The organism is Corynebacterium sp. AOP12-C2-36 (genome assembly GCF_052379185.1).
Lineage (GTDB): Bacteria > Actinomycetota > Actinomycetes > Mycobacteriales > Mycobacteriaceae > Corynebacterium.
The window spans coordinates 55,536-111,831 of record NZ_JBQSYJ010000005.1 but is presented as its reverse complement, the minus strand read 5'-3'; the positions used below and the strand labels follow the sequence as shown (position 1 = coordinate 111,831).

Genomic DNA, 56,296 nt, shown 5'->3' with positions numbered 1-56,296 from the left:
GTCGCCAGTGGCAGCAGGGCCACGAGTGACGAGAGGAAGAGGTTGTCCGCGACCGGCGCGAGGTCGGGTAGGTACGTGGAGCTCATGGGGTCCTCGAAGTGTGTCTGGGGTGTGACGGTGGCGCCACCCTACGGTCCGGTGACTCAGACCACATCAGTGGTCCGACCACAGCCTAGGACACATCCAGTTTTGGAGTCAAGACTTCTTCCTTCGTGCCCCCCGGGTTGGTGTGGCGTGGTAAAAAATGGTCATGACTGACGAACCCGCCTGGGCACCGGTCCCTCGCATCAGGACCCACCAGATGGTCGTCGACGCCATCGAGAACGAGATTCTCTCCGGCACCCTGCACGTCGGCGACCTGCTTCCCGCCGAACGCACCCTGTCCGAACAACTGCAGGTCAGCAGGGCCGCCGTGCGCGAGGCCATCCGGGTCCTGGAGGGGCAGGGGGTGCTGGAGTCGAACGTGGGCTCCGGGCACAAGGCCGGGACGTTCATCGCCGCGATGCCGTCCGAGGCGCTGTCACGCTTCCTGCGCCTGCACGTGGCGCTGTCCAACTTCGGTCTCGAGGAGGTGGTCCAGACCCGCACGATCCTGGAGGTCGAGAGCGCGCGGCTCTCCGCCGCCGAGCAGGACGAGGACGCCCTGGCGGGCATGCGCGCCGCCGTGGCGGAGATGGACCGGCCCGGGGTGAGCCGCGAGGAGTTCAACGATGCCGACACCCGCTTCCACGTCGCCCTCGCCCACGGGGCGGGCAACCGGCTCTTCGCCGACATGACCCAGGCGATCCGCGAGTCGCTGCGCGCACCGATCCTGCGTGGCTTCCGCGGGCAGGGCGACTGGGAGACCGTGGCGGGCACGCTGCGGACCCAGCACAAGGGCATCCTCGCCGCGGTCGAGGCCGGAGACGTGGACGGGGCCGGGGAGCTGGTGGCCGAGCACATCTCGACGGCCTACCGCACGCTGCTGGAGTAGGTCCCGCGCGGCGTCGCGACGGGGGTCGGGGACAGGGGAACCTTTCGGGCGCCAGGTGAGTCTCTCTACGGTGACGTCCCTTCCGTGCGGCCCGTGCAAGGGCTGCAGGAGGGCACCGATCAGAGCACTCGACACAAAGGGGAGGGACCCAATGAGTTTCAGAACGACCACCGAGGTCATGCAGTCCACGGCAGGCAAGGTCGACACCGTCAACGGTCAGGTGCAGGCGGAGCTCACGCGCCTGCAGGGCACGGTCGACGGTGTCGCGGGGGTGTGGAAGGGCGAGGCGCAGGCCGCCTTCATGCAGCTCATGGCCCGGTGGAACGACTCCGCCCGGGAGCTGCGGCTGTCGCTGGACGGCATCTCGGAGAACAACCGCGGCAATGCGCGGGCCTTCCAGCAGGTCGAGGACGACAACATCGTCGCCTTCCGCTGACGTCCCAGCCACCATCCACCACGCACCACACACGCCAAGGAGCAGGACCGTGATCCAGTACGACTTCGCAAGCATCGCCCAGACGTCCGCCGACATCCACGCCACCAACCGCAACATCAACGGCATGCTCGACCAGCTCAAGGGCGACATCGCCCCCATGGTCGCCGAGTGGGAGGGAGAGTCCGCCACGGCATATCAGGCTGCGCAGAAGCGGTGGGACGCCGCGGCGGAGGAGCTCAACCAGGTGCTGCAGACCATCGCCCGCGCGGTGGACAACGCCGGTTCCCGGATGAGCCAGATCAACAACAGCGCCGCCAACAGCTGGGCCTGACCCCGTAGACTTCCGGCACAACCCCGGTACCCGGCCGCCACCGTCACATCCGTGACGGTGGCGGCCTCATGTTTGCGGTCCCTTTTGGATGTGCCGCGCCCGTCCGGTAACCTCAGTCGGGTTGCGACCACCCGTGCTGCGTTTTCACGGCACACCGGTGGTCGGCCCGCAGGTCCCCACCGGCCGCTGCGGGCACCACCCTTCCCGGGTAAGGCCCGGGGCGAGGGGTCTCCCGGCTGGCAGTTCCATGAAGACCAAGGAGTCGTAAATGACTACTTTCCACCCGAAGAGCGGTGACCTGACCCGTAAGTGGTACGTCATCGACGCCGAAGACGTGGTCCTGGGTCGTCTCGCCACCCACGCAGCTTCCCTGCTGCGCGGCAAGGGCAAGGCTATCTACGCACCCAACGTCGACTGTGGTGACAACGTCATCATCATCAACGCGGACAAGGTTCACATCTCGTCCAACAAGCGGGACCGCGAGTTCCGTTACCGTCACTCCGGTTACCCGGGCGGCCTCAAGACCATGTCCCTGGGTCGCTCCATGGAGCTGCACCCGGAGCGCGTCATCGCTGACGCCATCGTCGGCATGATGCCGCACAACCGGCTCAACCGCGAGTCCGCCAAGAAGCTCCGCGTCTTCGCCGGCGCCGAGCACCCCTTCGCGGCTCAGCAGCCCGAGTCCTACGAGATCAAGAAGGTGGAACAGTGACCGACAACGAGAACTACGAGGCCGAGTCCGTGGACGAAGAGGTCTTCGCCGCCACTGACGCCGTCAACGAGGAGTTCGTCGCCAGCATCGGTGACTCCATCTCCGAGGTCTCCGAGGACGAGGGCGACGACGTCGTCGCCCCCACCGTCTTCGACGGCCCGATCCAGACCGTCGGTCGCCGCAAGGAGGCCGTCGTCCGTATCCGCATGGTGCAGGGCTCCGGCCAGTTCACCTGCAACGGTCGCACCCTGGAGGACTACTTCCCGAACAAGCTGCACCAGCAGCTGATCAAGGCTCCGCTCGTCCTGCTCGAGCGCGAGAACCAGTTCGACTTCCAGGTCAACCTCAAGGGCGGTGGCCCGTCCGGTCAGGCCGGTGCGATGCGTCTCGCCATCTCCCGCGCGCTGAACAAGTACAACCCGGAGGAGCGGGCCGAGCTCAAGAAGGCCGGCTTCCTCACCCGTGACGCCCGTGCCGTGGAGCGCAAGAAGGCCGGTCTGCACAAGGCCCGTCGCGCACCGCAGTACTCGAAGCGCTGATTCCCCGGAGTCTTCGCTCGATCCTCGTGCAGCGTCCCGCTGCATGATCCGACGCCGCCCCGTCCCACACACAGTGTGGGGTGGGGCGGCGTCGCCTGTCGGTGGGGGATGTGGCGGTGCCAGCGTCTAGACTGGCACCCCATGAGCAGACTTTTCGGTACGGACGGGGTTCGGGGCCTCGCCAACAGGTCTCTGACGGCACCACTGGCACTGCGGTTGGGCGCGGCCGCGGCGCGGGTGCTGACGACGACCGGGCAGACGTCGCAGCGGCGTCCCACCGCGGTGATCGGACGGGATCCGCGGGTCTCCGGCGAGATGCTGTCGGCGGCGTTGTCGGCGGGCATGGCGTCGCAGGGGGTGGACGTGCTGGACGTGGGCGTGCTGCCGACGCCGGCGGTGGCGTTCCTCACCGACGACTACGGCGCGGACATGGGTGTGGTGATCTCGGCGTCGCACAACCCGATGCCCGACAACGGCATCAAGTTCTTCGCCGGTGGCGGGCGCAAGCTCGACGACGCGGTGGAGGACGAGATCGAGGGCGCCATGCTGGAGCTCGAGGAGTCCGGCCCCACCGGCGCGGCGATCGGCCGTGTCATCGAGGAGTCCGGTGACGCGCTGGAGCGCTACCTCTTCCACCTGCAGGACGCCGCCCCGCGCGCGCTGGACGGCATCCGCGTGGTCGTGGACTGCGCCAACGGTGCCGCGAGTCTCGCCGCGCCGATGGCCTACGAGGCCGCCGGTGCCGAGGTCGTGGCGATCCACAACTCGCCGAACTCCTTCAACATCAACGACAACTGCGGTTCGACCCACATCGAGGTCATCCAGAAGGCCGTGCTGGAGCACCAGGCGGACCTGGGCCTCTCGCACGACGGGGACGCAGACCGCTGCCTGGCGGTGGACTCGCAGGGCAACGTCATCGACGGCGACCAGATCATGGCGATCCTGGCGGTGGCGATGAAGGAGTCCGGTGAGCTGCGCAGGAACACGCTGGTGGCCACGGTGATGTCGAACCTGGGCCTGACCCTGGCGATGAAGGAGCACGGCATCGCCCTGCGGCGTACCAAGGTCGGCGACCGCTACGTGCTGGCCGACCTCAACGCCAACGACTTCTCGCTGGGTGGCGAGCAGTCCGGCCACATCGTGATCCCCTCGCACGCGACCACCGGCGACGGGACGCTCACCGGCCTGCGCATCATGGCGCGCATGGCGGACACCGGCCAGTCGCTGCGCGAGCTGGCGGACGTGATGACGGTGCTGCCCCAGACCCTGGTCAACGTCCCGGTGGAGGAGAAGGAGCGCATCCACACCTCCGAGGTCGTGCGTGAGGCGATCGCCGAGGCCGAGGCGGAGCTGGGCGACACCGGCCGGGTGCTGCTGCGCCCCAGCGGCACCGAGCAGGTGTACCGCGTGATGGTCGAGGCCCCGACGTCCGCCGAGGCCAAACGCGTCGCAGGACGCCTCGCCGGCGTCGTCGTCGCCGAGGGGTAGGCGCGGGCGTCGCCGTCAGGGGGTGGGACGCCGCATGCGGCGTAGCGCGTCGTCGATGCCGGTGGGGGCGCCGGCGGGGGAGTCGGCGGTGCCGATGTAACCGATGTAGCCGTCCGGGCGCACCAGGAGCAGGGTCGGGGACTGGGCACCGTAGGTGCCGGCCGGCACCTCGTGGACGGCGGGCCAGTCGTCCTGTCGGTGGCGCTCCAGCGTCTCCGCGTCTACCCCGACGGCGAGGACGCTGAACCCGGGGCCGCCGGTGAGGTCGAAGACCCGTCTGCCGTGGGCGTCACGGGCGTCGGGGAGGCGGTCGCCGGCGTGCAGGACGCCGGCCGTGGCGGCGTCAGGGCCCTCGGGGCACAGCGATGAGCCACGGTAGGTGAGCTTGAGCTGGCGTTCCTCGTCGCCACGGGTCGTCGCGGCCCGGGCGTCCTTCTCGAAGCTGTCGTAGCGGTCCGTGGAGATCTTGAGCACGCGGGCGGCGACCGGCCGGCGCTCCTCCTCGTAGGTGTCGAGCAGGGATGCCGGGGCACCGTGGAGGACCTCGTCGAGTTTCCAGGCGAGGTTGTAGGTGTCCTGCACGCCGGTGTTGAGGCCCTGGCCGCCGGCGGGGGTGTGGCAGTGGGCGGCGTCGCCGGCGAGCAGGACGCGTCCGGCGCGGTAGTGCTCGGCGAGACGGATGTTCGGGCGGAACAGCGAGACCCAGGAGAACTCGCCGACGGTGAGCTTCTTCGCCGCCAGTGCCTCGCGCACCGTCGCCTGCAAGGCGTCGGGGTCGTTCGAAACGGGGGTCGCGGCGGGCAGGCGGAGCATGACCTGGAAGAGCTCGCCGTCCGGTAGCGGGCAGGCGCCGAGGAAACGTCCGGAGCGGCCGGGCCACACGTGCCAGCGGTTGCGCCGCAGGCCGGGGATCGTGACGTCGGCGATGATCATGCGGTCGTCCTCGTCGGTGTCGCCGGTGAAGCCGATGCTGGCCTGCCTGCGCACCGTGCTGGACCCGCCGTCGGCGCCGACCACGTAGACGCTGTGCACGGTGCCGCCGTCGGCGAAGGTGGTGGTCACGCCGTCGTCGTGCTGCTCGACGCCGACCACGCGGCGGCCGTAGTCGACGGTGACCCCCGCGGCGTGCAGGGCGTCGTGCAGGACGCGGTCGGTGTGGAACTGGGGTGAGAGCACGGTGTCCGGGTACGGGACGTCCTCGGTCACGGGCTGGTGGGCGATCATGGTGCGCGGGATGGTCAGCGGTCCGAGGTGGATGCCGAGCCGGGGGTAGGCGGAGGCACCGGCGAGCAGGGCGTCCAGCACGCCGAGGTCCTTGAGGACCTCCAGGGTGCGTGGCTGGACGCCTTTGGCGCGGGAGCCGTGGAAGGGGCCGTCGGCGCGGTCGACGATGTGGACGGGGACGCCGCGGCGGGTCAGGTCGAGCGCGAGTGCGGAGCCGACGGGGCCGGCCCCTACGATGAGGATGAGATCGGTCATAATGAACACAGTGTTGTCGTTATTGCGGCATCCTGTCAAGAGGAGGTTGGGCACATGGACGCCGACGCATCGCCGACGCCGGGAAGTCCCAGGTGGTGGGCGAAGGTGGAGGCCCCCGCCGGCGGACGTGGACGACCGCCCGTGCCGACGGGCCGCATCGTCGCCGCGGGCCTGGAACTGCTCGACGACGCCGACGGCCCGGAGTACAGCATCCGCACCGTCGCCTCCCGGCTCGGTTCGAGTACGGCGACGCTCTACCGGCGCCTCGGCGGCCGCCCCGGGCTGGACGCGCTGATCGTCGACCACGTCCTGGGGGAGGCCGTGGCGCAGGTGCGGGACGCTCCTGAGGATGCCGACTGGCAGGCAGCCTCGGCGGCGGGCGCGGACGCGATCTTCACCGCGCTCGCCGGCCACCCCGGTGTCGTCCCGCTGCTGGCCGCGGACGTTCCCCACGGGCCGAACTCCGCACTGCTGCGGGAACGGTTCGTGGCCCGGCTGCTGGAGGCGGGGTTCGACCCGTCCGTGGCGGCCAGGACGTACACCACCGTCGCGCACTACACGGTGGGTTTCGCCCTTCAGCTCTCCTTCGCCCCGCCGGAGGTGCAGGGGGAGTCCGGCTCTGTGTACGGCGCGGCGCCCGACGCACGCTTCCCGGCCACCGCCCGGGTCGCCGCCCACCTCGACGCCGACCTGCGTGAGGAGTTCTCCTTCGGGTTGTCGATGCTGCTGCGCGGCGTCGCGGCGTCCCGGTAGTTCGGTGCCTCAGGGGGCGGGGAACCTTTCCGGCCGGCGGGGAGTCTCTCTTGTCACGTTGTAGACAAGTGGATGATCGATGACCCGTGCCGTCGGTGCGCCGACGGTGGCGGGAGGACGAAGGGGGTTTCTGTGGCACCGGATATCGGCAGGCTCGGGGTGGACGACGGCGCGGCGCAGTCGGCGTTGGCGGAGGCGCTGGTCGCCGTGGGTTCCAGGAAGGCCGAGGTCGCCGCCGCCGCACCGCGCAGGACGGCGGCCAGCTACGGTCAGGGGCTGGCGGACCGGGCGGCGCACCTGGTGGAACTGCGGGAGAAGGCCCACCGGGTACGTCTGGCGCACATCGACCGGCTGCGGCGTGGACTGGAGACCGCCGCGGGGACGGTCTCGGCGGTGTCGACCACCGAGGGGGACTCGCGGCGCGGGTTCGGTGCGGGGGAGCTGCGGTGAGCGCGGTGCAGGCGGACCAGGCCCGCATCGCCGCGTCGGTGGCGAAGCTCGACGCCTCCGGTCAGCAGGCGACCAGGCTGGCACCGACGGCTCTCCCGTGGATCATCACCGGCATCATGACGGCGGCGGACTTCGTCATCGGCATGGTCGGCGGCGACGGTGACGGCGGCGGCGACGGCGACGGTAAGGACGGTAACGACGGTAAGGACGGCGGCAGCGGCAAGAAGGGGAAGGGCGGTTTCTTCGCCGACGTGCTGGAGACCGGCAAGGACCTGATCACGGGAATCGCCGGCGGGGTCCTGGCGGACAAGTTGGGCTGGGGCGGCGACGAGGCCGACGAACACGACGGGAACGTGGACCAGGCAGACGACGCGGTGGCCACCTGCGACCGGGTGCTGGAGTCCATCCAGTCCCTGTGCGCCGACGAGGTGGAGACCTGTGTGGACGGGGCGGTCGCGACGGCCGAGGAGCTCTGTGCCGCCGGGCTGGTGTTGCGTGCCACTGACCCGGTGGCGTCGCGGGTGCTGCTCCAGATGGCGGCGCAGCTGCTGTGTGGTGCCCGCGACGGGGTGGGGGCGATGTTGGAGGGCAGGAACTCCCGTATGGGCGAGTGCATGGACCTCACCATCGCCGAGTGCGCCCCGGCCGCCGAGGAGGGCAACTGCCGTGTTCCCTTGGCCACGGAGCCTGCCCCGGTGGCCGCGGCGCCGGACTGCGATGTCGCACCGGTCCCGACCGAGGTCGCCACCGTCGGTGCCGGGGCAGGCGGCGGGGCGCTGCCGACCCCGGAGCCGTGTCCGCCGGCGGCCCCGGCCGTCGCCGCCGCCTCGGCCGCAACTTCGACGGCGTCGTTGTCGGGGCTCGTGGGGTCCTCGGTCGCCGCGCCGACGCTGCCGGACATCTCCGGCCAGGTCGGTGGCCAGGTCAGCGGGTGGATCAAGGGGGTTGTGGAGACGGTCGTCGAGGGCGCGGCGAATCTCTCGGTGGAGAACTCCGGGTCGTTGATCGACATCGACGTGAACCTCTGTCCGCCGGAGGCGCCGGAGCCGTGCGAACCGGAACCCGAGCCGTGCGAACCGGAGCCGGAACCTGAACCTGTGCCGGAGCCGTGCGAACCGGAACCCGAGCCGTGTGACGAGCCGGAGCCGTCCACCGTGGACCCGGAGAAGGGGTTCGACAAGAGTTCCTACCTCCCCGGGACGGAGACCGCGGCCACCCCGGCGGAGGCACCCGCCACGGATGCGGCGCCGGTGGAGACTCCGCCGGTCGGTACCGCGGCGGTGGAGACCCCGGAGCCGTCGTCCGGGGACGACGGCTGGGTGCCTGACCTGTGGACCACCGGTGAGAAGTCCGCCGAACAGCCCGGCGAGGTCGGTCAGGACGCACCATCGGTGCAGAGGAGTGAGCAGTGGTGAACAAGAACCCGATAGAGGCGGCGTTGGAGGGCTACGTCAGGGAGGTCGGTGAGGCCACCGGGCGGTTCCAACGTCAGATGGACGAGGCCACGGAGCTGCTCGGCGAGCTCGGCGACCTCAGTGAACTACTCGAGGACACCGCCACCGCGACCACCGACAACAACGATGTGGTGCGGCGGCAGGACGCCGCCGGGCGTCCCCCGCGGCGGAGCCCGGGGATCTTCGACTGACCCGGGGTGGCGGCGCTCAGGCGCGCAGGGCCTTGTTCACCGCGTCGATCGGGTCGGCGAACTCCGGGAGGCTCTCGAAGAGCTCACCGCGGCTCATCACCTGCGACTTCTTGATCTCGGCCTCGGGGTCGCGGAAGGCGGCGTAGTGCTTGTCGTCCTCGGCGAGCACGAAGCCGGTCATCAGGGCGCGGATGAAGTCCTGCGCCGCCAGCTCCAGCCCACTGTTCGTGGTGAGGAACTTGCGGATGACCTTCTCGTGGAAGCCGGTGGACGACGCCTTGTCGATGCGACGGAACACCGCCTCGCCACCCCAGAGGGCGGCGACGCGCTCCGGCTCGCCGGCCTCGATGCCCAGGGTGCGTCCCGGTGCCAGCACCAGACCGGGGGCCTGGACGTGCCGGGCCGCCTGGTAGCAGCTCGGCGCGGTGTCCGACGGGTGCACGGCGATGACACCGGCGACCGTCGGACGGTCGCGGTAGCGCTTCTTCGCCGGCTCCGCGGCCGCCCGGCCGGTGGCCGCGAGGATCGCCGCGCCGGCGCCCATGCCGTGCCCGGCGAAGAAGAGCTTGCTCGGGTCCACGGTGATGTTGCCGACACCCAGGCGCACACCCGAGAGGATCTGCAGGCAGGACTCCAGGTCCGAGGCGAAGCCCCGGTGGTTCGGCAACAGGCCGCGCTCGGTGTCCGGGGCGGCCACGGCGATGCCCCAGCTGGCCAGGTGGCGCAGGGTGCCGTGATAGGCGTCCACGCCGACGCGCCAGTCGTGGCCGAAGGCCACACCGGCGATCGCCTTGCCCTCGGCAGGCGTGTAGATACGGCCGGGAATGCCGGCGAAGTCGAGTTCGCCGACCAGGACCCTGTGCGGGCCCCGCTTCTCCAACCGGGGGACCAGGTTCTTCGCGTTGTCTGCCACGTCACTCAGCCTAGTTGATAGCTCCACGACGCGGGGCGAGGGTCGGGAACAACCGCGCTCAACCGACCCGGAGGGGTGGACAACGGGGATGCGCTTCACGGGTGTCCGGGGCGACCAGTATTGTTGTCCAGTATGTGTGGCATCGTTGGATACATCGGAAGCGCCCGTAGCTCCGCAAAGGCGCTCGACATCGGTCTCGAGGCGCTGGCCAGGATGGAGTACCGCGGGTACGACTCCGCCGGAATCGCCGTCGTCTCGGACGGCGACATCGAGGTCGAGAAGAAGGCCGGCAAGTTGGCGAACCTGCAGCAGCGCATCGCCGAGACCGGCCGCGAGCGGTTCACCGGCAAGGCCTGCATCGGCCACACCCGTTGGGCCACGCACGGGCGTCCGAACGACGTCAACGCCCACCCGCACGTCTCCTTCGACGGCAAGGCCGTGATCGTCCACAACGGCATCATCGAGAACTTCGCACCGCTGCGTGCCGAGGTCGAGGCCGCGGGCATCGAGATGACCAGTGAGACCGACTCCGAGGTCGCCGCCCACCTGCTCGCCCTGGCCTACGCCGCCGGCCCGACGGCCGGTGACCTGGAGGCGTCCGCGCTGGCGGTGCTGCGCCGCCTGGAGGGCGCGTTCACCGTCCTGTTCGCCCACGCCGAGGAGCCGGGCAAGATCGTCGCCGGCCGCCACTCCACCCCGCTGATCGTGGGCGTGGGGGAGGACGGCATGTTCCTGGGCTCCGACGTCGCCGGTTTCATCGCCCACACCCGTGAGGCAGTGGAGCTCGACGACGACAGCGCCGTGGTCATCACCGACCACGACTACCGCGTCATGGACTTCGACGGCACGCCCACCGAGGGCCGCCCGTTCACCATCGACTGGGACCTCGCCGCCGCGGAGAAGGGTGGTTTCGACTCCTTCATGATGAAGGAGATCTTCGACCAGCCCGCCGCCGTGCGCGACACCCTCGCCGGCCACTTCGACGACGGCCGGGTGGTGCTCGACGAGCAGCGCCTGTCGGACGACGACCTCCGTCAGATCGAGAAGGTCTTCGTGGTGGCCTGCGGTTCGGCGTACCACTCCGGCCTGCTGGCGAAGTACGCCATCGAGCACTGGGTGCGCCTGCCCGTGGAGATCGAGGTCGCCAGCGAGTTCCGCTACCGCGACCCGGTGCTCGACCGGCAGACGCTGGTCGTGGCCGTCTCCCAGTCCGGCGAGACCGCCGACACCCTGGAGGCCGTCCGGCACGCCAAGAAGCAGGGCGCACGCGTCCTGGCGGTGTGCAACACCAACGGTTCGCAGATCCCGCGCGAGGCGGACGCGGTGCTCTACACCCACGCCGGCCCGGAGATCGGCGTGGCGTCCACGAAGGCCTTCCTGGCGCAGGTCGCGGCGAACTACATCGTGGGCCTCGCACTGGCCCAGGCCCGCGGCACGAAGTTCTCCGACGAGATCGAGGCGATCTACCAGCAGCTCGAGGAGATCCCGGGCAAGATCGAGCAGGTCCTGGAGCTCAAGGACAAGGTCCTGGACCTGGCCGCGGAGCTCGGCCCGATCCCCACGATGCTCTTCCTGGGCCGCCACGTGGGTTACCCGGTGGCGCTGGAGGGTGCCCTCAAGCTCAAGGAGCTGGCGTACATCCACGCCGAGGGGTTCCCCGCCGGCGAGCTCAAGCACGGCCCGATCGCCCTGATCGAGGACGACCTGCCGGTGGTCGTGGTCGTGCCGTCGCCGCAGGGCCGGGAGATCCTGCACTCCAAGATCGTGACGAACATCCAGGAGATCCGCGCCCGCGGTGCCCGGACCATCGTGATCGCCGAGGAGGGCGACGAGGCCGTGCGCCCGTTCGCCAACGACCTGCTGGAGATCCCGCAGTGCCCCACGCTGCTGCAGCCGCTGCTGTCGACAATTCCCCTGCAGTTCCTGTCTGCGGAGATCGCCCGCCAGTGCGGCAACACCGACATCGACAAGCCGCGTAACCTCGCCAAGTCCGTGACGGTGGAGTAGGACCGGTACCTGCGCTGATGAGCGAACTACCCGGCACCGACCCGTATCCGCTGGCCGAGCTCGTCGTCGACCTGGACGCCGTCGACCACAACGTGCGCACCCTGGTGCGGGTCGCCGCGCCCGCCGGGGTGATGGCGATCGTCAAGGCCGACGGCTACAACCACGGCATGGTGGACGTCGCCCGCACCGCGGTGGACGCCGGGGCGGCGGCGCTCGGCGTCGCCACGCTCGGCGAGGCGGTGGCGCTGCGCGACGCCGGGATCCACGCCCCGGTCACGGCGTGGATGTGGCTGCCGGACGCCGTACTCGGGCACGTGGCCGCGGCCTGCGCGGCCGACGTCACCCTGGGCGTTCCCTCCGTGGAGCACCTCCTCGCCGCGGTGGATGCCTCGCGTACGGCCGTCGTCGGCGGGGCGTCCCCCCTGTCGGTCAGCCTGATGGCGGACACCGGCCTCTCGCGTTCGGGTATCGAGGCCGCCCGGTGGGACGAGGCCGTGCGGATCGCGGTGGACGCGGTCGACGAGGGCGTGCTCACCGTCAGCGGCGTGCTGTCGCACCTGGCCGTCGCCGACGACCCGTCCTCCCCGGTCACCGACCTGCAGGCGGCACGGTTCACCGACGCCGTGCAGGCCTGCCGGGCGGCGGGGCTGGACGTTCCGGTGAACCACCTCGCCAACACCCCGGCGACGTTGACGCGTCCCGACCTGCGCCACGAGATGGTGCGCCCGGGCGTGAGCGTCTACGGCGTCTACGCGGTCGACCCGACGGTGATCCCGGTGGGGGAGCCCGGCCCGGTGGAGCTGCGCGAGGCGATGACGGTGCGCGCCCGGGTGGTCACCACCCGCGTCGTGCCGGAAGGGGAGGGCGTGAGTTACGGGCACCTGTGGCGTGCCCCGCGTGACACCCGCACCGCCGTGGTGGCGATGGGTTACGCCGACGGGCTGCCACGTAGCCTGTCGGGACGATTCGGCGTGACCGTCGACGGCACCTGGTACCCGCAGATCGGGCGGGTGTGCATGGACCAGGTCGTGGTCGACCTCGGTCCTGCGCACGAGGACGGCCCCGGCGCCGCGGTACGTCCCGGCGACTGGGCGGTGGTCTTCGGTCAGGGCGGACGCTCCGTCGAGGAGATCGCCGGGGCCGCCGACACCATCGCCTACGAGGTGCTCACGATGCCGCGTGGACGCCTGTCGCGTCGCACGCTGCCGGTGCGCGGCGTCTTCGACCCCGCAGACGCCGAGGAGGGCTCGGTGGAGGTCACCTCCGCCGAGCAGATGCGTGACCTGGGTCGTCAGCTGGGGCGCACCCTGCGCGCCGGCGACGTGGTGGTGCTGACCGGTGCCCTGGGTGCCGGAAAGACGACTGTGACGCAGGGCATCGCCGCCGGGCTGGAGGTCAAGGGCCGGGTGCAGTCGCCGACGTTCACGATCATCCGCGAGCACCGGCCGGGTCCGGACTCCGCGCGCCCGGGCCTGCTGCACATGGACGCCTACCGGCTGCTCGGCGAGCAGGCGCACGACGGCACCACGCCCTCGCCGGACGTGGTCCTCGACGCCCTGGAGTCCCTCGACATCGACGCGGACCTGGAGGACCGGGTCCTGGTGGCCGAGTGGGGCCGCGGGGTCGTGGAGTCCCTGGCTCCGACGCGGTGGATCGACGTGGAGATCGACCGGGGGGAGGTCGACGACATCGGCGACATTGCCGGCGATGCGACCGAACCTCCGAGGATCCTACGTTGGCGCTGGTCACAGAGGTAGCAATTCTGGATCCCCCCGATAAGATCCCCCATTAGCCAGATTGATTGGCACGAAGCAGCATCTGGTGCCAGAATGGGTGACGGATCACCGTGAGGGGTGTATCCAGAGGCCCCGTCGCAATTGGAGAGTGTGACGGGGCTTCGCCTATGTCTGGGGCCGGGGGGGCTAAGATTCCTGAGCATGTATGTTCTCGCGGTCGACACCTCCACGTCCTTCGTCGTCGCCGGGGTGGTGGACTGCCCGGATGACGCGTCGGCCCCGCCCCGACTGCTCGCGGAGCACACCGAGCTCAACCCGCGGGGCCACATGGAGGTGCTGACCCCGAACATCCTCACCGCGCTGGGGGACGCCGACCTCACGCCGGACGACCTGGCCGCCGTCGTCGTCGGCGTGGGGCCGGGTCCGTTCACCGGTCTGCGCGTGGGCATGGCCACCGGCGCCGCCTTCGGCGACGCGCTGGGCGTCCCCGTGCACGGTGTGTCCGGGCACCTCGCCACCGCCGCCACCACCGACGCAGCCGGCTCGTCACCGCTGCTCGTGCTCAGCGACGCCCGTCGTCGCGAGTGGTACCGGACGCTCGTGGACCGCGCGTCCGGGCAGGTGCTGGACGGTCCGGCCGTCGCCGCGCCGGACGACGTCGTGGCGTCCTGCCCGCAGGCGGAGGTCCTTGCGTCCCGCGAGGTCGCGCAGCGTGCCGGCGAGGTCCCGGGGTGGACGGTGACCGACGCGGACGCCCGGCCGACGCCGGTCGGCCTGGTCACCGCCGCGGTGCGGGTGCTGGGCGGGCCACAGGGGCTGCTGCACCCCGGCACGCCGTTGCGTGCGCTCTACCTGCGGCGCCCGGACGCCGCGGAGCCGAAGCCGGTCCGGGTCTCCGCGGCGCTGGACTTCAGTGCGGTGGGGGAGGAGGACGTCCCCGAACCGACCGTGGGGCCGTTGGTCGTCGGCGCGGCGGGGCGGTGCGCGGAGATCGAGGCGGAGCTCTTCGTCGGTGACTCGCCGTGGCCGGAGGCCGGCTTCGCCTCGGAGATCGGCGCGCCGAACACCGTCTACCTCGGCGTCGTCACCGGCCAGGGTGGCGCGGACGAGCGGCTGGTGGGCTACGCCGGCCTGGCGAAGAACGGTCCGGCGGACGACCCGGAGTTCGAGATCCACACCATCGGCCTGGAGGCGTCGGTGCAGGGCCGCGGCTGGTCGCGTCTGCTCATGGACCCGCTGATGGAGCTGGCCGACCGCGACGACGGCCCGGTGTACCTGGAGGTCAGGACGGACAACACCTCGGCGATCGGGCTGTACCGCAGCTACGGTTTCGAGGTCACCGGCACGCGCCGCAACTACTACCGGCCCTCCGGCGCGGACGCCTACACGATGTGCCGTCCGGCGCTCTCGGAGCGTTCCCGGGGGCAGCAGGACGCCCCGATGCTGGTCATGGGTGTGGAGAGTTCCTGCGACGAGACCGGTGTGGGCGTGGTGGAGCTGCACGCCGACGGCCGGGTGCGGCAGGTGGCGAACCGCGTGGCGTCCTCGATGGACCAGCACGCCCGTTTCGGCGGGGTGGTGCCGGAGATCGCCTCGCGCGCGCACCTGGAGGCCATGGGCCCGACGATGGCCGCGGCGCTGGACGACCTGCGCGCCGCGACGGCGGGACGTCGGCGGCGTCCGGACGCCGTGGCGGCGACGGTGGGCCCGGGGCTCGCCGGTGCGCTGCTGGTGGGCGCGGCGGCGGCGAAGGCCTACGCGGCGGCCTGGGGCGTGCCCTTCTACGGGGTCAACCACCTCGGCGGGCACGTGGCCGTGGGGACGCTCGACACCGGCGACGACACTGAAGGCACCGATGGCACCGTCGCCGGCGACCTCAGTACGGCCGTCGCGCTGCTGGTCAGCGGCGGGCACACGCAGATCCTGCAGGTCAACGGCGTGGGACGTCCGATGAAGGAGCTCGGCTCCACCCTGGACGACGCCGCCGGCGAGGCCTACGACAAGGTCGCCCGCCTGCTCGGCCTCGGTTACCCGGGCGGCCCGGTGATCGACCGGCTGGCCGCCCAGGGCGACCCCACGGCGATCGCCTTCCCGCGCGGTATGAGCCGCCCGGGCGACGCCGCCTACGGCTTCTCCTTCTCCGGGCTCAAGACGTCCGTCGCCCGCTTCGTGGAGAAGGCGGACAAGGAGGGACGCAGTGTGCCGGTGGAGGACGTGTGCGCGTCCTTCCAGGAGGCGGTGGTGGACGTGCTGACCGCCAAGGCGGTGCGCGCGTGCGTGGACACCGGGGCGGACGTGATGCTGCTCGGCGGCGGAGTGTCGGCGAACCGTCGGCTGCGTGCGCTGGCGGAAGAGCGGTGTGCGGCGGCCGGGGTGCGCATGGTCGTGCCGGAGATCTCGCTGTGCACGGACAACGGCGTGATGATCGCCGCGCTCGCCGCCCGCCTGATCGAGGCGGGTGCCCCGGCCAGTTCACTGGACGCGGCGACCGACCCGTCGATGGACGTGGAGGTTCCCGTTCTGGCACCCTCCCTTGTTGAGGGCTAGCACTTGGCAGGGTAGAGTGCCAAGTGGTTGTGTGACACACAGTTGTTCACCCGCGACGACGGCTGTGCAGGATATACCAACCGGAAGACAAGACAATTCGGATCACTGCATGTACGCAAACACGGAGGTATTCAACGTGGCTAACGTCAACATCAAGCCGCTCGAGGACCGCGTCCTCGTCCAGATCGTCGAGGCCGAGACCACGACCGCATCCGGTCTGGTCATCCCGGACTCCGCCAAGGAGAAGCCGCAGGAGGCCACCGTCGTGGCCGTCGGCCCGGGCCGTTGGAACGACGACGCCCGCGTCCCGATGGACGTCGCCGAGGGCGACACGGTCGTGTTCTCCCGCTACGGCGGCACCGAGCTCAAGTACGACGGGGAAGAGTTCCTGCTGCTCAACCAGCGCGACATCCTCGCCGTCGTCGACTCCGCGAAGTAGGTCGGTGACGCATGGCTAAACTCATCGCATTCGACGAGGAGGCCCGCAAGGGCCTCCAGCGCGGTGTGGACACGCTGGCGGACTCGGTTCGCGTCACCCTCGGCCCCAAGGGCCGTAACGTGGTCCTGGACAAGGCCTTCGGCGGTCCGACCGTGACCAACGACGGTGTCACCATCGCCCGCGACATCGACCTCGAGGACCCCTTCGAGAACCTCGGTGCGCAGCTGGTGAAGTCGGTGGCCGTGAAGACCAACGACATCGCCGGTGACGGCACCACCACCGCCACCCTGCTCGCCCAGGCGCTGATCAACGAAGGCATGCGCATCGTCGCCGCCGGTGGCAACCCCATCGCCGTCAACGAGGGCATCGCCGTCGCCGCGGAGAAGGTCATCGAGGCGCTGCAGCAGCGCGCGGAGCCGGTCGCCGACTCCGCCGCGATCGCCAACGTGGCCACCGTCTCCTCGCGTGACGAGGGCATCGGCGCCAAGGTCGCCGAGGCCATGGAGAAGGTCGGCAAGGACGGCGTCCTGACCGTCGAGGAGTCCCAGTCCCTGGTCGACGAGCTCGTGGTCACCGAGGGCGTCTCCTTCGACAAGGGCTACCTCTCGCCGTACTTCGTCACCGAGGAGGAGTCGGCCCAGGCCGTCCTGGAGAACCCGGCGATCCTGCTGGTGCGCGACAAGATCAGCTCCCTGCCCGACTTCCTGCCCCTGTTGGAGCAGATCGCGAAGGCCGGCAAGGAACTGTTCATCGTGGCCGAGGACGTCGACGGCGAGCCGCTGCAGATGCTCGTCGTCAACTCCATCCGCAAGTCCATCAAGGCCGTGGCCGTGAAGTCCCCGTACTTCGGTGACCGCCGCAAGGCGTTCATGGACGACCTCGCCGTCGTCACCGGCGCCACCGTGGTGGACAAGGAGGTCGGCCAGAACCTCTCCGAGACGACCCTGGAGCAGCTGGGCACCGCCCGCCGCATCACGGTCACCAAGGACGAGACGGTCATCGTCGACGGTGCCGGCACCGCCGAGGACCTCGACACCCGCCGCAACCAGATCCGTTCCGACATCGAGCGCACCGACTCCACCTGGGACCGGGAGAAGCTCGAGGAGCGTCTGGCGAAGCTGTCCGGGGGTGTCGCCGTCATCCGTGCCGGTGGCGCCACCGAGACCGAGGTCAACGAGCGCAAGCTGCGCGTCGAGGACGCCATCAACGCCGCCCGTGCCGCCGCGCAGGAGGGCGTGATCGCCGGTGGCGGTTCCGTCCTGGTGCAGATCGCCGCCGAGCTCGACGAGTTCGCCGCCGAGTTCGAGGGCGACAAGGCCGTGGGCGTGAAGGCCCTGGCCCGCGCACTGCGCCGTCCGGCGTACTGGATCGCCGACAACGCCGGCCTCGACGGGGCCGTCGTGGTCTCCAAGATCGCCGAGCGCGCCAACGGTGAGGGCTACAACGCCGCCACCGGTGTCTACGGCAACCTGCTGGAGCAGGGGATCATCGACCCGGTCAAGGTCACCCACTCCGCCGTCGTCAACGCGACCTCGGTGGCACGCATGGTGCTGACCACCGAGACCGCCGTCGTCGACAAGCCCGCCGTGGCGGCCGCTGCCGCCGCCGGCCACGGACACCACCACCACTAAGGTCGGTGTGTGCCCCTCGGGGCACGCAGGACCCCCGCCACCCCGACGGTCCCGAGGACCGTGGGGAGGCGGGGGTCTTCCCGTGCGTCAGGACGCCAGGCGGCGCGGCGTGCGTTTCACGCGGCGGGGACGCCCGTTCTGCGCGGCAGCCCGTTCCGACTCGCCCATGCCGCCCCAGATCCCGTAGACCTCGCCCACGTTCAGGGCATGCTCCTTGCACTGGGCCAGCACCGGGCACTCGTTGCAGATCGCCTTGGCGCGGTGCTCACGCAGCGAGCGCGCACGTCCGCGCTCCCCGTCGGGGTGGAAGAAGACGGCGGACTCGGCCCCACGGCAGGAACCGTGCAGTTGCCAGTCCCAGAAGGTGGTCGCGGGGCCCGGGAGGTCGCTCGTCTGCGGCATGGGTTCTTCTCCTGTACATCGTGAGGGTGGATCGTCTGGGGTGTTCTCCAGTGACTCCCACCCTGTCCCGTCGATGTGAACAACAGGTGTCCGCGAGCTGTTCGGCATGTGACATTTTCGGCCCCCGCTGTGACACCCTCTGCGGCGCCCTCTGCAGAGGTACCCTCCCGGGTGAGTCCCGGGTGGATGGTTTGCTGTGGTAATTTCAGCCCACAGGCAGGGACAGTTCCCGTGACGACCAGCACCCTGCCGCGACCGTGTTTTCCCGAGGACTATGACAGCGACTGACGACATCGACGAGGCCCTGCCCCGGCTCGTCCCCTCCGCAGTGGAGGGGGACGGGCGGGCGCTCCAGCGCATCATCGACCTCATCCACCCGCCCGTCGTGCGCTACTGCCGTGCCCGTGTGCCGTCCACGAAGTACCCCACCCCGGAGGACCTGGCGCAGGAGATCTGTCTGGCCGTGGCGCGTGCCATACCCGGTTACGAGGACCAGGGCAAGCCGTTCATGGCCTTCGTCTACCGGATCGCGGCGAACAAGATCGTCGATGCACGGCGTTCACAGTCCCGTGACCTCGCGGTTCCCACCGATGAGGTGCCGGACCAGGAGGTCGTGACGAGTACGCCGGAAACCGTGGCGTTGGATGTGAGTTCCTGTAACGAAGTCGCACAACTGCTCGATACGCTCAGTGAGAAGGCACGGCATATCGTGACTCTCAGGGTCTTCGGCGGGTACTCCGCCGAGGAGACCGCAGAGATCGTCGGCTCCACCGCCGGTGCTGTCCGGGTCGCCCAGTTCCGGGCGCTGGCCAAGATGCGGGAGACCCTGGAGTCCCGTGAGAATTCGAGGACGGAATGATGGACGAGCACAGGTGGGACCCACGGGGTTTCGACGGCGACGGTACCGAGGGTGCCGACGCCGACGCCGTGCGCGCCACCGACCGGATGCTGGACGCCCTGGCGGCGGGCCGGGAACCGGAGGGTGGTACCGGTGCCGACCCGCTCCTGCGTCTGCTCGCCGACGCCCGTGCCGAGACCGACCGTGACATCCCCGCCGCCCCGGTCGTCGCCGACGTCGACTCCGCGCCGGTGACCTCCCTGGCGGGTCGTCGCCGTCGCCGCGCGATGCGTCGTGCCGGGGGAGTGGCCGCCCTGGGCGGGATCTCCCTGACCTCGCTGGTGGTGGGCAGCGGTGTCGCCGCGGCCCTCGTCGTCGGCGGGTTCACCGTGGGCGCGTTGACCACCGGCAACTCCGGTGGCTCGGATTCCGTCGTCGCCGAGTCCGCCGGTTCCGGTGACGGTTCCACCGGCGGTCAGGGTGCGGCCTCCGAGGCCCCCGACCGTGACGGTTCCCCTCGTGACGGGCAGGGCGCCACGGACGACTCCGAGGGTGCCGGGAGTTCCGCCCCGGCCGAGAGCGAGGGCGGCGAGGCCGGCAACGGCGGTGACGCGGACTCCGGCGGCATGGTCCTCGCCGATCCGGGCAGCAGTGACGAGGCGCAGTCCGGCGACCAGACCGACACCACCGGTGACGGCGCGCAGGACGGTGACGGCGGCGACGCCGAGGCGTCCGACGTCCAGACGGAGGCACCCGCCGACGGCGGGGCGATGCTCCTCGCCGAACCGCAGGGACGTGCCGCGTCCCCGGTGAAACCGTCCGGCACCACCAGGTCGAGCACGTCGAGCAGTTCGACGACGCCGACGACCGCGCCCAAGGCGCAGCGTGACGACGCGGAGACCGAACCGACCGAATAGGTCGGGCGGCTCGGACTCAGCGGCCCCAGCGGCGGAAGGTGCGCGGGCCGCGGCTCAGCCAGTCGGCGGCGTCGGCGTAACCGGCGCAGTAGTCCCAGGGGACGTAGAAGTCGGGGTCGGGGTCCGCACCGGGCTCGTGCACGGGCACGGGGCCGTCGTTCAGCATCGTCGACAGGTTCGACACCAGGATCGGCCAGTCGTAGTAGTGCAGCTCCTGGCAGTCGTCGCAGGTCATGGTCACACCCAGGATGCCCCGGGGTTCCAGCAGCTCACGGAAACGACGGACATTCGCCAGATCCTCACGCAGCGCCCCACGCTCCTCGTCGGAGAGGGGTTCGTCCAGCTCCTCGTCGAACAGGGCGGCCGGGTCCTCCGGGTCGCCGGCGAACGGGTCCGGGGGCATCAGGGAATCGTCGAAGTCCACGCACATGATCGTACCTGTTGCCGACGGTGAGGGGAACCATGCCAGGGGACCGGTCGCACACCGGGTGCGGATGGCGGACCATGGGGGCAGACAGGCTATCCTGTCTGGTACAACCCGACGACAGTGACGTGGAATGAAGGATGCAGGAGGCCTGACCGGCATGACCGATGCCCAGCTTGTGACCACTGGTGGCGACGACCCGAGGAAGGTGGAGCTGGTCGGTCTGACCTTCGACGACGTCCTGCTTCTCCCCGCGGCGTCCGACATCATCCCCTCCGACGTGGCGACGACCACGCAGCTGACCCGCAACATCACCCTCAACGTCCCGGTGATCTCCGCGGCGATGGACACCGTCACCGAGGCCCGCATGGCCATCGGCATGGCCCGCCAGGGCGGTATGGGTGTGCTGCACCGCAACCTGTCCATCGAGGACCAGGCCGAGCAGGTCGAGATCGTGAAGCGCAGCGAGGCCGGCATGGTCACCGACCCGGTGACCTGCTCGCCGGAGATGACCATCGGCGAGGTCGACGACATGTGCGCCCGCTACCGGATCTCCGGGCTGCCCGTGGTGGACGCCACCGGACACCTGGTCGGCATCTGCACCAACCGTGACATGCGCTTCGAGGAGGACTTCTCCGCCAAGGTCGTCGACGTCATGACCCCCATGCCGCTCGTCGTCGCGGAGAAGGGTGTCTCGGCGGACGCCGCCCTGCGCCTGCTGCGCGAGAACAAGGTGGAGAAGCTGCCCATCGTCGACGGCGAGGGTGTGCTCACCGGGCTGATCACGGTGAAGGACTTCGCCAAGCGCGAGAAGTTCCCCAACGCCGCGAAGGACGCGTCGGGCCGTCTCCTCGCCGGCGCGTCGATCGGCACCGGTGAGGACTCCTGGCGTCGGGCCGGCGCCCTGGTCGACGTGGGGGTGGACGCCCTGGTCGTCGACACCGCCCACGCCCACAACACCGGCGTGCTGGAGATGGTCTCGCGGGTGAAGAAGGAGTTCGGCGACCGCGTCGACGTCATCGGCGGCAACCTCGCCACCCGCAGCGCGGCCGAGGCCATGATCGAGGCGGGGGCGGACGCCCTCAAGGTCGGCATCGGCCCGGGCTCGATCTGCACCACCCGCGTCGTCGCCGGCGTGGGCGCCCCGCAGATCACCGCCATCCTCGAGGCGGCCGTGCCCGCCCGCAAGGCCGGCGTGCCGATCATCGCCGACGGCGGCATGCAGTACTCCGGCGACATCGCCAAGGCGCTGGCCGCCGGTGCGTCCTCCGTGATGCTGGGCTCCCTGCTCGCGGGCACCAGCGAGGCCCCCGGTGAGATCACCGTGATCAACGGAAAGCAGTACAAGATGTACCGCGGCATGGGCTCCCTCGGGGCGATGAAGGGCCGTGGCCTGCACGGCGAGCAGCGCTCCTACTCCAAGGACCGCTACTTCCAGGCGGACGTCACCAGCGAGGAGAAGCTGGTGCCGGAGGGCATCGAGGGGCGCATCCCCTTCCGCGGCAACGTGGACTCCATCATCTACCAGATGGTCGGTGGCCTGCGCGCCGCGATGGGCTACACCGGCTCGCGCAACGTCGCCGAGCTCAACGACGCCCACTTCGTCCGGATCACCGGCGCGGGCCTGCGCGAGTCGCACCCGCACGACATCCAGATGACCGTCGAAGCCCCGAACTACTACCAGCGTTAGGAAACGGTCTCAGCCATGCAGGAACAGGTGAACATCGGGATGGGCCGCACGGCCCGCCGGGTCGTGGGATTCGACCAGATCAACATCGTGCCCTCGCGCCGCACGCGCTCCTCGCACGACGTGGACACCACGTGGCGCATCGACGCCTACCGTTTCGACATCCCGTTCATGGCGCACCCCTCGGACGCCGTGGTGACCCCGGAGTTCGCCGTGGAGTTCGGCCGCCTCGGCGGTCTGCCCGTCATCAACGCCGAGGGCCTGTGGGGACGCCACCGCGACCTCGACGGTGCCCTGGAGAAGGTTCGTGCCGCCGCCGGCGACTCCGACCCGCTGGGCCTGCCGGCCTCGGACAACGCCGCCCAGCGCGTGCTGCAGGAACTGCACGCCGCGCCGCTGGACCGCGGGCTGCTGGCCGAGCGGCTGGCCGAGGTGCGCGAGTCCGGGGTGACCTTCGGTGTGCGCGTCTCCCCGCAGAACGCCCGCGACTTCGCCCCGGACCTGATCAAGGCCGGTATCGACCTGCTGGTCATCCAGGGCACCCTGGTCTCCGCCGAGCACGTGTACTCCAACGGTGAGCCGCTGAACCTCAAGGAGTTCATCGGTTCGATCGACGTGCCCGTCATCGCCGGTGGCGTGGTGGACTACACCACCGCCATGCACCTGATGCGTACCGGTGCCGCCGGCGTGATCGTGGGCTCCGGCACCACCACGAACAGCCAGGCCCTGGGCATCGACGTGCCCATGGCCTCCGCCGTGGCGGACGCCGCGGCCGCCCGTCTGGACTACCTGGACGAGACCGGTGGACGCTACGTGCACGTCATCGCCGACTCCCACATGGAGTACTCCGGCGACATCGCCAAGGCCATCGCCTGCGGTGCGGACGCCGTCTCCCTGGGTGCGCCCCTGGCGATGGCGGACAACTCCGGCGGACGCGGCCACTTCTGGCCGTCCGTCGCCGCGCACCCGAGCCTGCCGCGTGGCGAGGCCGAGGGCGTGTTCGGTGCCTTCGGCGCCCGCGAGACCCTGCCGCTGGAGAAGCTGCTGTTCGGTCCCACGGACAACCCCTACGGTGAGGAGAACCTGGTCGGCGGGCTGCGCCGTTCCATGGCCAAGTGCGGCTACACCGACCTGAAGAGCTTCCAGAAGGTGCCGCTGGCCGTGCGCTGACGCGCGCCCTCCCTCAAAACCCCGCGCGGTTGGTGGTCCGGATCTCTCGGACCGACGACCGCGCGGGGTTTTTGGTGTTCTAGAGCAGCACGGTGAGCAGGATCAGCGTGGCCGGCAGCACGAGGAACATGCCGATGACCCAGCCGGCCACGTAGAGCTTGTTGCGCGCACCGAGGCGCGCCAGCGTGTTCGCCCCGGCCAGCGGGATCCACCGCAGGAAGGGCAGTCCGTAGATCACCAGCAGGGCGAAGACGTTGTAGAGCACGTGCACGAGCGCGGCCTGCAGGGCGAGTTCGGCCTCGGGGCCGCTGAAGGCGAAGGCGGCGATGAGGGCGGTCAGCGTGGTGCCCACGTTGGCACCGAGGGTGAACGGGTAGACCTGCCGCAGGGAGAAGGTGCCGGACCCGGCGAGGGGGACGATCAGGGAGGTCGTGGTCGAGGAGGACTGGACCATCACGGTGATCAGCGTGCCGGAGGCGATGCCGGAGACCGGACCGCGTCCGATGGCGGTGTGCAGCACCTTCTCGGCGCGTCCGACCATGACGACCTTGAGCAGCGTCCCGATCACGCTGATCACCCCGAGGATCAGCGCGATGCCGACCAGGATGAGCAGGATGCCGTCCCACGGGCCGGGGAGGACGCCGGACGCCGCGACGATCGCGTCGCCCAGGGGCTCGGTCACGCCGGTCACGGCGTCGCCGAGACCGCCGAAGACGGTGGCCAGGATGCCACCGTCACTGCCGGCCATCTGGTGGGAGAGCCAGCCGGAGGACTTCTCGAGGATGCCGAAGGCGAGTTCGAGGGGGAGGAAGATCACCACGGCGAGCAGGTTGTAGCAGTCGTGGATGGACGCGGCGGCGAAGGCGCGGCGGAAGGACTCGCGGTCGCGGACCATGCCCAGGCTGACCAGGGTGCTGGTGATCGTGGTCCCCACGTTCGCCCCGATGAGCATGGGGATGGCGGTGGCCATGGGCAGTCCACCGGCGCAGAGTCCGACGATGATGGCGGTGACCGTGGTGGACGACTGGATCAGCGCGGTGGCCAGCAGCCCGATCATCAGGGCGACCAGCGGGTTGGACGCGAAGGCGAAGAGCTCCTCCGCCTGGCCGCCGGTCGCTGCCTTGAACCCGTCGCCGACCACGGAGACCGCGGTGATCAGCAGGTAGATGCCCAGCGCCACCCCGATCCAGTTGGCCCAGGCGAGGGGTTTCCCGTGGAGTCCGAGGCGGGTGAAGGGACTGCGCACCGGTGCGGGTGCGGGGTTCACACCTGCAACTGTGGTGTCGTTCGTGGTGTCGTCCGTGGTGTCGCGGACGACGGACGGGTGGTCGGTGACCTCTGCCGGCACGTGGGGCTCCGTTTCCTGGTCGACTACGTGTCGTGGGGTACTGCCGTCGAGTGTATGGGGTTCACCCTGGTTGGCGAATTCGGGAGGTGAACGGCGAATGAACTCTCCCGGCACGGCCTGCAGGGTGACCGGCGGTATCGGCTGGTGGGACGTTCGGTAGAGTTGGCGTCGTGACACATCAGCAGCAGTCCGGCGCATCTGCCGACAGTCCCCGTCCCGTCCTCGTCGTCGACTTCGGCGCGCAGTACGCGCAACTCATCGCACGCCGCGTGCGTGAGGCGCGGCTGTACTCCGAGGTCGTCCCGCACTCCATGTCCGCCGAGGAGGTCGCCGCGAAGAACCCGGCGGCGCTGATCCTCTCCGGCGGCCCGTCCTCCGTCTACGCCGACGGTGCCCCCGCCCTGCAGAAGGAACTGCTGGAGCTGGGTGTTCCGGTCCTCGGCATCTGCTACGGCTTCCAGGCGATGACCCACGCCCTCGGCGGCACGGTCGCGCACACCGGTGACCGTGAGTACGGCCGTACCGAGATCTCGGTCGACGGCGGTTCACTGCACAACGGTTTCGAGTCCAGCCACCAGGCGTGGATGAGCCACGGCGACGCGGTGAGCGAGGCCCCGGCGGGCTTCACCGTCACCGCGCACTCCGACGGCGCACCGGTCGCCGCGTTCGAGTGCCTGGACAAGCGCATGGCGGGCGTCCAGTACCACCCGGAGGTCCAGCACTCCCCGCACGGCCAGGAGGTGCTGACCCGCTTCCTGTACGACGTCGCCGGTCTGGAACCCACCTGGACGGCGGGCAACATCGCCGAGCAGCTCGTCGCCGCCGTGTGCGAGCAGGTCGGCCCCGAAGGCCGTGCCATCTGCGCTCTGTCCGGCGGCGTGGACTCCGCCGTGGCCGCCGCGATCGTGCAGGAGGCCATCGGCGACCGGTTGACCTGTGTCTTCGTCGACCACGGGCTGCTGCGTGCCGGCGAGCGTGAGCAGGTCGAGCACGACTTCGTCGCGGCGACCGGTGCGAAGCTGGTCACCCTCGACGAGCGGGCGGCGTTCCTGGACAAGCTGTCCGGGCTCACCGACCCGGAGGCCAAGCGCAAGGCGATCGGCGCGGAGTTCATCCGCTCCTTCGAGCGTGCGGTCACCGGTGTGCTCGAGGACGCCCCGGAGGGCTCCTCGGTGGACTTCCTGGTCCAGGGCACCCTGTACCCGGACGTCGTGGAGTCCGGCGGCGGTTCGGGCACGGCGAACATCAAGAGCCACCACAACGTCGGCGGTCTGCCGGACGACGTGGAGTTCACCCTCGTCGAGCCGCTGCGTCTGCTGTTCAAGGACGAGGTCCGTGCGGTGGGCCGCGAGCTCGGCCTGCCGGAGGTCATCGTGGGACGCCAGCCGTTCCCCGGGCCGGGCCTGGGTATCCGCATCATCGGTGAGGTCACCGAGGACAGTCTGGAGACCCTGCGTGCCGCGGACGCCATCGCGCGTGCCGAGCTGACCGCCGCCGGGCTGGACAACACGATCTGGCAGTGCCCGGTCGTGCTGCTCGCCGACGTGCGTTCGGTGGGTGTGCAGGGCGACGGCCGTACCTACGGCCACCCGGTCGTCCTGCGCCCGGTGACCAGTGAGGACGCCATGACGGCGGACTGGACCCGGGTGCCCTACGAGACCCTGGAGCGGATCTCGACGCGGATCACCAACGAGGTCGCCGAGGTCAACCGTGTGGTGCTGGACGTGACCAGCAAGCCGCCGGGAACCATCGAGTGGGAGTGAGTCCACTCCCCGCGGCCTGACCCCCTCCCCGTTCTACGGGGAGGGGGTCAGTTGTTTCCTCTGGCAGCGTCGGCAGCGTTAGCGAGGTCCTCGAGCTCACGGGTGCCGTCGATGCGGGGGACGACCTGCCAGGTGTACACCCCGGCGATGGCCCAGGCGATCACGGCGATGGCCCAGTTGTTGAACTGGAAGCCGGGCACCAGCATCAGGGCCAGCCAGATGGGGAAGAGGGGGACGACCTGCTTGATGCGGGTGGTGTAGCGGTCGCCGCGGGCCTCGACGGCGGCGCGCACGTCGTGGCGGTAGGGGTGGCTGAACAGGCAGAGTAGGCCGGCGGCGAGGAAGACCAGCATCAGGACGACCCGGACCCCGGTGGGCAGCGGCGTGGCCAGTGCGCCCACCCCGGCGCCGATGAGGGCTGCGACGCCCGCGCGTAGTGCGCGTGGGGTGACGGGTGTGGGGTCGACGTGGTCGGTGCCGGAGGGTGTCTCGCTGCGTGCCATGGCTGTCCATGCTAGCCGGACGAGGGGGTTTGACCGTCACCCGCCGGCCGAATAGGCTGGCACGGGATAGAATGGATGTTCTAATTGCCGAACGCGCCCGGGCGATCATGTCCTGGCCAGCGCCTAGTCTGGGTTCCGGTGTCGTGAACAGGGTCGTGGATGAGGAGGTGAGGGCGGTGGAGGAACGGGACCGGGGGAGCATCGTCGCCGACCTGCGCAGCCGGATCGCGACGATCAGCGGCGGCGACACGAAGGCAGTCGTCGAACCTGCCGAACCTGCCGCTCCTGCCGGCTCGCCCCACGTCACCGTCCCGGACTGGTTGGCCGGTTCGCTGGGCGCCGGAGGCCTGCCGCAGGGTGCGGTCACCGCGGCGGACGACTGCCCCGCCGCCCTGGTGGACGTGCTGGCCACGCTGACCGCGTCCGGTGGGTGTGCGGCGGTCGTCGGCTACCCGCGGCTGGCGGTGGCGGCGGTGGAGGCCGCCGGCGGGGACCTGGAGCGCCTGGTGCTGGTGCCGGACCCCGTACCGCACGCCTCGGCGGTGCTCGGGACCCTGGTCGAGGGCCTGGACCTGGTGGTCTACGCGGCCCCGGCGGCGGTGTCGCCGTCGGCGGCACGTCCGGTGGAGGCCCGGCTGCGCCGCAGCAGTTGTGCGCTGCTGGTGTGCTCGGGTGTGCGTTCCTGGCCGGGTGCGCGTCTGCACCTGTCGTGGCGTACGGAGGGCGTCACCGGGCTGGGCGTGGGGTCGGGCCGGGTGCGCGGTGTGTCGGTGGCTGGTCAGGCGTGGGGCCAGGGCCAGCCACCGCGGACGTTCAGCGGCACAGTGGGCACAGCTGCCACGGCAGCTCCCGCCCTGCAGGACGCCCCGCGGGAGCGTGCGTTGTGAGCGCGCGTCGGGTCGTCGTCCTGTGGTTCCCGGACTGGCCGGTGTACACCGCGGCGCTGCGGCGTGGCTGGGACCTGCTCGCCCCGGCGGCGGTGGTGGACAACCACCGCATCCACGCGGCGAACGCGGCGGCGCGTCGGGCGGGGGTGCAGCAGGGCATGAGGGAGCGTCATGCGCTGGGCACGTGCCCGTCGTTGCAGGTCGGTGAGGTGGAGGACGCCGCGGAGGCGGAGGCGCACGAGGAGGTGCTCGTGGCGCTGGAGTCCGTGGCCGCCGGTGTGGAGACCCTGCGTCCAGGGTTGCTGGCGTTCTCGGCGTCCTCGCTGGTGAAGTACTACGGGGATGAGTCGACGGCGGTGGAGCTGCTGGTGGACGCGGCGGCGCGTGCGGGCGCGGACTGCCTGGCGGGCGTCGCAGACGACGTGGTCACCGCGGTGTGGGCGGCGAGGGAGGGCCGCAGCGTGGCGTCCGGCGGGTCGGCGTCCTACCTGGCGGGCCTGCCGTTGCGGGTGCTGGTGGCGGAGGCGTCGTTGGGCACGCCGCAGGCGATGGTCGCGGTGCTGTCCCAGCTGGGTGTGCGCACGCTCGCGGACTTCACGGCGTTGCCCGTGTCGGACGTGGCCGGACGGTTCGGCGACGAGGGGGTGCGCTGGCACCGTATCGCCTCGGGCGAGCCGGAGCGTCCGGTGTCCCCGGAGCGCACCGTGGTCCCGCTGGAGGTGCGGGTCGAGCCGGACGAGCCGGTGTCGGACACGGGTACGGCGGCCTTCCTCGCCCGGCAGGCGGCGGTGCGTCTGCACGCCCGTCTGGCGGAGTCGGGGCAGGTGTGTCTGCGTCTGGCGGTGCGCGCGCACCTGGATCCGCCCGCCGGTTACGACGGCCCGGTGACGGTGGAGCGCGTGTGGCGTTGCCGGGAGCCCCTGGCGGAGGACGACACGGCCCAGCGGGTGCGCTGGCAGCTCGACGGGTGGCTCACCCGTGTGCGTGCGCAGATGCCGGACTCCCCGGACGGGGTCGGCGGCATCGCCGCGATCGACCTGGTGCCGGTGGAGTGCCTGCCCGCCGGCGACGTCGCCGAGGCGTTGTGGGGTGGCCCGGACGTGGGCATCCGCGCGGCCCGCGCCGCCGCCGCGCGCGCCCAGGCGCTGATCGGCACCCGCGGGGTGCTGCGTCCGGTGCACCGTGGAGGACGCGCCGTCGGCGGGCGGGTGCTGACGGTCCCGTACGGGGAGCAGGACCCCGAGGAGGTCACCGCGACGACGACCGGACGGTGGGACGGGGAACTCCCCGCCCCGCTCCCGGCGCTGGTCGGGGCGCCGGCGGACCGGATGAACGCCCCGGGGCCGGGGCATCCGGCGTCCGCCGTGCACCTGCTCGACGGCGAAGGTTCCCAGGTGTGGGTCACCGGACGCGGGCTGATGAGCTCGGTGCCGGTGTCGATGCGGTGGGGCGGCAGGGTCCACCGGCTGACCGGGTGGGCCGGGCCGTGGCCGGTGGACGAGATGTGGTGGTCGCAGGGGGCGTCGGCCCGCCGCTACGCCAGGCTCCAGGTCGCCACCGACGAGCCCTCGGCGTTCCTCCTGGTCTGCCGTGGGAGGTCGTGGCGGATCGAGGCGACGTACTAGGATCAGGGGTATGCCCACCACACGGAACCCCCGGTCGGGACTGTGTTCCGACATCACCCGGGAACCCCTTCCCGGAACCGCGAAGACGGGGCGGCTGATCGTCGCCGTCGAGTACCCGCAGGGGTGGGGCAAGGACATCCTCGACGGCGAGGCGCTGGGCAAGGAGCTCGCCGGCGAGGTGAAGCGCTGGCTCAAACGCCACCACGCGCAACTGCAGTTCATCCGCCGTCCCGGCCGCAGCGGACAGACGGGGCAGCCGGGTGGGGCGGACACGAGCGTGGTCTTCGTCGCCGACGCCGGGGCGACACCGCCCACCCTCGAACGTCTCGAGGTCACCGGTGGGGTGCGTGGACTGCTGGACGTGGACCTGTCCACCCCGGGTTCGGTGCCCGGCGCCACCCGGGTCGACCATCCGCTCCTGCTGGTCTGCACCCACGGTAAGCGGGACACCTGCTGTGCGGTGAAGGGTCGTCCCATGGCCGCGGCGCTGGCGGACGGGCACGGCGGCGAGACCGTCTGGGAGTCCTCGCACACCAAGGGCCACCGCTTCGCCCCGTCGATGATCCTGCTGCCGCACAACTACTCCTTCGGCGGGCTGGACGTCCCCGGCGCCTCGGCGATGCTGGACACCGCCGCCCGCGGCGAGGTGCCCGTCGCCGGCAACCGCGGGCGCGGCACCTTCGACACCCACGGCCAGGTCGCCGAACTGGCGGTCGCCGAACTCCTCGCCGCGCGGGGGACGCCCGCCCGGCTGGGTGAGCTGAGCGTGGAGAAGTACACCGTTCCCGTTACGCAGGACGCAGCGCCTGTCGCCCAAAACGCCGAGCAGGACGCCTACGCCGCCGCGCACGCGGCCGTCGACCCGGACCTGCGGCGTCGGGCGGGGGAGCTGATCACCGAGCGGATCGAGATGAAGGCCGCCGGACGTCGCGAGGAGCTCAAGGCACTGTACCGGCAGGGCTACTTCCAGCCCGTCCGCGACTACGAGTACGCGGTGCGGGAGGCTGCCGCGGCCCACGGGCTCGGCGGCAAGAAACACAAGGGACACAAGGGCGGCAAGGGAAGCGCTCCTGCCGTGCGGGTCACCGGGGACGCCGGCTCCTGGATCGTCACCCTGGAGTCGCGGACGTGCCACCCGGTCGTCTCGTCCTGCGGGGACCGTCCCAAGGAGGGCAGGTCCTGGGTCGCCGCCGACGTGGCGGCCGTGAACTAGTCGGACTTGAGGATGTCCACCACGATGCGGGTGGGCGAGTCCAGGATGTTGAGGGTGAAGTCCGGGTCGTCCTCGTCGATGCCGACGACGATGCGCTGCATCCCCTCGAAGACGCCCTTCGCCTCGACGGACTCGATCAGCTCGGTGCCGATCTTCTTGACCGGCGTGTCGTCGCCGCCCGGTGACATCTCCAGGCCGCGGACGTCGATGACCAGGGCGGTCTCGCCGTCGTAGTCGATCGGGGCGCCGGAGCCGTCGGCGGTGGGGGCGTCGTCCGTGGTGACGAACCAGCCGGGGGACCCCTCACCGTCCAGCTCGATGACGACGCGTTCGAACGTGCCGTGGCTGGCGGCACGGACCTCACTGACCGTCATCCGCGTGCCCTCCTCGGGGAGGACGTCCAGGGGCTGGGACCCGGACAGGGGGCCGGACTCGCTCGAGGAGCGGGGGACCGGGGAGGCCAGTTCGGCGCCGGGGGCGGAGAACTGCGGGGAGCTGGTGCTGGCGCTCACGGGGTTGAACTCGTTGTCGTCGTCCGCACCACCGCTGCTGCAGGCGGTGAGGGAGACGCAGAGACACCCGCACACCAGGGCGGCGACGCCGGAGGCGACGGTGGGTCCGGTGCGGCGGGTGTCTTCGGTTCTACTCACGACCAGAGAGATTACCGGGCGTGCGGGGGAAAGGCACGGCTAATGGCAAAATACTTCCGAATATGACCGGAATGTGACCTTGCCGTGACCGCGCCGTAACCCCGAGGGTGACGCGCGGCACAGGTCAGCGTGGGTTAACGGCGCATGACCCGCCGGGCGAGCCAGTTGCCGAACAGCTGCGCGGCCTGGACGATCACGATGATCGTGACCAGCGCGACATAAGTCACGTTGTTGTCGAAGGCACGGTAGCCGTACTGGATAGCGAAGTCTCCCAGTCCACCGGCGCCGATGTAGCCGGCCATCGCGGACATGTCGACGATCGCGATGAACATGAACGTCCCACCCAGGATCAGCGGGCCGAGAGCCTCGGGGATGATCACGGTGAAGATGATCCGGAACGGGCCGGCACCCATGGCGCGTGCAGCCTCGATCACGCCGGGGTCGATCGACACCAGGTTCTGCTCCACGATGCGCGCGGCGCCGAAGGATGCCGCGATGATGATCGCGAAAGTCGCGGCGTTGATGCCCAGGATCGATCCGGTGATGATCTTCGTCAACGGCCCCAGGGCCGTCAGCAGGATGATGAACGGGATCGGCCGGACGATGTTGACCAGGATGTTCAGGACCCAGAACACCGGCCGGTTGGCCAGGACGCCACCACTGCGGGTGGTGAAGAGCAGGACGCCCAGGACCAGACCGGCGAGCCCACCGATGGCCAGGCCCCAGATCGCCATGTACAGCGTCTCGACGATGGCGTCCTGGTAGATGGGGGACAGGAACTCCCAGTCGGTGTCCTTCGCGAGGAGGAGGGTGTCTGTGGTGCTCATAGGATCTCCTCGATCTCGGTCGTGGCGGACAGGTCGCGGTAGAAGGTCTCCACGGCCTGTTCACCGGCGGCGTCCTTCGGGGTCATCTGCACGGTGAGCCGTCCGAAGGAGTGGTTCTGCAGGGTGGTCACGCCACCGTGGACGATGTTCACACTGACGCCGGCCCGTTCGACCTCGGAGATGGCGTGGAAGAAGCCCGCGCCCTCCTTCATGGTCACGGTGAACAGCCGGCCAGACTCGTGCTGCAGCGCCTCGGCCTCGACCATGTCGGGGGTGTTGCGCAGGGAGGTGGCCACGAAGTTCGCCGCCACGTCCGTCTTCGGGTGGGAGAAAACCTCGTAGACGCTGCCGTGCTCGACCACATGTCCGTTTTCCATGACGACCACCCGGTCGCCGATGGTGCGCACGACCTCCATCTCGTGGGTGATCACCACGATGGTGATGCCGAGGTCCTCGTTGACCTTGCGCAGCAGTTCCAGTACTTCGCGAGTGGTGGTGGGGTCCAGGGCGGACGTCGCCTCGTCTGCGAGCAGCAGCGACGGGTTCGTCGCCAGCGCGCGGGCGATGCCCACGCGCTGCTTCTGCCCGCCGGAGAGCTGCTCGGGGTAGGAACGGCCCTTGTCGGACAGTCCGACGAAGTCGAGGAGCTCGGTGACCCGTGCCTCCCGCTCGGCCTTGGGCATGCCCTGCAGCTTCAGCGGGTAGGCGATGTTGCCGGCCACGGTGCGCGAGCTCAGCAGGTTGAACTGCTGGAAGATCATGCCGATGTCGCGGCGGATCTTGCGCAGTTCACTCTCCTTGAGCGGGACGATGTCCCGGCCGTCGAGCAGTACCTGGCCGCTCGTCGGTTTGTCGAGTCCGTTGATCTGGCGCACGAGCGTGGACTTGCCGGCACCGGAGTAGCCGATGATGCCCACGATCGAGCCGGACGGCACGGTGATCGACACGTCCTCCAGGGCGGTGATCCGGTTCTTGCCCTGGGTGAAGACCTTGCCGACGTTGCGGAACTCGACGGCGGTGCCGTTACTCATCCGAGGTGCCCTGATCACGGAACTTCTGCTCGGTGTCGGCGAGGATCTCCTGGAGCTCTTCCGGGGTCTTCTCGACCTCGATGGCGGTGCCGTCGGTGTCGTTCTGCACGGCCTCCTGGACCTCGTCGGAGTGCCAGATTTCGACGAGCTTCTGGAAGTCCTCGTTGTCCTTGTTCTTCTGGGTGGTTACCCAGACGTTGATGTACTGCTGTGCCTCGGGTGCCTCGGGGTCGTCGGTGATCACCGCGTCGTTCGCGTTCACCCCGGCTGAGTCGAGGTAGTTGTTGTTGATGAAGGAGGCCTGTCCGTCGTTGTAGGCGACGGCGGTCTGGCCGGGATCAACCGCCGTGACCTTGACCTTGGACTTCTCTTCGTCGATGTCCGCGGGGCGCGGTGCCAGGACGTCGTCGTCCTTGAGGGTGACCAGTCCGTTCTGGGCGAGGACGAGGATCGCCCGGCCGCCGTTGGTGCTGTCGTTCGGAATGATCACCTCGCCTGCCTCCTCAAGTTCCTCGACGGTGTTGAGGTTCTTCGAGTAGACGCCCATCGGGAAGATCTGCGAGGAACCGAAGGGCACCAGGTCGTCGTCGGCGGAGACGTTGTACTCGGCCAGGTACTGGATGTGCTGGAACTGGTTCACGTCCAGGTCGCCGTTGGACAGGGCCGGGTTCTGCTGTGCGTACTCGGTGATCGACTTCACCTCGACGTTCACGCCCTCCTCCTCAGCCTTCTGCTGGAAGGCCTTCCACTGGCTCTCGTTGGCCTCGGTGGAGCCGATGGTGATGGTGTCGGCGTCACTGTCGTCGCTCATGCAGGCGGTCAGGCCTACGGCGGAGACGACGGCGACGGTGCCGAGGGCGGCGACTTTCTTCAGACGCGTGATCAAGGGGTCCTCCTGGGGACGTCAAAAGGGGGATGCGGGGTTTCGCGCAATGCTAGTAGTAGTACAGCAGGATGGACCGCTCTGTCTAGTTACGACCGGTCACGTCTTCGGCGTGAGGTGGACCTTCTCCCCGCCGGGGCTGCTGAGCCCGAGGTACTCCACCGCCGTCTCCCCGCCGGCACCGAACCAGTGGGGCACCGTGCACTCGAACTCCGCGACCTCGCCGGGCTCGATCAGGTACTCGCTGCCGTCCAGGACCAGGCGCAACGTACCGGCCAGCACGAACACCCACTCGCGCCCCGGATGGCTGTGCTGCCGGGGCGCGGACTCCGGGCGGCGACCTGCGGCGACACCCGGGATCACGTGCTTGAAGGCGGTCACCCCCTTCTCCCCGTCGCCGCCGAGGCGCAGGTGCACCGCCCCGCCGCGGTACAGCGGCCGGATGTCGATGCGCGGGTCGCCGGTCTGCGGTGCACCGACCAGGTCGTCCAACGCCACCCGGTACAGCCGTGCCAGCGGCATGAGCAGTTCCAGGGTGGGCCGGCGTCCGCCGTTCTCCAGGCGCGACAGGGTGCTCCGCGAGATCCCCGTCGCCTCGGCGGCCTCGGCGATCGTCATCGAGAGCTGTTGGCGCGTGGCGCGCAGCCGCGTACCGACCTGGCTGAGATCGTTGGGGTCTTGGGGATCATTGCTGTTCATGTACACCAGTTTCCCACGTCCGGACCCTCCGCTAGTATCGAACACATGTTCAGTAACGGTAGGGCGCTCAGCTGGTCGCGCCTGGAGCGCATCCTCTCCGGCACCGACACCGCCCCGCTGCACGCCGTCGGCGTGGGGGAGGGTGGCCGCGAGACGCTCTGGCGGGACGGCGCACGCACCGCCGGCGCGTCCTGCGCAGCCACCGTACCCTTCGCCGAACTGCACGCCGCCGGGTCCTACAACTTCCTCCACGGCGCCAGCGACCCCGCCGAGTACGTCGACGCGGCCGTCGACCTGGGCCTCACCGCCCTGGCGGTGCTCGACCGCGACGGACTCTACGGTGCCGCCCGGCTCGCCACCGCCGCCGCGGAGGCGGGGCTGGCGACCGTCTTCGGCGCGGAGCTCTCCGTCTTCGGCACCGACGTGGCACCGCTGACCGTCCTGTGCCGCGGGCAGGACGGCTACCGCCGGCTCTCCCACGTGATCACCGACGCCCGCATGGCGCGCCGGGAGAAGGACAGCGCCGACTACCCGCCGCTCACTGACGTCGCCGCCGCGGCGGACGGGCACTGGTACGTCCTGCTCGACCACCACCACCTGCACCACGCCACGGAGATCGTCGGGGCCTTCGGGCCGGACGCCTGCCTCGTGGAGCTCGGCCAGACGATGAGCCCCTCGGACGTGGACCGCAACGAGGCCCTGCACGACCTCGCCCTGGACCACGGCCTCACCGAGGTCGTCTCCTCCGCGGCGACCTGTGCCACACCCGCCCAGGCACGGCTGGCGGGGGCGAAGCACGCCCTGCACGACCGGGAGGACGTCCTGACCGCCACCCCGCACACCCACCCGCTCGGCGGGACGTGGCTGCACTCCGGCGAGGAGATGCTCACCCTCGCCGGCGACTGCGGGTGGCTGCGCGACGCCGTCGCCGCCAGCGCCCGCGTCGGGGCCGACTGCGCCTTCACCCTCAACCTCATCGCCCCGCGGCTGCCGCACTTCCCCGTCCCCGACGGGCACACCGAGATGAGCTGGCTGCGGGAGCTGACCCACCGCGGCGCCCGGCACCGCTACGGCACCGCGCAGGACCACCCGCGGGCCTGGGAGGTCATCGACCACGAACTCGGGATCATCGAGGAACTCGGCTTCCCCGGCTACTTCCTCATCGTCCACGGCATCGTGGACTTCTGCCACACCAGCGGCATCTTCTGCCAGGGGCGCGGCTCGGCGGCGAACTCCGCGGTGTGCTTCGCCCTGGGCATCACCAACGTCGACGCCGTCGCCGCCGACCTGCTCTTCGAACGGTTCCTCTCCCCGGAGCGCGACGGCCCGCCGGACATCGACCTCGACATCGAGTCCGGCCGCAGGGAGGAGGCCATCCAGGACGTCTACCGCCGCTACGGCCGGGACAACGCCGCCCAGGTCGCCAACGTCATCACCTACCGCTCCAAGGGGGCGCTGCGCGACGCCGCCCGCGCCCTCGGCCACGACCCCGGCCGGGTGGACGCCTGGTCGCGCGGCCTGGAGGACCCGCCCGACCCGGTGCGCGAGCTCACCTCCCGGCTCACCGGGCAGCCCCGTCACCTGGGCATCCACTCCGGCGGCATGGTCATCTGCGACCGGGCCATCTCCGAGGTGGTCCCCACCGAGTGGGCCCGCATGGACGACCGCTCGGTGGTGCAGTGGGACAAGGACGACTGCGCCGACGTGGGCCTGGTGAAGTTCGACCTGCTCGGCCTCGGCATGCTCGAGGCCCTGCACCACGCCGTCGACCTGGTGGAGGAGACCACCGGCACCCGGGTGGAGCTGTGGCACCTGCAGCCCACCGACCCGGAGGTCTTCGCCATGCTCGCCCGCGCCGACGCGGTGGGCGTCTTCCAGGTCGAGTCCCGCGCCCAGCTCGCCACCCTGCCCCGGCTGCGTCCCCGCACCTTCTACGACCTGGTCGTCGAGGTCGCGCTGATCCGTCCGGGGCCGATCCAGGGCGGTTCCGTGCACCCGTTCATCCGCCGGCGCAACGGGGAGGAGGAGGTCACCTACGACCACCCCAGCCTGGAGCCGGTCCTGAAGCGCACGCTCGGCATCCCGCTGTTCCAGGAGCAGCTGATGCAGATGGCCGTCACCGTCGCCGGCTTCAGCCCCGCCGAGGCGGACGCGCTGCGTCGGGCGATGGGGTCGAAACGTTCCCCGGAGCGCATGGAGCAGATGCACGCCCGCTTCATCGACGGTGCGCGCGACCTGCACGGCATCGACGCGGAACTGGCCGAACAGCTGTGGCGCAAGGTCATCGCCTTCGCGTCCTACGGTTTCCCGGAGTCCCACGCGCAGTCCTTCGCCTCGCTGGTGTACTTCTCCGCCTGGTTCAAGTGCCACCACCCCGCGGAGTTCTGCGTGGCGCTGCTGCGCGCCCAGCCGATGGGGTTCTACTCGCCGCAGTCGCTGGTCTCCGACGCCCGACGTCACGGCGTGGGCGTGCGCCCGGTCGACGTCAACGCCTCCCAGGTCGAGGCCACCGTGGAGGACGGCGACATCCGCCTCGGCCTCGGGTCGGTCAAGGGCATCGGGAAGGACGTCGCCGGACGTCTCGTCGCCGCGCGGGACGCCCGGGACGCGCCCTTCGCCGCGGTCGCCGACCTCTCCCGCGAGGCCGGCCTCACCGTCGACCAGGTCTCCGCCCTGGCCCGGGCGGGGGCGTGCGACAGCCTGGGGCTCACCCGCCGTCAGGCACAGTGGGCGGCGGGCGTGGCGGCGACCGAACGCGCCGGGATGCTGCCGGGCACCTCCACGGTCTCCACTCCGGCGCTGCCGGGGATGAGCGCCTTCGAACTCGCCGCGGCGGACGTCTCCGCCACCGGCGTCACGTCCGACGGTCACCCCGTGCGCCTGCTGCGTGCCAGGCTGGACGCCTGGCCGGGGAACTTCCCGGTGGTCCCGGCGTCCTCCCTGCTGGGTGTGGAGGACGGCCGGCGCATCCTCGTCGCCGGCGTGGTCACCCACCGCCAGCGTCCGATGACCGCCGGCGGGGTCACGTTCCTGGGCATGGAGGACGAGACCGGCCTGGTCAACGTGATGGTGTCGCCGGGACTGTGGCGCGCCCGACGCAAGGTCGCCATGACCTCCCGGATGCTGATGGTCCGCGGCATCGCCCAGAACGCCGGCGGTGCGGTGACCGTCGCCGCCGACGACCTCTCGCCCCTCGAGGCGGCCGAGGCCCTGGCCAGTGCCTCGCGCGACTTCCGCTGACTTATAGTGCAGCGTGCCGGTGCCAGGCCCCGAAGTCCTCCGCCACCGTCGCCGCGAGCTCGCGGTAGGCGCGGAACGTCGCCGGGGCCAGCCGGTCCAGGTCCACGACCCCGCCCTCGGAGAGGTGCCGGTCGAAGGGCACGCCACGCACCGCCCGGGTACGCGCGGAGAAGTGCGCGGACAGCACCTCCGGGTCCACCGCCGCCTGCCCCGGGTGCGCGCCGGACACCACGACCACCGCATTGGCCACCAGGTCCCCGTGGCCGTGGTGGTCCAGCCAGTCCAGTGTGGCCTCCGCCGACTTCGCCCCGTCCAACGCCGGCGAGGTGACCAGCACCAGCATGTGCGCCAGGTCCAGCACCCCGGACATCGCCGAGGGCATCAACCCTGTCCCGCAGTCCGTGAGGATGATGTTGTAGTGGTGCTGCAGCACGTCCACCGCCCGGCGGTAGTCGGACTCGCTGAAGGCCTCGGAGACCGCCGGGTCCCGGTCCGACCCGATCACCTCCAGACGGCTCGACGCCTGGCTGGTGCAGGAGCGGACCTGCGGGTAGCGGGAGGCGTCCGGCAGGTCGAGCAGGTCCCGGACGGTCGGGGTGGGGGCCTCGACGGTGTCCTCCACGACCCGGCGGGCCAGGGTGCCGAGGTCTGGGTTGGCGTCCACCGCGATGACCCGGTCGCCGCGCAGCGAGGCGAACACCCCGCCCAGGGCGACGGTCGTCGTCGTCTTGCCGACGCCACCCTTCAGGCTGAGCACGGCGATCCGGTAGTCACCGCGTAACGGTGTGCTGATGCGCTCGCCGACCTCCCGCTGCTCGGTCTGGCCCGGCGACTCGCCCGGGTTCACCCGGCCGCCGGAGACCCGGTGGACCAGCCGCCGCCACCCCGACGGCGGTGCCGCGGACACCGCGCCGACCATGGCGGACGCGTCGAGACTGCTGAACTGTGCTGGTGATGTAGGTGATGCAGGTACCGTCATGCCGGCTGTTCCCCCTGTGTCGTGTGTGCTGCCCGGATCCCCTTGTCGTCCCGGCCCCGGGGACGAGCGTAGCCGGTATCGTCCGGCAGGGGGACGAAACCTAGAACTCCCCGCAGTTGTCCGGCGCGGGCCGGTCGTTGAAGCGGTCGACCATGTAGCTCATCGCCGGGCCGGCGTTGGTGAGCATCGGCACGGCGTGGTTCACCGCGAACTTCGGCAGGATCGACGGCAGCGGGTCGGTGGTGAACTGGACGGTGCCGCCGGCGTCGCAGTAGCGCGCGGCGGTGTCGCGCGCCTGCTGCCATGGGATGGTGTCGTCGTTGATGCCGTTGGTGATCATGATCGGCGCGTTGACGTCGGTGTAGGTGCTGGCCAGCTTGTAGCTCTCCAGTACCGAGCGCAGCCGGTCGTCGTCGCGGGCGATCTCGCCGAAGGAGCGGCCGTCGGTGGTCAGGGTGCGGGTGTCGGTCAGCCCCCACCGCGCGACCGTGTCGCCGATGCACCGGTCCTTCGTGTCGGCGAGGAACTCCATCCCGCGCTCGTTGAAGTACTCGTCGGTCAGGCCGGCGAGTTCGGGGTGGCGTTCCAGCGCGCCGTTGAGGGCGTAGCCGAGGACGCCGACGATGGCGTGCCGGTCCACCGCGTTGACCACCTCGAGCAGGTCGGCGGGCGGGGCGCCGGCGAACGTGCCCTTGACGTTGAGGTCCGGGGCGTAGGACGACGCCATCTCCGCGGCCGCGGCCGCGGCGCCGCCGCCCTGGGAGTAGCCGAAGAAGCCGACGGGGGAGTCGTCCGGCAGGCCGAGCTGGGCCAGTCCGGCACGCGCCCCGTCCAGGGTGGCCTGTCCCTGTTCGGGGTTGTTGACGTAGGTGTGCTGGCCCGGGGTGCCCAGGCCGATGAGGTCGACGACGACCACGTTCATGCCCAGCGCGCTGGCCGCGGCATGGAAGGGGTACTCGTAGTTGAGGTTCAGTGCGGCGTTGCCGGGGTCGAAGCCGAAGAGCTGCTGCGTGCTGCGCGAGGGGGCGCAGATGTCGCCGGAGCCGCGGGTGCCGGGGGAGTAGACCAGGGTGGGGGCGGGGCCGTCGCCCTGCCAGTCGCCGGTGGCCTCGAGGACCACGCCGCTGGTGGCGACGCGCTCACCGTCCTCGGTGGTGGAGGTGTACAGGATCTTCTCGGCCGTCCCGCCCAGGGTGTCCAGCAGCTGGGGTGCGTCCTGGGAACGGATGACCTCGCCGGGGTCGGCGGGCAGGTCCTGCGGCGGGAGGTAGAACGGGTCGGAGTCGGTGGCGGTGGGTTCGCCGGACGGCGGCGGCCAGCTCAGGTCCTGTGCGACGGCACCGGACAGTCCGACGGTCAGGGCGGTGGAGACCGCGACCGTGCAACTCAGGATCCTTCTCGTGAAGTGCGTCATGCGGTTGAGCCTACAACGGAAGAAACCTTTCGTTGTGAAGTTCAAAGTTTTTGCAGTGACGGTGGTCACCCGACGGCGTGGCCTGGTTGATTCCGTGCGTCCTGACCAGTAGAAATGGGGGAGTGAATCAGTCCACTCCGCAGCAGCCCGGCGACCCCGCCCCGGTCCAGCGGACCGCGGGCCCCGTCCCTGAACCACTGTCGGATCAGGTCGATGAGGCCCGTCCGGTGCGCCGCCGGATCACCAGGTCCCTTGCCGTCCTCACCGCCACGGTGATGGTCGGCGCCCTGGTGTGGGTCGGGCACGCCCCGGCGGGCGAGAACAACGCTGCGCTGGAGAGCTACCGGGAGCAGACGGCGCGGGAGAACGCGGTCGCCGCCTCGGAGAGCATCGTGCCCACCGCCGCGGAGGCGGAGCTCGGCAACGGCCCCCGGTTGGATGGCCCGGCCCCCGGCAACTCGAAGAAGATCACCCTGAGCAGCGGCAACCGCACGCGCGAGGGCATCCTGTCGGTGCCTGCCGACTACGACCCGGAGAAGTCCTACCCGGTCCTGCTGGCCTACCACGGGTACCGGGAGACCGCCCAGGGCTTCCACAACTACTCCGGTTTCGACGAGATGGAGGTGATCACCGTCTCGATGCAGGGCGTGGGCGACTCCTGGGAGGGCGCGCCGTACTCGCGGACGAAGGACGGGGAGGACGTCCGTTTCACCCGCGACATGCTCGCCGCGCTGAACACCACCTACAACGTGGACCGTTCGCGCATCTACGCCGCGGGCATGTCCAACGGCGGTGGCATGGTGGCGAAGCTGGCCTGCCGCGAGCCGCGCCTCTTCGCCGCGGTCGCCTCCGTCGCCGGCGCGTACTACAGCGGGACGCGCACGAACTGCGTGGAGGACGCCGGGCGCGCCCCGTCCTTCCTCGAGATCCACGGCACGAAGGATGAGACGATCAACTACCAGGGCGGTTCCCGCCACGGCGGGGTCTACATGGCCGCCCGTGACCTGGTGGAGGACGTCGCGGCGATGAACCACTGCCAGAGCACGCCGGTGACCACGGCGCTGGCGGGCGACGTGCGTCGTCAGCAGTGGCCGATGTGTTCACCGGGCACCTCGGTGGTGCACCTGCGTGTCGGCGACGGCGGGCACACCTGGCCCGGCGACGCGTCCGGGGAGTCCGGCGCGGCGTCGGACTCCGCCGAGACCACGTCCTACTCACTCGACGCGACGACCGAGGTGTGGGCCTTCCTCTCCGGCCACCAGCTGACCTAGCTGCCCTGACCTGCCAGTGCGCCCATCGGGTCCCAGGCGGGCAGGACGTGCGGGGTGTCGTCCAACGCCTCGCGGTACTGCTGCGGCAGGCGGTCGCGGTGCACGGCGATCTCGAAGACGTACTGGTCGAACCAGTTGTCGTTCATCGTCCAGAAGCCCTTCTCCGCGGCCTTCGGGCCCCAGGAGTTCTCCACGCGCCAGCGCACGGGACGACCCGCCTCGTCGACGTCCACGCCGGTGAGGACCATGGCGTGGGTCATCTGGGACTCGCCGGTGAGCAGGCGCTGCTCCTTGGTGAGGTCCAGGTCCACACCGTAGAAGCCCTCGTAGTCGTGCAGGTGGGCGTCCCAGACGCCGCGCTCACGGTGCGACTGGGCTGCGGTGTCGCAGCCGAACCACACCGGTGTGCCGTCCTGCAGCGCCTCCAGGGCGGCGGCCTTGATCACGTCGACGGGTGCGTTGAGGTAGGTCACCGGCGCGCCGCCGACGACGTTGCCGAGCTGGTCCACGGTGAAAAGCTCCCCCTTCGGGGAGGACGCCCGGGGGTCGTCGACCACGCACACGTACCCGTCGAGGTCGCCGGGCAGGTAGCGGTCGGCGAACTGGCGGGGCGTGAGCTCGCCGACGCGGTGGAACTCGCCCTTGGCGTCGCGGTACTGCCAGACGAACCGCTGCGGCGGGGTGCCCAGGTGCATGGTGAGGATGCGGTGCACGTCGGCGAGGGTCTCGCGGTGGACGCTGGTGACGTCCGTTCCGTCCGCGCGCATGCGGGACGCCCCGGCACGCAGCGCGGTCGACAGGTCGCGGTTCATCGCCCGGGTGTCGGAGGACGACCGGGTCTCGGGCATGGCGTACTTCGGCACCGCACCGTACTTGTCGACGAGGGCGACGAACATGTTCCACTGCCCGCCGTCCTCCACGGGGTCGGCGAGCAGGTGCTGCACGGTCCGGTCCTCGACGTCACGGTCGGCGAGCCCGGCCATGGCGCCGAGGAAGTGGTTGGCCTTCTCCAGCTTGTCCCAGTAGTGCAGGTAGGTCTGGGAGAGTTCGAGGTCCTTGACGCCCGTGGTCTCCATGACGTCGCCGCGCAGGGCGTTGAGCCCGGCGAAGATCCAGCAGCGCCCGGACTTCTTCTGGTCGGCGACGGCCCAGGAGTCCAGCTTCACCGAGGTGGAGCTGTCCGTGGTGGACAGGACGTCGCGGTCGAGGGTGACGGTCTCCACGTTCGTGGCGGTCGCGGCGTTGCGCGCCATGCGGAAGGACGCGTCGGCGCGCAGGTCGTCGCCGAGGGCGGCCAGACGTGCAGGGTCGAGTGCGGCGGAGGTTGTTGCGGTAGTAGTCATCAGGCCAGCGCATCCCAGTTCGGAAGGTCGGTCGTGTCGCCGCGGTCGAGTGCGGCGACAGCGTCTGTCAGGTCGTCGGGCAGGTCGTCCGTGAGGCGCCGGCGCGGAACGACGACCTGGAAGACGTTGTCGGCGAACCAGCTGTCGGCCATGGTGCCGTAGCCGCCGCCGGCGAGTTCGGTGTGCTGGGCGTGGCTCTTGGTGCCCCAGGAGTTCTCCACACGCCAGCGCACCTCGCCGGAGGGCGAGCGGTCGTAGCCGGTGAACACCATGCCGTGGGTCAGCCGGGATTCGGCGGTGTCCATCTGCTCGGCTTTGGTGGTGGCGGAGTCGGTGCCGTAGAGGGCGTCGAGTTCGAGCAGGTCGGCGTCCCACACCCCGGCGGTGGCGACGAACTGACGGTTGACGTCGCAGGCGAACCACACCGGTTCCCCGGCGTCGAGGCTGTCCTTCACCAGCCGGCGCAGCGTGTCGACGCCGGCGGTGACGTAGCTGAAGTCCGGGGTGTCCCACATGTTGTTCTCGTGGGTGATGCTGAACGCCCGGCCCGCCTCGTGGCGCGGATCGTGCACCACGCTGACGTAGCTGTCTAGGTCATCGGGCAGCATCTCGGCGGCGAACTGCAGCGGGGTGTAGGTGCCGCCGCGGTGGAAGCCGTTGTCGGAGTCGCGGTACTGCCAGGTGAACTCCGTGGGCGGCACGCCGAGGTGGATGGCGGTGACGCGGTAGGCGTCGTCCAGCGTCTTCTCGATCACCGGCTCGGCGGCCTCACCGGCCAGGACGGCGTCGCGCAGGCGCAACGCCCCGCGGCGCAGGACGGTGCGCAGGCGTCCGTCCAGCTGCGGGGTGCGCCCGGAGGCGAAGGTCTCGGGCATGGCGTAGGACGGCACGGCGCCGTACTTCGCGACGAGGTTGGTGAAGTAGTTCCACTGCCCGCCGTCGGACGCCGCGCCCTGCAGCAGGGCGGCGACGGTGCGGTCGTCGAGGTCGGTGACGCCGTCGCGGAACTGCCGCTCCAGAGAGCGCAGCACATGGTTCGACTTCTCGATCTTGTCGAAGAACTGCAGGTAGGTGTGGGAGAACTCGAACTCCTTCACCCCGAGGTCCTCCGCCACGCGGTGGCGGAAGACGTTGTAGGCGGCGAACATCCAGCAGCGTCCCGACTGCTTCTGGTCGGAGACGCCGAGGCGGTCGAGCTTGACCTCCGTGGTGGGGTCCAGGGCGGTGACGGCGTCTCGGTTGAGCGCGACGGCGTTGACGTCGGCGGCGGTGACGGCGTTGCGCGCGATGCGCAGCGCCCGGTCGCCGACGGCGGAGTCGCGCAGCTCCTCGAGCACGGTCGGGGACAGGGGAGGTGAGAAGTTCATGCGTCCGTTATACCCTCCGGTGTCAGAACGGCACCTCCGCCCCGTCGTCGTGGAACCCGCCGGTGTTGTGCTCCCGGACCACGGCGTAGCGCCGCGACGCCCGCTCGGCGAAGGTGGTGCGTGCGTAGCCGGCGAGCGGGCCGGAGGGTTCGGTGACGAGGGTGTGGCCGTCGTCGACGCTGGTCCACATCACCGTCCCGTCGCCGGCGATGGTCGGGTCCCACCAGCCCAGGGTCTTGAGCAGGTGGTGGGCGCGGCACAGGCACTGCAGGTTGCGGGTGTCGGTGGGTCCGCCGGCGGCGGGGTCGTCGTGGTCGTAGCGCCGCACGTGGTCGAGGTCGCAGTTCGGTGCGGCGACGTCGCAGCCCGGGAAGCGGCAGGTGCCGTCGCGGCCGCGGACGAAGGTGCGGATCTGGGCGGTGGGGACGTAGGACTCCACCTGGTCGTGCCCGGCGACGCGCAGGTGGGTGACGCGCTCCATGAACTGCTCGGTGGCCATCGCGTCCAGCCAGTGGCCGGAGTCGGTGGCGGCGGTGGCGCCGTCGATGTCGCGGTAGAGGTTGAGCGTGACCTTCACCTCCGCGGTGCCGCGGGCCAGGTGCATCATCGCGTCCGCGCGGGAACACCCCTGGTCCCGGCAGACCGCGTCGAGCACGGTGAGGAACTCCTCGGCCTCGACGGCGGGCAGGACGGCGGTGATCGCCGTGGTCTCCTGGTCGTAGGTGTCCACGTTGACCTGACGCCGCGGCCGCTCGGCGGTGGTGGGTGCGGCGTTCGGGTCCAGGGGGCGGGCGAGCTCGTCGACGTCGTCGATGGCCTTGGCGATCCGGTTGTACAGCGTGCGGGGACCGGGCATGGCCTGCTCGTCGCGTCGCGGGGTGAGTACCTTGATCAGTGCCGTCTCCACCTCGGCGAGGAGTGCGGGGTCGTCCTGAGCGACGCCGTCGGCGGCACGGGCCAGGACACGCAGATGGTCGTAGCCGAGCATGCCGCGGCCCAGGTGCACGGACAGACGCGGCATGCGCAGGCAGAGCAGCCCGACGTCGCAGAAGGTCTCCGCACGTCCGTGGGTGATGGAGGTCTGCGCCTGCAGGCGTGAGTAGTGCTCGGTGACGTCCGCGTCGTCCAGCGGGGTGGAGGCGCGGGCGAGGTCGAGCATTGCCACGTTCATGCGGCGGGTCGCGCTCACGGCGGGGGAGGTGTCGACCTCGACCGACCAGTGGGGGCGGTGGCCGAGGTCCCCCATGAGCTCGTTGGCGACGATGTCGAGTTGGCGAAGGAAGTGGGCGTCCTCCCGGAAGCCGTGACGTGGTGGCGGTGGTGTGGTGTCCGTCATGTCGATCACGCTATCAAGGGCCCCGGACATGAAACGACGGAAAGGCGAATCGATCGAACACATGTTCGTCTTACTGCAGGGCCGACGGTGTCGGTGTCCGTGACGGGTGGTTTACTGGTGGCCATGACAGGCACCGCCGACTATCTCGACTTTATTGACTTCATTGACGCGTCCCCCAGCAGCTACCACGCGGCCGCCGAGGTGGCGTCCCGGCTCGCCGCCGCCGGCTTCCACCGGCAGGACGAGAAGGAGACGTGGGACGCCTCGCCCGGCGGGCACTACATCGTGCGCGGTGGGGCGGTGCTGGCCTGGCGCGTCCCCGAGGGGACGGCCGACAGGTTCCGCATCGTCGGCTCCCACACGGACTCCCCGGGGCTGAAACTCAAGCCCGTCGGCGACATCGTCGGGCCCGGAGGGTGGCGTCAGGCCGCCGTCGAGGTCTACGGCGGGGCCATCCTGCCCGCCTGGCTGGACCGCGAACTGCGGCTCGCCGGACGGGTCGTCCTCGCCGACGGCAGCGAGCACCTGGTGCGCACCGCCCCGGTGCTGCGCGTCCCGCACCTGGCCATCCACCTGGACCGCAGCGTGAACAGCGGCTTCACCCTCGACCGGCAGCAGCACATGCAGCCGGTGTTCGCCGTCGGTGACGGCTCGCCGACGATCGGCGAGGTCGTCGCCGGTGCGCTCGACGTGCCCGACGTGCACGCCGACGACATCCTCGCCCACGACCTGATCACCGTCGACGCCCAGCGCGGCGAGGTCTTCGGTGCACGCGGTGACTTCATCGCCGCCGGGCGCATGGACAACCTCAGCAGCGTCTTCACCTCCCTGGAGGCCTTCCTCTCGGCGGAGGACGTCGACGGGGTCGTCCCGGTGCTCGCAGCCTTCGACCACGAGGAGGTCGGCAGCGCGACGACGAGTGGCGCGGCCGGACCCGTGCTCGAGGACGTGCTGACGCGGACCTCCACGGCGCTGGGGGCGGACGTGGAGGGTACCCGGGCGATGTTCGCCCGGTCGTCCTGCGTCTCCGCCGACGCCGCCCACTCCGTGCACCCGAACTACGCGGGCAAGCACGACGCGGTCAACCGCCCCGTCGTCAACGGCGGCCCGGTGCTGAAGGTCAACGCCAACCAGCGCTACGCCTCCGACGCCGCCACCTCCGCGGCGTGGCGCGCGGCATGCCGTGCCGCCGGGGCCCCCGACCAGGTCTTCGCCGGCCACAACGACGTCCCCTGTGGCTCGACCATCGGGCCGATCACCGCCACCCGGCTCGGCATCCCCACCGTCGACGTCGGTATCCCGCTGCTGTCGATGCATTCGGCCCGGGAGATGGCCGGGGTCCACGACCTGTCCTGGTTCACCGACACGCTGAAGGCCTGGTGGGAGCAGTGAGCGAGAACACCCCGTACTGCCGCATCCTCTTCGAGCACCCGGCTATCCCCGGCAACACCGGGGCAGCGATCCGCCTGTGCGCCGGCACCGGTGCCTCGCTGCACCTGGCCGAGCCGCTGGGCTTCAACTTCGACGACAAGCACCTCAGGCGCGCCGGGCTGGACTACCACGACCTCGCCGACGTGCAGGTGCACCCGTCGTTGGACGCGGCGCTGGACGAACTCGCCGGCGCCGCAGGTGCGCGGGTCTTCGCCTTCACCGCCCACGCCGACACCTGGTACACCGACGTCGACTACGAACCGGGGGACGTCCTGCTCTTCGGCACCGAGCCCACCGGCCTGACGGACGAGGCGCTCGCGGACCCACGGATCACCCGGCAGGTGCGCATCCCGATGCAGGAGGGACGGCGCAGCATGAACCTGTCGAACGCGGCGTCCGTCGCCGCCTACGAGGCGTGGCGGCAGGCGGGGTTCCCGGGCGGACGCTGAGGGTGCCATAATGGTGCGGTGACTGATGCGACCAAGCTTGACGGCAAACTGTACCGCGACGAGATCGTCGAGGACCTCACCCGCCGCGTGGCGGCGCTGAAGGAGAAGGGGGTCACGCCGGGGCTGGCCACCGTCCTCGTCGGCGACGATCCGGGGAGCCACTCCTACGTGAAGATGAAGCACCGCGACTGCGAGCAGATCGGGGTGAACAGCATCCGGCGCGACCTGCCTGCGGACGTCTCGCAGGAGGAGCTCAACGCCGTGATCGACGAGCTCAACGCCGACCCGGCGTGTACCGGCTACATCGTGCAGCTGCCGCTGCCGAAGCACCTGGACGAGAACGCGGTGCTCGAGCGCATCGACCCGGCGAAGGACGCCGACGGCCTGCACCCGGTGAACCTCGGCAAGCTCGTGCTGATGGAGCCGGCGCCGCTGCCCTGCACGCCCAACGGGGCGATCGCGTTGCTGCGTCGCTTCGGCGTGGAGCTCGACGGGGCGAAGACCGTGGTCATCGGCCGTGGTGTGACCGTGGGCCGTCCCATCGGCCTGATGCTCACCCGTCGGACGGAGAACTCCACCGTGGTGCTGTGCCACACCGGGACGAAGGACCTCGCCAAGGAGACCCGGGACGCCGATATCATCGTCGCCGCCGCCGGTAAGCCGCACATGCTCACCGCGGACATGGTGAAGCCCGGCGCCGCGGTGCTGGACGTCGGAGTCTCGCGCGTGGACGGCAAGCTCGCCGGCGACGTGCACCCGGACGTGTGGGGTGTGGCAGGTGCCGTCTCGCCGAACCCCGGCGGCGTCGGCCCGCTGACCCGCGCCTTCCTGGTCCACAACGTGGTGGAACGGGCGGAGCGACTGGTGTGAGCGACGCTCCCGACACCACCGACACTGCAGAATCCGACAAGGCCGACCTCGTCGAGCTGACCCCGGCCGAGCGCCGGACGTTGCTGCGCAACCCGCACGATGCGCGGGTGCCGCACTCGCGGCTCAACCAGACGGTGCAGATGCTGCTGGTCGTGGGGTTCGTGCTGGTGATGGTGGTGGGGCTGGTGTTCCTGGTGGCCGACCGCTGGCGTCGTGGCACGGTGACGGTGGGCACCGGCATGCTGGTGCTCGCCGCACTGCGCTGGATCGTGGACGGGGAGATCCTGGGCGTGCTGTCGGTACGCTCGCGCAAGTTCGACTCGCTGTTCTGTGCCGCGGTGGGGGCGGCGATGCTGCTGGTGGCGGTGTCCGTGGACGCGCTGGGCAGCTAGTCGTGAAGCCCGGTTTCGCCAGGACCTTCGCCGAGGGGGAGATGACCCTGGGGCTGACCCTGCCGCTCGGGGCGACCGGCCCGGACCTGCAGGACGTCGCGGCGCAGGTGGACCTCGTCCGGCTGGCGGAGGACGCCGGCGTCGCCGCGGTGTGGGCGCGCGACATCCCGCTGCGGGTCGAGACCTTCGGTGACGTCGGCCAGGTCCACGACCCGTTCATGTACCTGACCTGGCTCGCCGCGCACACCGACCGGATCGCGTTGGGGACGGCGGCGGTGGTGTTGCCGCTGGCGCACCCGCTGCTGCTGGCGAAGCGCTCGGCCGGGCTCGACCGGCTCAGCGCGGGACGCTTCCTCATGGGTGTGGCCAGCGGGGACCGCCCCGAGGAGTTCCCGGCCTTCGGCCTGGAGAAGGGGGAGCACGCCGCGCTGTTCCGCGAGCACCTGGAGGTGCTGCGCGCGGCGTGGGCGCCGACGGGGCGTCCGGTGCACTGGTCGCGCGGGCGCATGGCGGGTGCGGACGTGGTGCCCACGCCGTCCGGCGGCGCGGTGCCGGTGCTGCCGACGGGGTCGTGCCAGCAGAACATGGACTACAACGCCGCCCACGGCGACGGGTGGCTGACCTACCACCGGTCGCTGCCGCAGCAGAAGGTGATGGTGGACCGCTGGCGGGCGTCCTGCGGCGAGCGGTTCAAACCCTTCGCCGAGTCGATGTGGCTGGAGTTGTCGCAGGACGCCGACCTGCCGGTCGAGGGGCGCGACTTCGGGTACCGCACGGGTCGGCGCGGGTTGCTGGAGATCCTGGCGTCCCAGCGGGCGATGGGGGTCAACCACGTGTCGCTGCACCTCGCCGGGGGTGGGCGACCGGTGGCGGAAGTGCTGGGGGAGCTGGCCGAGCACGTGGTACCGGAGTTCACCGCACTGGACGGGTGATTCCATTCGTGGTGAATGGAACGCTGCGGGGGTCCGGAGGTGGGGCGATAGTGTCTCCTGCGTAGTAGACAGAGCAGTCTGTGCGGAGGAGAGGAAAACCACGTGGCGTTCAAACCCAGCCTGGGGGCGGTACTCGTCGGTGTCGGCCTGGTGGCCGTCGCCGGGGTGTTCGCACTGCCCGGCGGAACCGTCGACGACCCGGGGGTCGTGGACGTCTCGTCCGGCGACGAGCGGTTGAACCTCGTCGCCTACGCCGTCCCCAAGCCCGGTTTCGAGGCCGTGATCCGCGGCTTCCGCGGCACGCCCGAGGGCGCGGACACCGGCTTCGCCGAGAGCTACGGCGCCTCCGGCGACCAGTCGCGCAAGGTTGCCCGCCACCTGCCGACCGACATCGTGAACTTCTCCGTCGAGCCGGACGTGACACGTCTCGTCGACGCCGGCCAGGTGGCCGACGACTGGCGTGAGGACGTCCCCGGCGACGAGTCCGGGAAGTCCGTCCCCTTCGGCTCCGTGGTCTCCTTCGTCACCCGCGAGGGCAACCCGCTGGGCCTGGAGAACTGGGACGACCTGCTGGAACCCGGGGTCGAGGTCATCAGTCCGAACCCCGCGAGCTCCGGCTCGGCGAAGTGGAACCTGCTGGCCCCCTACGCCAGCTGGTTCTTCCAGGCCCTCGACGGCGGCGCCGACACCGGCACCGCCCACTCGGAGGCGCTCGACAAGCTCACCCAGCTGGTCGGGGCGCACTTCACCGTGCGTCCGAAGTCCGGACGCGAGGCCACCTCCGCCTTCGAGAGCGGGCAGGGCGACGTCCTGCTGTCCTACGAGAACGAGGCCATCGAGCTGGACCGCAACGGCGGTCGCATCGACTACACCGTGCCGGACGACACCTTCCGCATCGAGAACCCCGTCGCCCTCGTCGACACCTCCGACGACCCGGACGGCGACCTTGCCAAGGCCACCGAGTTCCGCGACTACCTGTTCACCCCCGAGGCGGAGAAGCTGTGGGCGGCGGAGGGTTTCCGGCCCGGACCCGACCTCTTCGACGACACCACCGACGTCATCGACTCCCTTCCGGCCGGGCAGCGTGACGCCTTCCGCGAGCTGGACACGGTGCACACCGTCGACGAACTCGCCGCGGCCTTCCGCGAGCTCGACCCGGACCTCGACCCCGAGGGCACCGCGGCGGACTGGGACCTGGTCGACCAGGTCCTGTTCAAGCGGGCGAAACCCGGCAGCGGCGAGGACAGCGGCGCCATCACCACGATCTACCAGGCGGTGTGACCATGAGCGACAGGACGACCAAACTCAGCATGGGCACCGCCACACTCTGGCTGTCCGTCATCGTGCTGCTGCCCCTGGTCGCGCTTACCACGGAGGCGTTCTCCGGCGGGATCGGCGGGTTCTGGGAGGCGGTCAGTTCCGAGGGCGCACGCCAGACCCTCTGGGTCACCGCGAAGGTGTCCCTGGCCGTGGCGGTGATCAACATGGTCACCGGCACCCTGATCGCCTGGGTGCTGGTACGCGACGACTTCCCCGGCCGGCGCATCGTGGACGCGGTCATCGACCTGCCGTTCGCCCTGCCCACCATCGTGGCCTCCCTGGTGCTGCTCAGCCTGTACGGGCCGGACAGCCCGATGAACATCACGATCAACGCCACCCAGCCGGCCCTCGTGATCGCCCTGGCGTTCGTCACGCTGCCCTTCGTGGTGCGCTCGGTGCAGCCCGTGCTCATCGAACTCGACCACGACGTGGAGGAGGCCGCCGCCTCGCTCGGGGCGTCCAACGCCACGATCTTCCGCCGCATCATCCTGCCGGCCCTGTGGCCGGCGGTGCTGTCCGGCACCGGCCTGGCCTTCGCCCGCGCGATCGGCGAGTACGGCTCCGTGGTGCTCATCGGCGGCAACATCCCCGGTGAGACCCAGGTCGCCTCCCAGTACATCCAGGAACAGATCGAGTCGGACGTCCCGGCGGCCGCCGCCGCGGTGTCGGTGGCGCTGCTGGTGATCACCTTCGTCGTACTCCTCGTCCTCCGCCTCGTCGGGGACCGCAGCTCCCGGAAGGAGCAGGACGCATGAACCAGTCCAAGAGAAGTGTCCTGACACTGCGCACCCTCGCGCTGGTGTACCTGGCCGTGCTCGTCGCGCTGCCCGTCGGCACGATCCTGTGGCGCACGGTGCAACCCGGCGTCGGCCAGTTCTGGGAGTGGATCACCACCCCGGCGGCGGTGTCGGCGCTGCAGACCTCGCTGCTCATCGTGGTGATCACCGTGCCGCTCAACGTGGTCTTCGGCATCGTCGTCGCCCTCGGACTGGTGCGGGGACGCTTCCCCGGCAAGTCCGTCGTCCAGGCCGTCGTGGACCTGCCCTTCGCGGTGTCGCCGGTGATCGTGGGCGTGGCCCTGATCATGCTGTGGGGCACCGACGGCTGGTTCGGCGGTGTCGAGGACCTCGGCTTCCGGGTGATCTTCGGGCTGCCCGGCATGGTGCTGGCCACCGTGTTCGTCACCCTGCCGTTCATCGTCCGGGAGGTCGAACCGGTGCTGCGTGAGATCGGCACCGAACAGGAGCAGGCGGCGTCCACGCTGGGCGCGTCCTCCTGGCAGACCTTCCGACGGATCACCCTGCCGTCGATCCGCTGGGGCCTGTCCTACGGCGTGGTGCTCACCGTCGCCCGCGCCCTCGGCGAGTTCGGCGCGGTGATCATGGTCGCCTCCGGGTTCGCCGGCGGCGGACAGACCCTGACCCTGCTCGTGCACTCCCGCTACCTCGACGACAACAACGTCTACGGCGCCTACGCCGCGGCGACCCTGCTGATGATCGTCTCCGTGATCGTCCTGGTCGTCATGACCCTGCTGCAGAAGAAGAAGGTTTCCTAGATGACCATCTCCGTCTCCCACGCCGTGAAGACCTACGGCGACTTCACCGCCCTCGACGACGTCTCCCTGGAGATCCCCGAAGGCTCGCTGACCGCCCTGCTCGGCCCGTCCGGCTCCGGAAAGTCCACCCTGCTGCGCACCATCGCCGGGCTGGAACACCCCGACTCCGGTGCCGTCGTGATCGACGGTGCCGACGTGACCCGGCTGTCGCCGCAGGACCGCGGCATCGGGTTCGTCTTCCAGCACTACGCCGCCTTCAAGCACATGACCGTGCGCGACAACGTGGCCTTCGGCCTGTCCGTACGCAAGCGTCCGCGCAAGGAGATCGACGCCCGTGTCGACGAGCTGCTGGAGATCGTCGGCCTGGCCGGCTACCACACGCGCTACCCCTCGCAGCTGTCCGGCGGCCAGCGGCAGCGCATGGCGCTGGCGCGTGCCCTGGCGCCGAACCCGGGCGTCCTGCTGCTCGACGAGCCCTTCGGCGCGCTCGACGCCAAGGTGCGTGAGGACCTGCGCACCTGGCTGCGCCACATGCACGAGGAGTTCACCGTCACCACGGTGCTGGTCACCCACGACCAGGAGGAGGCGCTCGACGTCGCCGACCGCATCGCCGTGATGGGTGACGGACGCATCGAGCAGGTCGGCACCCCCACCGCCCTCTACGACGCCCCGGAGACCCCCTTCGTGCAGTCCTTCCTGGGCCACGTCACCACGCTGGACGGTGCGACGGTACGTCCCCACGACATCCGGCTCGGACGCAACGCCGACCCGGAGGTGCCCGGCAACGAGATCGCCGCCACCGGGGTGCGCGAGGCCGTGGTCCGACGCGTCGCCGTGCTCGGCTTCGAGGTGCGCGTGGAACTCACCGACGCCGCCGACGGCGAGGAGTTCACCGCGCAGATCACTCGCGGCGACGCCCGCACGCTGGGGCTCGGGCCCGCCAGCGTGGGCGAGACGGTGTACGCCCGGGCGACCGCCGCGGCGGGGTAGGCGGGCTCAGCGCTGCGCGAGCAGCGCGGCCTTCGTGAGGAACTTGTCCAGGATCATGGTCATCTGACGGGTCTCGGTGAGGAAGCCGTCGTGACCGGTGGGGGAGGTGATCTTCGACAGTCCGATGAAGTCCCCGAGGTTGCGGGAGAGGTGCTCCTGCTGGTGGTAGGGGTACAGGATGTCGGTGTCGATGCCGGCGACCATCGTCGGCACCTGGGAGGAGCCCAGCACCGCGTTCATGCCGCCGCGCCCGCGTCCCACGTCGTGGCGGTTCAGGGCGTCGGTGAGGATCACGTAGCTGCCGGCGTCGAACCGGGCCTCCAGCTTCTCGGCCTGCCGGTCGAGGTAGCTCTCCACGGCGAATCGCTCCGTGGGGGAGTTGTAGGGGCCGTAGGGGTTCTCGCCGGGCTGCGGTTCGGTGGAGAAGCGCTCGTCGAGCTCGAGCTCACCACGGTAGGTCAGGTGCGCGATGCGGCGGGCCTGGCCGAGACCGTGGGAGGGGATGCGGCCGGAGCCGTGGTAGTCGCCGTCCTGCCAGCAGGGGTCGGCGGTGATGAAGCGGATCTGCGCCGACTGGATGCCGATCTGCCAGGCCGAGGCCCGCGCCGAGACGGCGACGGGCAGGGCGGCCTCCACGACCTCCGGGTACATGAACGTCCACTCCAGCACGCGGGCCCCGCCCATGGACGCACCGACGACGCCGCGGATACGGCGCACCCCCAGTACGTCGATGAGCAGCGTCTTCTCCGCGGCGACGAGGTCGCGGATCGACAGTGCGGGGAAGCGGGACCCCCAGGCCCCGCCGTCCGGGTGCGCCGAGGACGGTCCCGTGGAGCCCTGGCAGCCGCCGAGGCAGTTCGCGCAGAGCACCAGGTAGCGTTCGGTGTCGAGCGCCTGCCCCGGGCCGATGATGCCCGACCACCAGTCGTCGGCGTCGCCGTCGGCGGTCAGGGCGTGCTCGATGACGATCACCGGGCGCGCCACCGCCTCCTCGGCGGTGCCCTCGTACCAGGCGAACAGGCGCAGCTCGGCGCCGGGGACGTCCACGCCCGCCTCGGTGGTGAACGTCCCGATGGGGACGGTCGCCGAGGAGTGGGAGGCGGGCAGGGACCGGGGGTCGATGCTCATGTGCGGTGGCCTCAGCTGATCGCGTCGAAGCCGAGCTGCAGGTCGGCGAGGATGTCCTCGATGTCCTCGATGCCCACCGAGAGCCGGACGGTGGCGAGGTTCACGCCCGCGCGGGCCAGGCCCTTCTGGTCCGACTGGGAGTGCGTGGTGGTCGCCGGGTGCACGACCAGCGAGCGCACGTCGCCGACGTTGGCCAGGTTGGAGTGCAGCTTCAGGGCGTCGATGAAGGCCCAGGCCTTCTCGCGGGCCTCGTCGGACCACACGTCGTCGACGGCGAGGTCGAAGGACAGCACCGAGCCGGTGTACTCCAGGCCCAGCTTCTCCTTGGTGGCGTACCAGGGGGAGTCCGGCAGCCCGGCGTAGTTCACCGTGGCGACGGCGGCGTTCTCGGCGAGGGAGCCGGCGACGATCTCGGCGTTCTCGTTGTGCTTGCGCACGCGCAGGGCGAGGGTGTCCAGGCCCTGGATGGTGACCCAGGCGTTGAAGGCGGACAGTGCGGCGCCGGTGTCGCGCAGCAGGCCCACGCGGGCCTTCAGGCCGAAGGCGGCGGCACCGAGGTCGGCGTACTTCAGGCCGTGGTAGGCGGGGTCCGGGGTGACGAAGGACGGGAAGACCGGCTCGCCGTCGCGCTCGACGGTCCAGTCGAAGGACCCGCCGTCGACGAGGATGCCGCCGAGGCCGGAGCCGTTGCCGGTGTAGAACTTCGTCAGCGAGGCGACGACGACGTCCGCGCCGAGCTCCAGGGGGCGCACCAGCGCGGCGGTGGCGACGGTGTTGTCGACGATCAGCGGCACGTTGTTGCGGTGTGCGACCTCGGCGACGGCCGGGATGTCGAGGACGTCGGCCTGCGGGTTGGCGAAGGTCTCGCCGTAGAAGGCCTTGGTGTTCGGCTGCACGGCGGCCTGCCAGGAGTCCAGGTCGTCCGGGTCCTCGACGAAGGTGACCTCGATGCCCAGGCGGGCGAAGGTGACGCCGAAGAGGGTCTCCGTGCCGCCGTAGAGGCGCGGGGAGGTCACGATGTGGTCACCGGCGCCGGCGAGGTTGAGGATCGCGGCGGTCTCGGCGGCCTGGCCCGAGGCGAAGGCCACGGCGTGCACGCCGCCCTCCAGGGAACCGATGCGGTTCTCCAGGGCCTCCTGGGTGGGGTTGGTCAGCCGGCTGTACACCGGGCCGAGGTCCTCGAGGGCGAAGCGCTGCTTGGCGTGCTCGGCGGAGTCGAAGACGTAGGAGGTGGTGAGGTAGATCGGCTGGTTGCGGGCTCCGGTGTCGGAGTCCACGGTCTGCCCGGCGTGGACGGCGCGGGAGGCGAATCCCCAGGAGGCGGAGTCGGAGT

At 70.5% G+C, this 56,296-nt stretch carries 53 protein-coding genes (2 of these 53 only partly in view); 34 read left to right on the top strand and 19 right to left on the bottom strand.

From position 1 onward, the window contains the following. A protein-coding gene (locus tag ACT3UN_RS05905) for an L-lactate permease (protein WP_444656722.1) crosses the window boundary here: on the bottom strand, positions 1-86 show its beginning. 1,621 nt of this gene lie to the left of the window's left edge; 86 of the gene's 1,707 nt are visible here — the first part of the coding sequence; it begins with the start codon at positions 84-86; the stop codon falls past the left edge of the window. Between the two features lie 164 nt (positions 87-250). On the opposite strand from ACT3UN_RS05905, the gene ACT3UN_RS05900 reads away from it, so the two are divergent. The 6 genes from ACT3UN_RS05900 to glmM all read left to right on the top strand — a co-directional run bounded on the left by ACT3UN_RS05900 (position 251) and on the right by glmM (position 4,479). Further along, complete coding sequence (locus ACT3UN_RS05900; protein ID WP_301443779.1) at positions 251-973, top strand: FadR/GntR family transcriptional regulator; 723 nt, start codon at positions 251-253, stop codon at positions 971-973. 151 nt (positions 974-1,124) lie between these two features. Further along, positions 1,125-1,409 carry a WXG100 family type VII secretion target gene (locus ACT3UN_RS05895; RefSeq protein ID WP_444656720.1) on the top strand — a complete coding sequence of 95 codons (285 nt, stop codon included), beginning with the start codon at positions 1,125-1,127 and terminating at the stop codon, positions 1,407-1,409. A 49-nt stretch (positions 1,410-1,458) separates the two neighbouring features. Next, positions 1,459-1,740 carry a WXG100 family type VII secretion target gene (locus tag ACT3UN_RS05890; RefSeq protein ID WP_441582315.1) on the top strand — a complete coding sequence of 94 codons (282 nt, stop codon included), beginning with the start codon at positions 1,459-1,461 and terminating at the stop codon, positions 1,738-1,740. Between the two features lie 268 nt (positions 1,741-2,008). Next, entirely contained in the window at positions 2,009-2,452 is a 444-nt protein-coding gene (rplM, locus tag ACT3UN_RS05885; protein ID WP_301443776.1) for a 50S ribosomal protein L13, read from the top strand. Then, positions 2,449-2,991 carry a 30S ribosomal protein S9 gene (gene rpsI, locus ACT3UN_RS05880; RefSeq protein ID WP_441579155.1) on the top strand — a complete coding sequence of 181 codons (543 nt, stop codon included), beginning with the start codon at positions 2,449-2,451 and terminating at the stop codon, positions 2,989-2,991. Before rplM ends, rpsI begins: the two co-directional genes overlap by 4 nt. A 141-nt stretch (positions 2,992-3,132) precedes the next feature. Then, a complete protein-coding gene (gene glmM, locus ACT3UN_RS05875) occupies positions 3,133-4,479 on the top strand; it encodes a phosphoglucosamine mutase (protein ID WP_444656718.1) in 1,347 nt (448 codons plus the stop codon). A 15-nt stretch (positions 4,480-4,494) separates the two neighbouring features. Here glmM and ACT3UN_RS05870 read toward each other — a convergent pair whose 3' ends face one another. Beyond that, positions 4,495-5,958, bottom strand: a complete 1,464-nt coding sequence (locus ACT3UN_RS05870; protein WP_444656716.1) for an FAD-dependent monooxygenase — start codon at positions 5,956-5,958, stop codon at positions 4,495-4,497. 54 nt (positions 5,959-6,012) lie between these two features. Here ACT3UN_RS05870 and ACT3UN_RS05865 point away from each other — a divergent pair, with 54 nt between their 5' ends. The 4 genes from ACT3UN_RS05865 (at position 6,013) to ACT3UN_RS05850 (ending at position 8,806) form a co-directional block, all read left to right on the top strand. After that, entirely contained in the window at positions 6,013-6,711 is a 699-nt protein-coding gene (locus ACT3UN_RS05865) for a TetR/AcrR family transcriptional regulator C-terminal domain-containing protein (protein WP_444656714.1), read from the top strand. 132 nt (positions 6,712-6,843) lie between these two features. Then, positions 6,844-7,161 (top strand): hypothetical protein, encoded by a 318-nt coding sequence (locus tag ACT3UN_RS05860; RefSeq protein WP_444656712.1) that lies wholly within the window; start codon positions 6,844-6,846, stop codon positions 7,159-7,161. Further along, positions 7,158-8,576 (top strand): hypothetical protein, encoded by a 1,419-nt coding sequence (locus ACT3UN_RS05855; RefSeq protein ID WP_444656710.1) that lies wholly within the window; start codon positions 7,158-7,160, stop codon positions 8,574-8,576. The genes ACT3UN_RS05860 and ACT3UN_RS05855 overlap by 4 nt, the downstream gene beginning before the upstream one ends. Further along, positions 8,570-8,806: a hypothetical protein gene (locus ACT3UN_RS05850; protein ID WP_301442645.1), complete on the top strand. Its 237-nt coding sequence runs from the start codon at positions 8,570-8,572 to the stop codon at positions 8,804-8,806. The genes ACT3UN_RS05855 and ACT3UN_RS05850 overlap by 7 nt, the downstream gene beginning before the upstream one ends. A gap of 16 nt (positions 8,807-8,822) precedes the next feature. Here the strand turns inward: ACT3UN_RS05850 and ACT3UN_RS05845 are convergent, their stop codons facing one another. Next, positions 8,823-9,719, bottom strand: coding sequence for an alpha/beta hydrolase (locus ACT3UN_RS05845; RefSeq protein ID WP_444656708.1), 897 nt, complete (start codon positions 9,717-9,719; stop codon positions 8,823-8,825). Positions 9,720-9,851: 132 nt separating this feature from the next. On the opposite strand from ACT3UN_RS05845, the gene glmS reads away from it, so the two are divergent. The 5 genes from glmS to groL all read left to right on the top strand — a co-directional run bounded on the left by glmS (position 9,852) and on the right by groL (position 18,079). Further along, complete coding sequence (glmS, locus tag ACT3UN_RS05840) at positions 9,852-11,726, top strand: glutamine--fructose-6-phosphate transaminase (isomerizing) (RefSeq protein WP_301442643.1); 1,875 nt, start codon at positions 9,852-9,854, stop codon at positions 11,724-11,726. A 17-nt stretch (positions 11,727-11,743) separates the two neighbouring features. After that, the gene (gene alr, locus ACT3UN_RS05835) at positions 11,744-13,483 is read left to right on the top strand and encodes an alanine racemase (RefSeq protein ID WP_444656706.1); all 1,740 of its coding nucleotides are present in this window, start codon (positions 11,744-11,746) and stop codon (positions 13,481-13,483) included. A gap of 180 nt (positions 13,484-13,663) precedes the next feature. After that, positions 13,664-16,009, top strand: a complete 2,346-nt coding sequence (gene tsaD / locus ACT3UN_RS05830) for a tRNA (adenosine(37)-N6)-threonylcarbamoyltransferase complex transferase subunit TsaD (protein WP_444656704.1) — start codon at positions 13,664-13,666, stop codon at positions 16,007-16,009. A gap of 136 nt (positions 16,010-16,145) precedes the next feature. Beyond that, positions 16,146-16,448 (top strand): co-chaperone GroES, encoded by a 303-nt coding sequence (groES, locus tag ACT3UN_RS05825; RefSeq protein ID WP_301442640.1) that lies wholly within the window; start codon positions 16,146-16,148, stop codon positions 16,446-16,448. 11 nt (positions 16,449-16,459) lie between these two features. Next, a complete protein-coding gene (gene groL / locus ACT3UN_RS05820) occupies positions 16,460-18,079 on the top strand; it encodes a chaperonin GroEL (RefSeq protein WP_441582313.1) in 1,620 nt (539 codons plus the stop codon). Positions 18,080-18,166: 87 nt separating this feature from the next. On the opposite strand, the gene ACT3UN_RS05815 is transcribed toward groL, so the two are convergent. Next, positions 18,167-18,481: a WhiB family transcriptional regulator gene (locus ACT3UN_RS05815; protein ID WP_301444129.1), complete on the bottom strand. Its 315-nt coding sequence runs from the start codon at positions 18,479-18,481 to the stop codon at positions 18,167-18,169. Positions 18,482-18,755: 274 nt separating this feature from the next. Here ACT3UN_RS05815 and ACT3UN_RS05810 point away from each other — a divergent pair, with 274 nt between their 5' ends. Together ACT3UN_RS05810 and ACT3UN_RS05805 are read left to right on the top strand one after the other, a co-directional pair. Beyond that, positions 18,756-19,340 carry a sigma-70 family RNA polymerase sigma factor gene (locus tag ACT3UN_RS05810; RefSeq protein WP_301444128.1) on the top strand — a complete coding sequence of 195 codons (585 nt, stop codon included), beginning with the start codon at positions 18,756-18,758 and terminating at the stop codon, positions 19,338-19,340. Next, a complete protein-coding gene (locus ACT3UN_RS05805) occupies positions 19,340-20,236 on the top strand; it encodes a hypothetical protein (protein WP_441579097.1) in 897 nt (298 codons plus the stop codon). The genes ACT3UN_RS05810 and ACT3UN_RS05805 overlap by 1 nt, the downstream gene beginning before the upstream one ends. Positions 20,237-20,252: 16 nt before the next feature. Here ACT3UN_RS05805 and ACT3UN_RS05800 read toward each other — a convergent pair whose 3' ends face one another. Further along, positions 20,253-20,666 (bottom strand): DUF5319 domain-containing protein, encoded by a 414-nt coding sequence (locus ACT3UN_RS05800; protein ID WP_301442925.1) that lies wholly within the window; start codon positions 20,664-20,666, stop codon positions 20,253-20,255. Between the two features lie 154 nt (positions 20,667-20,820). On the opposite strand from ACT3UN_RS05800, the gene guaB reads away from it, so the two are divergent. Continuing rightward, positions 20,821-22,350, top strand: coding sequence for an IMP dehydrogenase (gene guaB, locus ACT3UN_RS05795; RefSeq protein WP_444656789.1), 1,530 nt, complete (start codon positions 20,821-20,823; stop codon positions 22,348-22,350). Positions 22,351-22,365: 15 nt separating this feature from the next. Beyond that, positions 22,366-23,517, top strand: coding sequence for a GuaB3 family IMP dehydrogenase-related protein (locus tag ACT3UN_RS05790; protein WP_301442924.1), 1,152 nt, complete (start codon positions 22,366-22,368; stop codon positions 23,515-23,517). Positions 23,518-23,596: 79 nt separating this feature from the next. On the opposite strand, the gene ACT3UN_RS05785 is transcribed toward ACT3UN_RS05790, so the two are convergent. Further along, positions 23,597-24,865: a Na/Pi symporter gene (locus ACT3UN_RS05785; RefSeq protein WP_444656702.1), complete on the bottom strand. Its 1,269-nt coding sequence runs from the start codon at positions 24,863-24,865 to the stop codon at positions 23,597-23,599. A 170-nt stretch (positions 24,866-25,035) separates the two neighbouring features. Between ACT3UN_RS05785 and guaA the strand changes: the two genes are divergently transcribed. Next, entirely contained in the window at positions 25,036-26,628 is a 1,593-nt protein-coding gene (gene guaA, locus ACT3UN_RS05780; RefSeq protein ID WP_444656700.1) for a glutamine-hydrolyzing GMP synthase, read from the top strand. Positions 26,629-26,675: 47 nt separating this feature from the next. Here the strand turns inward: guaA and ACT3UN_RS05775 are convergent, their stop codons facing one another. After that, complete coding sequence (locus ACT3UN_RS05775; protein ID WP_444656698.1) at positions 26,676-27,131, bottom strand: hypothetical protein; 456 nt, start codon at positions 27,129-27,131, stop codon at positions 26,676-26,678. A gap of 143 nt (positions 27,132-27,274) precedes the next feature. Between ACT3UN_RS05775 and ACT3UN_RS05770 the strand changes: the two genes are divergently transcribed. Genes ACT3UN_RS05770 through ACT3UN_RS05760 form a run of 3 tightly spaced genes read left to right on the top strand, consistent with a single transcriptional unit; the run spans position 27,275 to position 30,856 of the window. Beyond that, the gene (locus ACT3UN_RS05770) at positions 27,275-28,018 is read left to right on the top strand and encodes a hypothetical protein (protein ID WP_444656696.1); all 744 of its coding nucleotides are present in this window, start codon (positions 27,275-27,277) and stop codon (positions 28,016-28,018) included. Continuing rightward, positions 28,015-29,643: a Y-family DNA polymerase gene (locus tag ACT3UN_RS05765; protein ID WP_444656694.1), complete on the top strand. Its 1,629-nt coding sequence runs from the start codon at positions 28,015-28,017 to the stop codon at positions 29,641-29,643. The genes ACT3UN_RS05770 and ACT3UN_RS05765 overlap by 4 nt, the downstream gene beginning before the upstream one ends. A 10-nt stretch (positions 29,644-29,653) precedes the next feature. Further along, positions 29,654-30,856, top strand: coding sequence for a sucrase ferredoxin (locus ACT3UN_RS05760; RefSeq protein ID WP_444656692.1), 1,203 nt, complete (start codon positions 29,654-29,656; stop codon positions 30,854-30,856). Here ACT3UN_RS05760 and ACT3UN_RS05755 read toward each other — a convergent pair. The 5 genes from ACT3UN_RS05755 to ACT3UN_RS05735 all read right to left on the bottom strand — a co-directional run bounded on the left by ACT3UN_RS05755 (position 30,853) and on the right by ACT3UN_RS05735 (position 34,946). Continuing rightward, on the bottom strand, positions 30,853-31,506 hold the full coding sequence (locus ACT3UN_RS05755; protein ID WP_444656690.1) for an AMIN-like domain-containing (lipo)protein: 654 nt from the start codon (positions 31,504-31,506) through the stop codon (positions 30,853-30,855). The genes ACT3UN_RS05760 and ACT3UN_RS05755 overlap by 4 nt on opposite strands. Before the next feature lie 134 nt (positions 31,507-31,640). Beyond that, positions 31,641-32,333 carry a methionine ABC transporter permease gene (locus tag ACT3UN_RS05750; RefSeq protein WP_301443199.1) on the bottom strand — a complete coding sequence of 231 codons (693 nt, stop codon included), beginning with the start codon at positions 32,331-32,333 and terminating at the stop codon, positions 31,641-31,643. Further along, positions 32,330-33,364 (bottom strand): methionine ABC transporter ATP-binding protein, encoded by a 1,035-nt coding sequence (locus tag ACT3UN_RS05745; RefSeq protein ID WP_444656688.1) that lies wholly within the window; start codon positions 33,362-33,364, stop codon positions 32,330-32,332. Before ACT3UN_RS05745 ends, ACT3UN_RS05750 begins: the two co-directional genes overlap by 4 nt. Then, the gene (locus tag ACT3UN_RS05740; protein WP_367620309.1) at positions 33,357-34,250 is read right to left on the bottom strand and encodes a MetQ/NlpA family ABC transporter substrate-binding protein; all 894 of its coding nucleotides are present in this window, start codon (positions 34,248-34,250) and stop codon (positions 33,357-33,359) included. The genes ACT3UN_RS05745 and ACT3UN_RS05740 overlap by 8 nt, the downstream gene beginning before the upstream one ends. A 96-nt stretch (positions 34,251-34,346) precedes the next feature. Then, the gene (locus ACT3UN_RS05735; protein ID WP_301443197.1) at positions 34,347-34,946 is read right to left on the bottom strand and encodes a helix-turn-helix domain-containing protein; all 600 of its coding nucleotides are present in this window, start codon (positions 34,944-34,946) and stop codon (positions 34,347-34,349) included. 45 nt (positions 34,947-34,991) lie between these two features. On the opposite strand from ACT3UN_RS05735, the gene ACT3UN_RS05730 reads away from it, so the two are divergent. Next, on the top strand, positions 34,992-38,186 hold the full coding sequence (locus ACT3UN_RS05730) for an error-prone DNA polymerase (RefSeq protein ID WP_441579101.1): 3,195 nt from the start codon (positions 34,992-34,994) through the stop codon (positions 38,184-38,186). Between the two features lies 1 nt (position 38,187). Here ACT3UN_RS05730 and ACT3UN_RS05725 read toward each other — a convergent pair whose 3' ends face one another. Then, positions 38,188-39,165: a MinD/ParA family ATP-binding protein gene (locus ACT3UN_RS05725; protein WP_444656685.1), complete on the bottom strand. Its 978-nt coding sequence runs from the start codon at positions 39,163-39,165 to the stop codon at positions 38,188-38,190. A 100-nt stretch (positions 39,166-39,265) separates the two neighbouring features. After that, positions 39,266-40,579 (bottom strand): lipase family protein, encoded by a 1,314-nt coding sequence (locus tag ACT3UN_RS05720; RefSeq protein WP_441579102.1) that lies wholly within the window; start codon positions 40,577-40,579, stop codon positions 39,266-39,268. A 122-nt stretch (positions 40,580-40,701) separates the two neighbouring features. On the opposite strand from ACT3UN_RS05720, the gene ACT3UN_RS05715 reads away from it, so the two are divergent. After that, entirely contained in the window at positions 40,702-41,850 is a 1,149-nt protein-coding gene (locus ACT3UN_RS05715; RefSeq protein ID WP_301442835.1) for an alpha/beta hydrolase family esterase, read from the top strand. On the opposite strand, the gene ACT3UN_RS05710 is transcribed toward ACT3UN_RS05715, so the two are convergent. Genes ACT3UN_RS05710 through ACT3UN_RS05700 form a run of 3 tightly spaced genes read right to left on the bottom strand, consistent with a single transcriptional unit; the run spans position 41,847 to position 45,896 of the window. Beyond that, on the bottom strand, positions 41,847-43,193 hold the full coding sequence (locus ACT3UN_RS05710; protein WP_444656683.1) for an aminopeptidase C: 1,347 nt from the start codon (positions 43,191-43,193) through the stop codon (positions 41,847-41,849). The genes ACT3UN_RS05715 and ACT3UN_RS05710 overlap by 4 nt on opposite strands. Next, positions 43,193-44,560: an aminopeptidase C gene (locus ACT3UN_RS05705; RefSeq protein ID WP_444656681.1), complete on the bottom strand. Its 1,368-nt coding sequence runs from the start codon at positions 44,558-44,560 to the stop codon at positions 43,193-43,195. The genes ACT3UN_RS05710 and ACT3UN_RS05705 overlap by 1 nt, the downstream gene beginning before the upstream one ends. A 22-nt stretch (positions 44,561-44,582) precedes the next feature. Continuing rightward, positions 44,583-45,896: an HNH endonuclease signature motif containing protein gene (locus tag ACT3UN_RS05700; RefSeq protein WP_444656679.1), complete on the bottom strand. Its 1,314-nt coding sequence runs from the start codon at positions 45,894-45,896 to the stop codon at positions 44,583-44,585. 123 nt (positions 45,897-46,019) lie between these two features. On the opposite strand from ACT3UN_RS05700, the gene ACT3UN_RS05695 reads away from it, so the two are divergent. The 9 genes from ACT3UN_RS05695 to ACT3UN_RS05655 all read left to right on the top strand — a co-directional run bounded on the left by ACT3UN_RS05695 (position 46,020) and on the right by ACT3UN_RS05655 (position 53,835). After that, a complete protein-coding gene (locus tag ACT3UN_RS05695) occupies positions 46,020-47,288 on the top strand; it encodes a M18 family aminopeptidase (protein WP_441579105.1) in 1,269 nt (422 codons plus the stop codon). Next, positions 47,285-47,776 (top strand): tRNA (cytidine(34)-2'-O)-methyltransferase, encoded by a 492-nt coding sequence (locus ACT3UN_RS05690; RefSeq protein WP_441579106.1) that lies wholly within the window; start codon positions 47,285-47,287, stop codon positions 47,774-47,776. The genes ACT3UN_RS05695 and ACT3UN_RS05690 overlap by 4 nt, the downstream gene beginning before the upstream one ends. A gap of 18 nt (positions 47,777-47,794) precedes the next feature. After that, positions 47,795-48,646 (top strand): bifunctional methylenetetrahydrofolate dehydrogenase/methenyltetrahydrofolate cyclohydrolase, encoded by an 852-nt coding sequence (locus tag ACT3UN_RS05685; protein ID WP_301442841.1) that lies wholly within the window; start codon positions 47,795-47,797, stop codon positions 48,644-48,646. Further along, complete coding sequence (locus ACT3UN_RS05680) at positions 48,643-49,038, top strand: DUF3017 domain-containing protein (RefSeq protein WP_301442842.1); 396 nt, start codon at positions 48,643-48,645, stop codon at positions 49,036-49,038. Before ACT3UN_RS05685 ends, ACT3UN_RS05680 begins: the two co-directional genes overlap by 4 nt. 2 nt (positions 49,039-49,040) lie before the next feature. Next, entirely contained in the window at positions 49,041-49,970 is a 930-nt protein-coding gene (locus ACT3UN_RS05675; RefSeq protein ID WP_444656677.1) for a TIGR03571 family LLM class oxidoreductase, read from the top strand. 102 nt (positions 49,971-50,072) lie between these two features. Next, positions 50,073-51,251 carry an extracellular solute-binding protein gene (locus ACT3UN_RS05670; RefSeq protein ID WP_301442844.1) on the top strand — a complete coding sequence of 393 codons (1,179 nt, stop codon included), beginning with the start codon at positions 50,073-50,075 and terminating at the stop codon, positions 51,249-51,251. Between the two features lie 2 nt (positions 51,252-51,253). Next, positions 51,254-52,045 carry a sulfate ABC transporter permease subunit CysT gene (gene cysT, locus ACT3UN_RS05665; RefSeq protein WP_441579107.1) on the top strand — a complete coding sequence of 264 codons (792 nt, stop codon included), beginning with the start codon at positions 51,254-51,256 and terminating at the stop codon, positions 52,043-52,045. Continuing rightward, positions 52,042-52,845 carry a sulfate ABC transporter permease gene (locus tag ACT3UN_RS05660; RefSeq protein ID WP_441582309.1) on the top strand — a complete coding sequence of 268 codons (804 nt, stop codon included), beginning with the start codon at positions 52,042-52,044 and terminating at the stop codon, positions 52,843-52,845. Before cysT ends, ACT3UN_RS05660 begins: the two co-directional genes overlap by 4 nt. Continuing rightward, entirely contained in the window at positions 52,846-53,835 is a 990-nt protein-coding gene (locus ACT3UN_RS05655; RefSeq protein WP_301442476.1) for a sulfate/molybdate ABC transporter ATP-binding protein, read from the top strand. It begins immediately after the preceding gene. Positions 53,836-53,841: 6 nt separating this feature from the next. On the opposite strand, the gene metX is transcribed toward ACT3UN_RS05655, so the two are convergent. After that, positions 53,842-54,963: a homoserine O-acetyltransferase MetX gene (metX, locus tag ACT3UN_RS05650; protein ID WP_441579701.1), complete on the bottom strand. Its 1,122-nt coding sequence runs from the start codon at positions 54,961-54,963 to the stop codon at positions 53,842-53,844. 11 nt (positions 54,964-54,974) lie between these two features. Further along, positions 54,975-56,296 carry the 3' portion of an O-acetylhomoserine/O-acetylserine sulfhydrylase gene (locus ACT3UN_RS05645; protein WP_301442478.1) on the bottom strand. It continues 19 nt past the right edge of the window, so 1,322 of the gene's 1,341 nt are visible here — the last part of the coding sequence; the start codon falls outside the window, past its right edge — the gene reads right to left on this strand; it ends in the stop codon at positions 54,975-54,977.

Excerpts from the sequence above, each read along its gene's own strand:
- ACT3UN_RS05775 (WP_444656698.1), bottom strand. The coding sequence starts at position 27,131 with ATGGCACGCAGCGAGACACCCTCCGGCACCGACCACGTCGACCCCACA.
- ACT3UN_RS05815 (WP_301444129.1), bottom strand. The coding sequence starts at position 18,481 with ATGCCGCAGACGAGCGACCTCCCGGGCCCCGCGACCACCTTCTGGGAC.
- cysT (WP_441579107.1), top strand. The coding sequence starts at position 51,254 with ATGAGCGACAGGACGACCAAACTCAGCATGGGCACCGCCACACTCTGG.
- ACT3UN_RS05655 (WP_301442476.1), top strand. The coding sequence starts at position 52,846 with ATGACCATCTCCGTCTCCCACGCCGTGAAGACCTACGGCGACTTCACC.
- ACT3UN_RS05745 (WP_444656688.1), bottom strand. The coding sequence starts at position 33,364 with ATGAGTAACGGCACCGCCGTCGAGTTCCGCAACGTCGGCAAGGTCTTC.
- ACT3UN_RS05790 (WP_301442924.1), top strand. The coding sequence starts at position 22,366 with ATGCAGGAACAGGTGAACATCGGGATGGGCCGCACGGCCCGCCGGGTC.
- ACT3UN_RS05735 (WP_301443197.1), bottom strand. The coding sequence starts at position 34,946 with ATGAACAGCAATGATCCCCAAGACCCCAACGATCTCAGCCAGGTCGGT.
- ACT3UN_RS05725 (WP_444656685.1), bottom strand. The coding sequence starts at position 39,165 with ATGACGGTACCTGCATCACCTACATCACCAGCACAGTTCAGCAGTCTC.
- ACT3UN_RS05710 (WP_444656683.1), bottom strand. The coding sequence starts at position 43,193 with ATGACTACTACCGCAACAACCTCCGCCGCACTCGACCCTGCACGTCTG.
- rplM (WP_301443776.1), top strand. The coding sequence starts at position 2,009 with ATGACTACTTTCCACCCGAAGAGCGGTGACCTGACCCGTAAGTGGTAC.
- ACT3UN_RS05700 (WP_444656679.1), bottom strand. The coding sequence starts at position 45,896 with ATGACGGACACCACACCACCGCCACCACGTCACGGCTTCCGGGAGGAC.
- ACT3UN_RS05750 (WP_301443199.1), bottom strand. The coding sequence starts at position 32,333 with ATGAGCACCACAGACACCCTCCTCCTCGCGAAGGACACCGACTGGGAG.
- guaB (WP_444656789.1), top strand. The coding sequence starts at position 20,821 with ATGACCGATGCCCAGCTTGTGACCACTGGTGGCGACGACCCGAGGAAG.
- alr (WP_444656706.1), top strand. The coding sequence starts at position 11,744 with ATGAGCGAACTACCCGGCACCGACCCGTATCCGCTGGCCGAGCTCGTC.
- ACT3UN_RS05705 (WP_444656681.1), bottom strand. The coding sequence starts at position 44,560 with ATGAACTTCTCACCTCCCCTGTCCCCGACCGTGCTCGAGGAGCTGCGC.
- ACT3UN_RS05720 (WP_441579102.1), bottom strand. The coding sequence starts at position 40,579 with ATGACGCACTTCACGAGAAGGATCCTGAGTTGCACGGTCGCGGTCTCC.
- ACT3UN_RS05810 (WP_301444128.1), top strand. The coding sequence starts at position 18,756 with ATGACAGCGACTGACGACATCGACGAGGCCCTGCCCCGGCTCGTCCCC.
- ACT3UN_RS05660 (WP_441582309.1), top strand. The coding sequence starts at position 52,042 with ATGAACCAGTCCAAGAGAAGTGTCCTGACACTGCGCACCCTCGCGCTG.
- ACT3UN_RS05870 (WP_444656716.1), bottom strand. The coding sequence starts at position 5,958 with ATGACCGATCTCATCCTCATCGTAGGGGCCGGCCCCGTCGGCTCCGCA.
- ACT3UN_RS05865 (WP_444656714.1), top strand. The coding sequence starts at position 6,013 with ATGGACGCCGACGCATCGCCGACGCCGGGAAGTCCCAGGTGGTGGGCG.
- ACT3UN_RS05760 (WP_444656692.1), top strand. The coding sequence starts at position 29,654 with ATGCCCACCACACGGAACCCCCGGTCGGGACTGTGTTCCGACATCACC.
- ACT3UN_RS05695 (WP_441579105.1), top strand. The coding sequence starts at position 46,020 with ATGACAGGCACCGCCGACTATCTCGACTTTATTGACTTCATTGACGCG.
- ACT3UN_RS05900 (WP_301443779.1), top strand. The coding sequence starts at position 251 with ATGACTGACGAACCCGCCTGGGCACCGGTCCCTCGCATCAGGACCCAC.
- ACT3UN_RS05805 (WP_441579097.1), top strand. The coding sequence starts at position 19,340 with ATGGACGAGCACAGGTGGGACCCACGGGGTTTCGACGGCGACGGTACC.
- tsaD (WP_444656704.1), top strand. The coding sequence starts at position 13,664 with ATGTATGTTCTCGCGGTCGACACCTCCACGTCCTTCGTCGTCGCCGGG.
- ACT3UN_RS05800 (WP_301442925.1), bottom strand. The coding sequence starts at position 20,666 with ATGTGCGTGGACTTCGACGATTCCCTGATGCCCCCGGACCCGTTCGCC.
- metX (WP_441579701.1), bottom strand. The coding sequence starts at position 54,963 with ATGAGCATCGACCCCCGGTCCCTGCCCGCCTCCCACTCCTCGGCGACC.
- glmM (WP_444656718.1), top strand. The coding sequence starts at position 3,133 with ATGAGCAGACTTTTCGGTACGGACGGGGTTCGGGGCCTCGCCAACAGG.
- ACT3UN_RS05730 (WP_441579101.1), top strand. The coding sequence starts at position 34,992 with ATGTTCAGTAACGGTAGGGCGCTCAGCTGGTCGCGCCTGGAGCGCATC.
- ACT3UN_RS05895 (WP_444656720.1), top strand. The coding sequence starts at position 1,125 with ATGAGTTTCAGAACGACCACCGAGGTCATGCAGTCCACGGCAGGCAAG.
- groL (WP_441582313.1), top strand. The coding sequence starts at position 16,460 with ATGGCTAAACTCATCGCATTCGACGAGGAGGCCCGCAAGGGCCTCCAG.
- glmS (WP_301442643.1), top strand. The coding sequence starts at position 9,852 with ATGTGTGGCATCGTTGGATACATCGGAAGCGCCCGTAGCTCCGCAAAG.